At 44.1% G+C, this 57671-nt stretch carries 51 protein-coding genes and 3 pseudogenes (2 of these 54 running past the window's edge); 28 read left to right on the top strand and 26 right to left on the bottom strand.

The features are described 5' to 3' along the window. The 6 genes from ABK01_RS08815 to ABK01_RS08795 form a co-directional block, all read left to right on the top strand. Positions 1 to 286: the 3' portion of a hypothetical protein gene (locus ABK01_RS08815; RefSeq protein WP_253675367.1), read on the top strand. 122 nt of this gene lie to the left of the window's left edge; only the last 286 of its 408 coding nucleotides appear in the window; the start codon falls outside the window, past its left edge; it ends in the stop codon at positions 284 to 286. A gap of 92 nt (positions 287 to 378) precedes the next feature. After that, a complete protein-coding gene (locus tag ABK01_RS08810) occupies positions 379 to 1443 on the top strand; it encodes an ankyrin repeat domain-containing protein (protein ID WP_253675366.1) in 1065 nt (354 codons plus the stop codon). 418 nt (positions 1444 to 1861) lie between these two features. Beyond that, positions 1862 to 2566, top strand: a complete 705-nt coding sequence (locus ABK01_RS08805; RefSeq protein ID WP_253675365.1) for a transglutaminase-like domain-containing protein — start codon at positions 1862 to 1864, stop codon at positions 2564 to 2566. 32 nt (positions 2567 to 2598) lie between these two features. Further along, complete coding sequence (locus tag ABK01_RS11825) at positions 2599 to 2814, top strand: hypothetical protein (protein WP_371922007.1); 216 nt, start codon at positions 2599 to 2601, stop codon at positions 2812 to 2814. 37 nt (positions 2815 to 2851) lie between these two features. Beyond that, positions 2852 to 3676, top strand: coding sequence for a hypothetical protein (locus ABK01_RS08800; protein WP_253675364.1), 825 nt, complete (start codon positions 2852 to 2854; stop codon positions 3674 to 3676). After that, positions 3660 to 4196, top strand: coding sequence for a hypothetical protein (locus ABK01_RS08795; protein WP_253675363.1), 537 nt, complete (start codon positions 3660 to 3662; stop codon positions 4194 to 4196). The genes ABK01_RS08800 and ABK01_RS08795 overlap by 17 nt, the downstream gene beginning before the upstream one ends. Before the next feature lie 25 nt (positions 4197 to 4221). On the opposite strand, the pseudogene ABK01_RS08790 reads toward ABK01_RS08795, so the two are convergent. The 8 genes and pseudogenes from ABK01_RS08790 to ABK01_RS08760 form a co-directional block, all read right to left on the bottom strand. Next, a pseudogene (locus ABK01_RS08790) lies at positions 4222 to 5204 on the bottom strand (hypothetical protein). Then, positions 5182 to 5391 (bottom strand): YwqG family protein, encoded by a 210-nt coding sequence (locus tag ABK01_RS08785; RefSeq protein WP_253675361.1) that lies wholly within the window; start codon positions 5389 to 5391, stop codon positions 5182 to 5184. Before ABK01_RS08785 ends, ABK01_RS08790 begins: the two are co-directional and overlap by 23 nt. Before the next feature lie 17 nt (positions 5392 to 5408). Beyond that, entirely contained in the window at positions 5409 to 6212 is an 804-nt protein-coding gene (locus ABK01_RS08780; protein ID WP_253675360.1) for a HEAT repeat domain-containing protein, read from the bottom strand. A 293-nt stretch (positions 6213 to 6505) separates the two neighbouring features. Beyond that, entirely contained in the window at positions 6506 to 6808 is a 303-nt protein-coding gene (locus tag ABK01_RS08775; protein WP_016523692.1) for a hypothetical protein, read from the bottom strand. Between the two features lie 218 nt (positions 6809 to 7026). Next, positions 7027 to 7525: pseudogene (locus tag ABK01_RS11820) on the bottom strand (hypothetical protein). A 321-nt stretch (positions 7526 to 7846) separates the two neighbouring features. Beyond that, positions 7847 to 9340, bottom strand: coding sequence for a gliding motility protein (locus ABK01_RS08770; protein WP_253675359.1), 1494 nt, complete (start codon positions 9338 to 9340; stop codon positions 7847 to 7849). A gap of 24 nt (positions 9341 to 9364) precedes the next feature. After that, entirely contained in the window at positions 9365 to 10273 is a 909-nt protein-coding gene (locus ABK01_RS08765; RefSeq protein WP_253675358.1) for a hypothetical protein, read from the bottom strand. 190 nt (positions 10274 to 10463) lie between these two features. After that, positions 10464 to 10919 carry a DUF2004 domain-containing protein gene (locus tag ABK01_RS08760; RefSeq protein WP_253675357.1) on the bottom strand — a complete coding sequence of 152 codons (456 nt, stop codon included), beginning with the start codon at positions 10917 to 10919 and terminating at the stop codon, positions 10464 to 10466. Between the two features lie 252 nt (positions 10920 to 11171). On the opposite strand from ABK01_RS08760, the gene ABK01_RS08755 reads away from it, so the two are divergent. After that, on the top strand, positions 11172 to 12035 hold the full coding sequence (locus ABK01_RS08755) for a hypothetical protein (protein WP_253675356.1): 864 nt from the start codon (positions 11172 to 11174) through the stop codon (positions 12033 to 12035). 109 nt (positions 12036 to 12144) lie between these two features. Here the strand turns inward: ABK01_RS08755 and ABK01_RS08750 are convergent, their stop codons facing one another. After that, entirely contained in the window at positions 12145 to 12810 is a 666-nt protein-coding gene (locus tag ABK01_RS08750; RefSeq protein ID WP_253675355.1) for a DUF4272 domain-containing protein, read from the bottom strand. A gap of 132 nt (positions 12811 to 12942) precedes the next feature. Here ABK01_RS08750 and ABK01_RS08745 point away from each other — a divergent pair, with 132 nt between their 5' ends. Together ABK01_RS08745 and ABK01_RS08740 are read left to right on the top strand one after the other, a co-directional pair. Then, positions 12943 to 13362: a hypothetical protein gene (locus tag ABK01_RS08745; RefSeq protein WP_212565107.1), complete on the top strand. Its 420-nt coding sequence runs from the start codon at positions 12943 to 12945 to the stop codon at positions 13360 to 13362. A 246-nt stretch (positions 13363 to 13608) separates the two neighbouring features. Then, on the top strand, positions 13609 to 13941 hold the full coding sequence (locus ABK01_RS08740; protein ID WP_212565106.1) for a hypothetical protein: 333 nt from the start codon (positions 13609 to 13611) through the stop codon (positions 13939 to 13941). Here the strand turns inward: ABK01_RS08740 and ABK01_RS08735 are convergent. From ABK01_RS08735 to ABK01_RS08710, 6 genes are all read right to left on the bottom strand, one after another. Next, complete coding sequence (locus ABK01_RS08735; RefSeq protein WP_253675354.1) at positions 13921 to 15735, bottom strand: YifB family Mg chelatase-like AAA ATPase; 1815 nt, start codon at positions 15733 to 15735, stop codon at positions 13921 to 13923. The genes ABK01_RS08740 and ABK01_RS08735 overlap by 21 nt on opposite strands. Positions 15736 to 15944: 209 nt before the next feature. Continuing rightward, positions 15945 to 16502 (bottom strand): LPS export ABC transporter periplasmic protein LptC, encoded by a 558-nt coding sequence (gene lptC / locus ABK01_RS08730; RefSeq protein ID WP_253675353.1) that lies wholly within the window; start codon positions 16500 to 16502, stop codon positions 15945 to 15947. Beyond that, on the bottom strand, positions 16503 to 17102 hold the full coding sequence (locus ABK01_RS08725; RefSeq protein WP_212565103.1) for a DbpA RNA binding domain-containing protein: 600 nt from the start codon (positions 17100 to 17102) through the stop codon (positions 16503 to 16505). 196 nt (positions 17103 to 17298) lie between these two features. Continuing rightward, entirely contained in the window at positions 17299 to 18900 is a 1602-nt protein-coding gene (locus tag ABK01_RS08720) for an outer membrane protein assembly factor BamD (protein WP_253675352.1), read from the bottom strand. After that, positions 18897 to 19241, bottom strand: a complete 345-nt coding sequence (locus ABK01_RS08715; RefSeq protein WP_253675351.1) for a hypothetical protein — start codon at positions 19239 to 19241, stop codon at positions 18897 to 18899. Before ABK01_RS08715 ends, ABK01_RS08720 begins: the two co-directional genes overlap by 4 nt. Next, complete coding sequence (locus ABK01_RS08710; protein WP_253675350.1) at positions 19210 to 22158, bottom strand: chromosome segregation SMC family protein; 2949 nt, start codon at positions 22156 to 22158, stop codon at positions 19210 to 19212. The genes ABK01_RS08715 and ABK01_RS08710 overlap by 32 nt, the downstream gene beginning before the upstream one ends. Positions 22159 to 22489: 331 nt before the next feature. Between ABK01_RS08710 and ABK01_RS08705 the strand changes: the two genes are divergently transcribed. The 6 genes from ABK01_RS08705 to mnmA are packed head-to-tail and all read left to right on the top strand — an operon-like array spanning position 22490 to position 28391. Beyond that, positions 22490 to 24088 carry a CTP synthase gene (locus ABK01_RS08705; protein ID WP_253676609.1) on the top strand — a complete coding sequence of 533 codons (1599 nt, stop codon included), beginning with the start codon at positions 22490 to 22492 and terminating at the stop codon, positions 24086 to 24088. Between the two features lie 12 nt (positions 24089 to 24100). Beyond that, on the top strand, positions 24101 to 24571 hold the full coding sequence (locus ABK01_RS08700) for an NfeD family protein (RefSeq protein WP_253675349.1): 471 nt from the start codon (positions 24101 to 24103) through the stop codon (positions 24569 to 24571). Positions 24572 to 24622: 51 nt separating this feature from the next. Further along, the gene (locus ABK01_RS08695; RefSeq protein WP_253675348.1) at positions 24623 to 25501 is read left to right on the top strand and encodes an SPFH domain-containing protein; all 879 of its coding nucleotides are present in this window, start codon (positions 24623 to 24625) and stop codon (positions 25499 to 25501) included. Positions 25502 to 25525: 24 nt separating this feature from the next. Further along, positions 25526 to 26758, top strand: a complete 1233-nt coding sequence (locus tag ABK01_RS08690) for an LIC_12708 family protein (RefSeq protein WP_253675347.1) — start codon at positions 25526 to 25528, stop codon at positions 26756 to 26758. Beyond that, positions 26751 to 27290, top strand: coding sequence for a hypothetical protein (locus ABK01_RS08685; RefSeq protein WP_253675346.1), 540 nt, complete (start codon positions 26751 to 26753; stop codon positions 27288 to 27290). Before ABK01_RS08690 ends, ABK01_RS08685 begins: the two co-directional genes overlap by 8 nt. A gap of 33 nt (positions 27291 to 27323) precedes the next feature. Next, positions 27324 to 28391, top strand: a complete 1068-nt coding sequence (gene mnmA / locus ABK01_RS08680; protein ID WP_253675345.1) for a tRNA 2-thiouridine(34) synthase MnmA — start codon at positions 27324 to 27326, stop codon at positions 28389 to 28391. Positions 28392 to 28491: 100 nt separating this feature from the next. Here the strand turns inward: mnmA and ABK01_RS08675 are convergent, their stop codons facing one another. Next, positions 28492 to 30042 (bottom strand): AbgT family transporter, encoded by a 1551-nt coding sequence (locus tag ABK01_RS08675; RefSeq protein ID WP_212565096.1) that lies wholly within the window; start codon positions 30040 to 30042, stop codon positions 28492 to 28494. 266 nt (positions 30043 to 30308) lie between these two features. Between ABK01_RS08675 and ABK01_RS08670 the strand changes: the two genes are divergently transcribed. Then, the gene (locus tag ABK01_RS08670; protein ID WP_253675344.1) at positions 30309 to 31646 is read left to right on the top strand and encodes an MATE family efflux transporter; all 1338 of its coding nucleotides are present in this window, start codon (positions 30309 to 30311) and stop codon (positions 31644 to 31646) included. A gap of 24 nt (positions 31647 to 31670) precedes the next feature. On the opposite strand, the gene ABK01_RS08665 is transcribed toward ABK01_RS08670, so the two are convergent. The 4 genes from ABK01_RS08665 to ABK01_RS08650 form a co-directional block, all read right to left on the bottom strand. After that, positions 31671 to 32795 (bottom strand): glycosyltransferase family 2 protein, encoded by a 1125-nt coding sequence (locus ABK01_RS08665; protein ID WP_253676608.1) that lies wholly within the window; start codon positions 32793 to 32795, stop codon positions 31671 to 31673. Continuing rightward, positions 32795 to 35317 carry a hypothetical protein gene (locus tag ABK01_RS08660; RefSeq protein ID WP_253675343.1) on the bottom strand — a complete coding sequence of 841 codons (2523 nt, stop codon included), beginning with the start codon at positions 35315 to 35317 and terminating at the stop codon, positions 32795 to 32797. Before ABK01_RS08660 ends, ABK01_RS08665 begins: the two co-directional genes overlap by 1 nt. A gap of 597 nt (positions 35318 to 35914) precedes the next feature. Continuing rightward, a complete protein-coding gene (locus tag ABK01_RS08655) occupies positions 35915 to 36406 on the bottom strand; it encodes a deoxycytidylate deaminase (protein WP_212565092.1) in 492 nt (163 codons plus the stop codon). A gap of 24 nt (positions 36407 to 36430) precedes the next feature. Then, complete coding sequence (locus tag ABK01_RS08650; RefSeq protein WP_253676607.1) at positions 36431 to 39289, bottom strand: penicillin-binding protein 1A; 2859 nt, start codon at positions 39287 to 39289, stop codon at positions 36431 to 36433. Between the two features lie 184 nt (positions 39290 to 39473). Here ABK01_RS08650 and ABK01_RS08645 point away from each other — a divergent pair, with 184 nt between their 5' ends. From ABK01_RS08645 to ABK01_RS08610, 8 genes are all read left to right on the top strand, one after another. After that, positions 39474 to 41240 (top strand): phospho-sugar mutase, encoded by a 1767-nt coding sequence (locus ABK01_RS08645; RefSeq protein ID WP_253675342.1) that lies wholly within the window; start codon positions 39474 to 39476, stop codon positions 41238 to 41240. Continuing rightward, positions 41237 to 41887: a 3'-5' exonuclease gene (locus ABK01_RS08640; protein WP_253675341.1), complete on the top strand. Its 651-nt coding sequence runs from the start codon at positions 41237 to 41239 to the stop codon at positions 41885 to 41887. The genes ABK01_RS08645 and ABK01_RS08640 overlap by 4 nt, the downstream gene beginning before the upstream one ends. Continuing rightward, positions 41884 to 42633, top strand: coding sequence for a biotin--[acetyl-CoA-carboxylase] ligase (locus ABK01_RS08635; RefSeq protein ID WP_212565090.1), 750 nt, complete (start codon positions 41884 to 41886; stop codon positions 42631 to 42633). Before ABK01_RS08640 ends, ABK01_RS08635 begins: the two co-directional genes overlap by 4 nt. A 282-nt stretch (positions 42634 to 42915) precedes the next feature. Beyond that, positions 42916 to 43500: a TetR/AcrR family transcriptional regulator gene (locus tag ABK01_RS08630; RefSeq protein WP_230974374.1), complete on the top strand. Its 585-nt coding sequence runs from the start codon at positions 42916 to 42918 to the stop codon at positions 43498 to 43500. A 97-nt stretch (positions 43501 to 43597) separates the two neighbouring features. After that, a complete protein-coding gene (locus ABK01_RS08625; RefSeq protein WP_253675340.1) occupies positions 43598 to 45355 on the top strand; it encodes an ABC transporter ATP-binding protein in 1758 nt (585 codons plus the stop codon). 44 nt (positions 45356 to 45399) lie between these two features. Beyond that, complete coding sequence (locus ABK01_RS08620; RefSeq protein WP_212565088.1) at positions 45400 to 45831, top strand: GNAT family N-acetyltransferase; 432 nt, start codon at positions 45400 to 45402, stop codon at positions 45829 to 45831. Positions 45832 to 45835: 4 nt separating this feature from the next. Continuing rightward, positions 45836 to 47593, top strand: coding sequence for an ABC transporter ATP-binding protein (locus ABK01_RS08615; protein ID WP_253675339.1), 1758 nt, complete (start codon positions 45836 to 45838; stop codon positions 47591 to 47593). 126 nt (positions 47594 to 47719) lie between these two features. Beyond that, on the top strand, positions 47720 to 48406 hold the full coding sequence (locus ABK01_RS08610; RefSeq protein WP_212565086.1) for a GTP pyrophosphokinase: 687 nt from the start codon (positions 47720 to 47722) through the stop codon (positions 48404 to 48406). Positions 48407 to 48444: 38 nt separating this feature from the next. Here the strand turns inward: ABK01_RS08610 and ABK01_RS11725 are convergent, their stop codons facing one another. The 5 genes and pseudogenes from ABK01_RS11725 to ABK01_RS08580 form a co-directional block, all read right to left on the bottom strand. Continuing rightward, positions 48445 to 48879 carry a CC/Se motif family (seleno)protein gene (locus ABK01_RS11725; RefSeq protein WP_305880063.1) on the bottom strand — a complete coding sequence of 145 codons (435 nt, stop codon included), beginning with the start codon at positions 48877 to 48879 and terminating at the stop codon, positions 48445 to 48447. Between the two features lie 116 nt (positions 48880 to 48995). After that, positions 48996 to 49433: pseudogene (locus tag ABK01_RS08595) on the bottom strand (hypothetical protein); the annotation flags it as partial. Between the two features lie 58 nt (positions 49434 to 49491). Beyond that, the gene (gene mnmE, locus ABK01_RS08590) at positions 49492 to 50862 is read right to left on the bottom strand and encodes a tRNA uridine-5-carboxymethylaminomethyl(34) synthesis GTPase MnmE (protein WP_253675337.1); all 1371 of its coding nucleotides are present in this window, start codon (positions 50860 to 50862) and stop codon (positions 49492 to 49494) included. A 33-nt stretch (positions 50863 to 50895) separates the two neighbouring features. Beyond that, positions 50896 to 51531 (bottom strand): adenylate kinase, encoded by a 636-nt coding sequence (locus ABK01_RS08585; RefSeq protein ID WP_253675336.1) that lies wholly within the window; start codon positions 51529 to 51531, stop codon positions 50896 to 50898. Positions 51532 to 51553: 22 nt separating this feature from the next. Beyond that, positions 51554 to 52243: a late competence development ComFB family protein gene (locus tag ABK01_RS08580; protein WP_212565083.1), complete on the bottom strand. Its 690-nt coding sequence runs from the start codon at positions 52241 to 52243 to the stop codon at positions 51554 to 51556. Positions 52244 to 52393: 150 nt separating this feature from the next. On the opposite strand from ABK01_RS08580, the gene ABK01_RS08575 reads away from it, so the two are divergent. From ABK01_RS08575 to ABK01_RS08560, 4 genes are read left to right on the top strand one after another with little or no spacing between them, the layout of a single operon-like run. Beyond that, positions 52394 to 52648, top strand: a complete 255-nt coding sequence (locus tag ABK01_RS08575; protein WP_212565082.1) for a hypothetical protein — start codon at positions 52394 to 52396, stop codon at positions 52646 to 52648. 26 nt (positions 52649 to 52674) lie between these two features. Beyond that, on the top strand, positions 52675 to 53646 hold the full coding sequence (locus ABK01_RS08570; protein ID WP_212565081.1) for a TRAP transporter TatT component family protein: 972 nt from the start codon (positions 52675 to 52677) through the stop codon (positions 53644 to 53646). A gap of 51 nt (positions 53647 to 53697) precedes the next feature. After that, entirely contained in the window at positions 53698 to 54729 is a 1032-nt protein-coding gene (gene dctP / locus ABK01_RS08565) for a TRAP transporter substrate-binding protein DctP (protein WP_253675335.1), read from the top strand. A 15-nt stretch (positions 54730 to 54744) separates the two neighbouring features. Next, complete coding sequence (locus ABK01_RS08560; protein WP_253675334.1) at positions 54745 to 56571, top strand: TRAP transporter large permease subunit; 1827 nt, start codon at positions 54745 to 54747, stop codon at positions 56569 to 56571. A gap of 144 nt (positions 56572 to 56715) precedes the next feature. On the opposite strand, the gene pcnB is transcribed toward ABK01_RS08560, so the two are convergent. Next, positions 56716 to 57671 carry the 3' portion of a polynucleotide adenylyltransferase PcnB gene (gene pcnB, locus ABK01_RS08555; protein ID WP_253675333.1) on the bottom strand. Its footprint extends 214 nt past the window's final position, so 956 of the gene's 1170 nt are visible here — the last part of the coding sequence; the start codon falls outside the window, past its right edge; the stop codon is at positions 56716 to 56718.

Genomic DNA, 57671 nt, shown 5'->3' with positions numbered 1-57671 from the left:
TATTTTTTCTGCAAAATTGCCGCTGTTAGATATTAAACTTCCATTTTGGATATATGGGAGAAATCTTATATTTTTAGATGCGTATTATTTACTGGCGGAAACGGTAAAAAAAGGCACTTGGGATCCCATAACAAGTATGCTTATCAATATCCACATAGGAAAATATGCAAGTTTGGAACACTGGTACAACAACATATCAGTTAAGGAAAAAGAAGTTGAATTAAAAAATGATTATGACGGAATATCTATGGTTTTAAAAGATGTTAATGGCCTTAAGTGGGTTTAGAAATATAAAATATACAAGTGTCAAATACTTTTGATACCCACATAGTACAATGGAAACTTAATAAGTTGGGATTATAACTAAGGAGAAGAACAATGGCAAAAAAAAGAGTTACCTTACCTAAAAATTTTGATGAACTGATTACAGCAGGAGATGTTGAAGCTCTTAAAGCCGTCTATGATAAATGTGAGCTTACCGCTCATAACGGTAGATACAGCCTCAATACGGCGCTTCATTTTGGCGGTGTTCCTGATGAACTTGTGATCTGGCTTGTAGAACAGGGGTTAGATGTAAATACTCCTGATTATTATGGGCGTACGCCATTATATAAACATGCCACACTGGGGAGAGATACTGTAAAACTGCTGTATGAATTAGGCGGAGATATACAAAAACCTGATACATATGGAAGTACACCTCTGCATACGGCAGCAGGGTTTTTCCGTCCTAAGATAGTAAGTTTTTTGATTGAAAAAGGTGCAGATGTTAATGCAAAAAATGATATGGGGCGAACTCCTTTAGCCGAAGCTCTTGCTACTTGCAGAAATAGTAATATTGTACAGGCGGCAGAAATTGCAGAAATGCTGATAAAGGCGGATGCTGAGGTAGTGCCTGAAATGGCTGAAAGAGTCGAAATAATCGGTAAGGATTTTGAATTTCACAGAGAAAACTTTAATAAAGATTATCTTACTGAAACAGAAGCGGAGCTTGAAAAACTCTATGTACTATTTGATGTAAAGCCTGCTCCAAAACGTAAGATACATGACGGAGTTTCTCCTATTATTATAAAGACAGGTTCTTGGAAGAAACAATACGATGAACTCTGGGATATGCTTATTCCTTCAAGCGGAGCTGCAAAAACAGTACAAGGCGAAGTCATCCGTATAACAGGCAGGGTGCAGGATGAGCTATATAGAAACGGCGGAGTAAACTGGGATAAAGATTATAGAAATATGCTTAATACCCTGCCAAATCATTTTGCTTCAGGCACGCCGCTTTCTGAGGAAGAACTGAAAGAGACCAAAGAGCTTATTTCAAGCATACGTACAAACGGTGAGGATGAAGATGCTATAACAGAGCGTTTGTGTGAACTTTCGGTTCTCTGGGTATTGTTAAATCCGACTCCTATTCCTTTAGGTAAAACAAATTATAACAGATGATTGAGAATATAAACTTATAAGTTCTTTGAGGCGGCAAAAATAATGAATCTAAGTGCGGTATTATTTATCCGGCAAAAATGAATGGTATTATATCCGTTTTCTGATGACATGCCTATGATTTACTTAGGCGAGATAGCTAATAGGCCGGAACATGGAATTTTTTATAGGCAAATCGGGGCAATGCTATTTTGGATATCATATTTCAAATTTTAGAGAATTAAGCGAAGATGAGATATAAATAAGTAATGACGACATATTGACGTTGCACGAAATAATGAACATACTATTTAAGAATAGAGGGATATTCCCAATATAATCACAGCATCAGCAATAGAAGAAGGTAAGAAAATGGTTTGTGATGATACCGCAAAAGGATATTTGGCTATAGACGATTTGCTGAAAGCATTGGAGAAATAAAATGGATATGAATCAATACTTGCAAGAGACTACAATGCTGGATTTTTCAAATCCGAGCATTCAAAAATTAATAGAAGAAAAACATTGGAAAGAACAAAATAAATTTGACAGCCTTAAAGCTATTTATAACTTTGTAAGAGATGATATCGCATTCGGGTATAATACAGATGATGATATCAGCGCATCTAAAGTTCTTAAGGACGGATACGGTCAATGCAATACAAAAGGAACACTCTTCATGGCTTTGTTGCGTGCCTGTGAAATTCCTTGTCGAGTTCATGGTTTTACCATAGACAAACAATTACAGAAAGGAGTAATGAGCGGATTTGTTTATAAAAATGCGCCGCAGAATATATTTCACAGTTGGGTTGAAGTGTATTTTGAGGATAAGTGGTATGAACTTGAAGCCTTTATACTGGATCAAAAGTATTTATCAAAACTGCAAAAACAATTTGCAAACTGCACCGGTTTTTTCTGCGGTTATGGTGTTGCGGTAAAAGATTTCCGGCATCCAATAATTGATTTTGACAGGAACAACACGTACATACAAAGCGAAGGAATTACTCAAGATTTTGGAGTATGGAATTCTCCTGATGAATTGTTGAAACATCATCATCAGGAAGTGTCAGGAATAAAAGCCTTTGCTTACAAACATTTAGGAAGGTATTTGATGAACTGCAATGTAAAGAAAATAAGGAATACCTGAATTACGGGTTAGTAAAGATAGGAAAGAAACCTATGACAGATAACTATATTACGTTCAGACTCTATGTGCCGATCGGTATAATGACCCTCTTAATCGTTATGTTGTTTTTTCACAGGCACCATACGCTTAAATACTTATACATCGTCAACTTCTTCTGCCTGCTTGCGGCTGTATTCGTCTATCTTATTTTTAGAAAATATCCTGTAGGATATGAGTATCCTAATTTATACAGGGAATTTTATCACTGAAAAGCGGATAATATATAATTAAAGGAGATTATGTGAAATGGCAATAGACGGTGTAAAAATTATAGACAGTGACGATGGGTATGATATTTACAATTCTATAGTAGAACGATATAAAGACGGTGAAAATATCGACGCAATAATTGAAGATATTTTAAATGACGAGAATAATTTTTGTATAGGTTCATTTTACACAGAGATTTACTGGACTGCATTCGCTTATTCTTTGTGGAAGGTCGGACATTTGCCTGAGAAGATAAAGAATAAGGCATTAACAATAATTTCAAAAGGCGCTGATGATTTTTGGCTTGAAATTGACAGCAAAGCTTTAACGCAAAGGCAGAAGGCACTGGATAAACTGGCAGTACAGCTGCAAAGTGAAAATCAAAAACCGATTAAGGTACCGAAGGCAAAAATTAAACGATGCCCGTATTTTAACGTGGGAGAAGTACTTGCAGTTAAATTTGAGAATGAGTACGGCGTCGTTTTTGTTTCAGATATTGATCAGACTCCAAGAAAAATAGAATATCATTTAGCCTGCACGCGTTTGTTGCAAAAAGATAAGCCGACTATGGATGATTTTTTGAACAGCGAAATTGCCTGTAAGAAACAAAATACGGAATATGCTCTGGACACGGATTGCTGGTTTAATCACAAAGATTTAGGACTTCTATTAGATAAACTTGAAAAGATAGGTGAAGTCATTTTCGAAGATTATTCTTTAGGATTATTAGCGCCTGCGCATACGTTGGAGAATATATACGAAGAAATTACTGCCGACAAGAAGATTTGGCATCTTCGCTTTATAGAAACCTATCATTTGATAAAAGAAATTAGTAGATACATACATGATGAAAAAATTTGAATTTGTGGCAGGAACACCAAAAAGCGACATGATTATGGGACTATGCTTTCCGATAGGCTTTATGTTTCCTATATTACTAACCTACCTGCTGTCATTTTATTCTGGAATGATTACTTACAAAGTTCATCCGCTATTTAAATTTTTAGTGTTTTCACCTTCGTTGGTTATATCATATCTTATTATGAAAAAAATTCGTAAAAGTGTAGCAAAAAAATTTATTGTTTATATCGATAAGATTAATATAAGAGTTGTAGAAAATGAAAAAGAAATTATGGTCGGTAAAATTTTATTTTGTAAAATCAAATCGAATCATGACAAATTGGTAAAGGTTGATATAGGAATTGATAATCGGAAAATATCATTTATATCAAGACCGAAAGAATACAAAACAATTACAGGCGCTACATCCTTCAATCCTTTCGGGATAAGCGATATATCAGACATGAACCAATTATTGACTTTGGGAAAGGATGTACAAGATATTATTGAAAAAAGAGGGGGATTAGATTTTCCGACATAAATGAATAGCGCATGTTTACATCTTCCTAATTCATCCATTTTTTCATTATTTCCGTAAAATCGGAAATCATTAAATTGAAATCATAATTCAGTATTTTCTTTTTTTGTTTTTCTGCAATAGTTTTAAGCGAAATTAAAAAATACTCTGCCAGTTTTTCTTTTTGCTGACGATGTGTTAATCGGCTGAATTCTTTTTCAAAATGTATAACTACATTTATCTTGCCTGCATCTGCTCTAAATGGCCCGTATTGAAATCGGGGACGCAAGTAATATCCGTTTTCGGAAATCTCTTCTTTTGTGTATAATTTCTGTAATTCTTTTGCGGCTTCTTGATTTGATAATTTGGCCCCGATTCATCGATGACATAGTTTGTTTTACAATGATTATTATCATAATAGCTGAAAGCACATTTCAATAAAATACAATTTATGGCTTTGCCGTATTTTTCGGGACGCATCTTTTTATTTAATTCGTCCTGAAGTTTTTCTTTAATGCTTTCTATAACCGGTTTTGAATTTTCATAACAGTTTGATATTGTATGTACAATCCAAACAGGATTTTTAGGAATCCAATTACGTTGACTTTCAATTTTTATGTCTTCTATATTTTCAGTTACGGGGTAATCCCAATACATCGGTTGTTTTTTGTCTTTGCAGTCGGGAGCGGGGTAATAGGAAGTTCTACCCTGTTCCATCGTAAATCCCGTTTTTCTTTTTGACCATATTGCCTCGACAAACCGGAGCTCTCCGAATCTGTTGCAAAAAAAGGTACGGGGATTACCGTTAAAAAACACACCTCTTGACGCTTCCAAAGGTTCATGATTTCCCCAGCCGATTACGGCAAGACATTCACAAAGCCGCACCGCCTTGTTCCACTCCGATACGCTTTTATAATCCGCATATTTTAGGAACTCTACAAAAAGTTTTTCAGGTATGTTTTCAATGGAGTTTTGAGAATGTAAAAAATCTTCCAGTTCCGATAAGTCGTTAATTGCATAAATTTCGTTCATATTTGCCACCCTTGTCTTTCGGATAGTCCATACCGACAGGCAAATAAGGGGTTCCCAAAAACTTGGAACTTTTTATATCCGTTGTTTCACCGTCGTTTAGGGCTGTCGCAAAAATTTCGACAGAACGCTGCCTGTATTTTTGTAAAGCGGTTTCGTATTCTTTCAGAAAATCGGGAATTTGTTTCATGATTATACTCCTTATATTTAATCCTTACTTAAAAATCTGACAGCCGATTTGCGAGCCTTTTCTATTTTTACAACATCTGCATTTTCAACAGCGATAGACGATATCCATTTTTTACCGAATAAACTCTGTGCCGACTCTATTATTACGCCGCATGCAAAAAGGTCTTTTTCCACAGCGATTGCCTGTCTCAAAACATCTTTTACTTCCGGGAGTATTGTTTGACTATGCAGTCTGTTACATGATAATTGCCATAGCCCCGAAGCTGACCATGCACGGCAAAGACTATCCTCGTCGTGAAGCATTCTGTCATTAAAAATACCAATCTCTTGCGCTGTCCCAACCCACCCGATAGCTATCAACGCTTTCCGCCTCAGAACACAGTCCTTCGTATTTGTAAGCGAAACAAGTATCGGCACAAGACGATTGCATGCAGCCGTATGAAAATCACGATGTTTCGACCTTACAAGAATTTCGGCAATGAGATAGGCGGTGAATACCCGTATTTTTTCGGTTGAAGCTTTGTTTATAGCCGCAAAAAGAAAATCAATCCCCGTTAAATCGTGTTTATCGAAACTGTTCCCCAAATACAACGGATCATCGCACTCCCAGTCTTCGCAAATCAATTCGTAATGATAAGCAATCTCATTACTGCCGCCTAAATCGGCTATAAAACCGATACATTCGCTAAGAGGAAAATTGGCTCTTTGTAATTCGGCATATTTTTTTTGCAAATCTTCTTTTGTAAGATTTTGACGGCGTAACCGCTCCGCTTCAAGTTCTTGTAAAATTTTTTCCTTCCTTAAAATTGAACAACTGAACAAAGTGTCAACTTTGGAAGTTGTTCAATTAGTTCGCAATAGCGCACATATAATATACGATGTTTGCCGAACGACAAACTCGTCATTTAACTTCGACTGCACCATTTTAGCGGTCGAAGTTAAACCCTGAATTCGGCATTAGTCTATTCCCTTTTTAAAACCATGAAGAAAGTATTTTTGCTCTTCCATAAGTTGTAGGAAGACGATGCCAAGGTACATCTTCTATTTTTAAGTTATAAATATAAGAATTATTTTTTATACAATATCATTTCCTGCGTATTTTTAGTAAATTTGTTTTACAACTTATATTTTTCAATCAGCTCCATCAGCACAGACGCGGTATCAATTTCTTCTGAAAGTAAATCGTCAAACTCTTCTTCAAGCTCATCTTGTTTATCATAAATCCATGATAAAAATTCTTTTGATTTTTTATAGTTTTGATGAATAAAATAATATTCACCTAAAATACATTTTGCAGATGTAACACTGGCAAGATCATCATCGAGTTCGATGACTTTATTCAAAGTTTCCAAGGCTTCATCATACAATTTTTTATTTAGTTGCAGCATGCCCTTTTTTAGATATAATTCTCCGTTCATATTTTTACCCCTATAAAAACTTTTTACAAGGATTATTAAATCCTGAAAAAAGTTTTTTCAAATGTGTGCCGGAAAGCACACATATATAATAATACGATGTCTGCCTGAAAGGCAAACTCGAAGATAAACAGTGAGGCTGAATTTCTGCCGAACTGTTTATCGTGCCTCCATATATTTATTCTATCAGCTTTTAGCAATTTTGTAAGTGTACTATTCTTTTATATTGTTACCTTCATTGCAAGATTATTAAAAACACTGTCAAAAAAAAAGAGAAAAAATAACAATAATGGGAATGATGATAAGTTCAATGTAGTATAGTTTAGCCGAAATTGTATTTTGTTGAAAAATTTTTATTTTTCTTGTAAGCTGACTAATAGCTAAAAACAAATTCGTTATTATAAACGATACTAAAAATCTATAGCTCTCGATAACAATATCAAAAGAAAAGGTAAAAGTTCCGGTAAAAAACCCTGTCTTTGGGAGATGGTACCTGATGATATACACCGCAATATTTAGCATGATGTAGTTCAAAAAAGTTTTAAGATATTTATTTTCAATTTTCGAAAACAAATCGGGAAGTCCACCCCAAAGAGGAGCCGAATCATTATATTTTCTTTGTTTTATCAGTGTGAAAAATCTTGTGATTAACACTATATCGGCTGTAAAAACTAAAAAAGTAAAAATTACTATTACTGTTGTAGTTACAATTTTATTCATATTAATTTTTAAAGATATGCGAAAAATTTACTGTGAACACTTCCTGTTCTTTGGGAGAAAGATTCTCGAAGTCTTTATTCGTGCGGAGGGTTTAATACCCCGACGCTTGCGTCGTAACAAAGGGTATTAAAGCTGACTGCAACCACCTTATAGAACACACAGTGCGAAACGTTGAGCACTGTGCCTCGACGCTTGCGTCGGGGTATGTTGATTTATCCTTGCGAATATCTTTTTTACAAATTCATTTTCAGAATCATCGGCTAAGTGAGCAATCGTTAAAATAGTTGCGCCGTCCAAATAATTCGGAAACATCTTTTAATCCTAAAAATCCCGTGTCAGGTCAAAAATTTCCAAGAGTTTTTCTTTATTGATAGATAGAGAAGGCGGTATTAAATCTAAAAGTTCTGCAAGGGCACAATAGATATCCTCTCTTTCTACTGTTTCAATAAAATATTTGCGTTTGTCCATCTTATTAAAGGCTGCAGTGTATGCCCTCACCAAAGCTTCGGCAGTCCGGGCTGCTTCGATCGGCGAACTTTGTTCCAATTTGAGGATTTCGGCTCTTGTTTTTTTATATACATCTGCTGCTTTCTTGGCATTCGCTGCAGAAATATTTTCTTGTCCGTCCCATGAGCGGAACGGATTGTCAAGGTTCTGCGCCAACCATTCCGGTTTTCGCGGCTTTTGTATCCAAAGATCAAGCCCTTCTTCTTTTCTCTTTTTATAAAGCTGTTTAGCTTTTTTTGCTGCATTTTCCGGCAGGCTGCTCATCCAAAACCAATGTAAGTTAGGTAAACGATCCGGCTCCGGAATGTCTTCGGCAGAAAAACCGAATAAATCAACCGTGGTAAAGCCTTCCAATTTTGTAAATCGGGATAGCATAGAAAGGTTAGAAAGAATACCGGGTTTTCCCCATAGCCGCAATTCCTTCAGCATCGGATATGCTTTTAAAATATCGGCTACATCAAGTTCTGTAATCTCTGAGCAATGCAGTTTGCCCAAGTCTTTTAGCCCCTGTATTTTAGGCACTATTTCAGTTGATGTTAAAAGTAATAAAGCTCCGTTTTCAACAGCATGTATTTTACAGTTATTTGTTACTTCACCTAACAGAATAAGTTCTTCCAACTCGTTATTCAGATACAGTTCTTCCACGCCGTTCATATCAATGGAAAGCTTATGTAAATGCGTATTGGAAAAATCCAATCTTTTTTGCTGATGATTTTCAAGTACCAGCTCATCTAAAAACGGACAGGTTTGTAAATAGTCATATAAACCGATATGCCATTTTTTACATGCCAAATAGGATAAGCATGGAAAGGCTTTTAATTCCAGCACATTTTCAAAAGGAACATCATCATATATGCGATGTCTGGAAACCGCCATTTCTTTTCCGGCAAATATAATTTTTTCCTTACTGCTCTCCGCTTTTTTAAACGCATCTCTTTGCTCTTTAGGAATTTCCTGCCATTTAAGTTGACGATATACTTCGTATCCGTTTCCCCAAGACATTGCATAGGTATTTGTGCTTTCATCGGTTAATGGCTGCATGTTACCGATTAACATATGGTTCGCAGGCACCATGACATCAACATAACAAAGATGCAGGCCACGTTTCCAGTACATAAAGTCCTGATAAAGCGGCTTTAGTAAAGGTAATTCTTCCTCTTTGAGAGGCTGTTCACCCGACCAATCTAACCAGAGCAGTATTGCTTTCGGTTTTTTCTCACCTTCCTCTATCTTTGTTATTTGGCACGCAGTATATTTTTTTAAATGTGAATTATACACACAGTATACATCGCCGGTTTTAGCTTTCATAATTTATCCTTTTTTTTAATTATATCACAGTTTCCGTTCTTTGATAATTCTATCCAAATATAATTTATCTACACTTATCCATTCAATGCTTTCTTTCCCATTCTTATAATTGCGATATTCGAATATCATTTCATCTCTTGTTTGAAATAATGCATTCACAGCCCAATTTTTTTTAAAATCATCTGTTTTACAATCAATAATAAGCTCATCAATTAATTCAAGTGCGGATAAATCAAATACATAGCACTTCCCTTCAGTGGTACAAAATATTCCGAAACTATCATTGATTTTCTGTACATTGGATAATGAATCTTCTTTGAACAAAGAATATGTCTTTTCAGCAATCGGTGTAAAATCCGAGGAAAAAATTTTAAAAAAAATCGAACTGTAAAAATCAGCAAGCAAAGCATATTTATCGAAGCTAAACATATACGATAAATTATCCGGAAACTTATATATTATTTTCAGCTCATTATTGTTTAATTCTATGCAATAATCTTGAGAACCGTCTTGTCCTGCTGCAAAGGATACTACTATGCGATTGTCTTCATTTAAACTTGTAAAAGCTATATCTGAATCGCTCAATTCATCTTCCATTTTTATAGAAGCAATTTTGTTCGCAGCTTTATCGAATACCATTATGCGTACACAATTTTCGTCCAGCCGTTTTGCAGCCCAAATAATCTTATTTGGATGAGGAGATTGATAGATAATATCAGCTTCTCGGTTTATTCGTGCGGAGGATTTAATACCCCGACGCTCTGCGTCGTAACAAAGGGTATTAAAGCCGACTGCAACCACCTTATGAGAACAACATACCCCGACGCTCGCATCGGGGTTGTTGATCATTTTTTTAATCTCGGCACTTGAGTTTCTGTTGATGTCCTCTAAAAAACAATCTTTAGTTTTGCTATAGAATTTAACATAAATCATAGTTTGTTGCTTTCTCTCTACTCCTCATTTGTTTCGTAAGTGTCGATGAAGACAAATTTTTCGGGATTATTCTTAATGTAATCTATCAGTTTATCGTCAATGTCCTCGTTTTCATAGAAGAATTATAACACTCCCTATATTTGATTTTGCAGGGGCAAACAAAAAAATTCTGCATTAACATTTCCTACTGCTAACTTTCCCAATCAATGGCTATGATCTTTGCATTTTCACCGAATTTTACGCAGAGTATTTCATCGCTTTCATCAGGTGCAATCATAAAATCCATTGTGATGTGCGGCTTTTCACTGTCAATCCATAAGCCTACATTCGTTATCTTCATTTTACTTACAAACTCGGTAATATCGCTCGGCAAATCTTCCAGTCTGCATTCTTCAATATGAAAGTCGATATAGTAACTGTCATCTTTTAAATATGCTATAAGTGCTTTTCTTGCTTCTTTTATTTTATCGTCTATGTTCTCAAGAAACTGTGCATAAAGGTCGAGTATGCCGGTAGACAGTTCTACATTTTTGTCGAGCCAAAGCCCTGTGTCTATCCCCTGAATCTCTTTTTCCCAAATTACTTCTACATCATCTGTTGTCGCAAGATTCAACTGACCGAAATATTGATGCTCGATTTTTTTCATAGTTTCACCTCCAATAAAAACTTTTTGTAAGTATACTAAAAAATGAGACTTTTGTCTGTGGACACATGTACTGATAAATACTATATTATTTAATCTTTATGTGGAGGTTTATATGCTGCCGACAAAAGAATGGATTGAAAAATATGAAAAAGTGAAGGAGCTGCTTGTCATTGAATATATTTTCGCCGGATAAAAATAGCGATATATTGGAAAGTTTTAGTGTAACAAAGATATTTTTATGGAGAATATGTGATGATTTATGTACTCAAAAACAAAGAAATGCCATGGACATCTTATGGGGAGGTACTGTGGCAAGGAATTTATTATTTTGATAAGAAGAAAAAAGAACATTGTTTGTCGAGGACTGCACCTTTTTGTCCCGAAATATACAGAAGTCAATATGATAAAGAGCGTCCAGTTATTATAGCAAGAGAGCATGTAAAAGAACTAATGGAGAACTGTTTTTCAAACCTCAATTTTGCAGAGGTTCGTAAAGAAAGAATTGTCAATTTGGATTGGCAGACATGGGATTTATCCGCAGATGAACCTAAAATGTATCCTTCGGGCGATATGGATGCGGAAGAATATATCACGGCCAGAAAACATAATGAGCTTTTGTCACAAACATTAGGAAACTTATATGCTTTGATTCCAGAGAAGGAAGGATATGCTTACTATGATGAAAATGAGCAAAAAGAAAAGTTGGTAAAATCTACTCTCTCAACAAAAGATATTTTTATCGTTGATTCTTTAAGAAATCAGGAAATTTATGTGAGTGAAAAGATAAAATCATTTTTAGAGGTTAACTTTTTAAATGAGATTTATTTAGAGCCGGCAATATTGGGAGAACCTGAAAATCCGGAAGAAGTGAGAGAAAAAATTTTATGGAGAGAGATATTAAAAGAAAAATCGGAGAGAATGTCTGTTAAAGACTGGCAGAAATGGCACGGATTAAAGAATAAGGCACAAAAACTGATTGAAGGAATGGAAGATTTAAAGAGCGAAAATGCAAAAATGAGACGGAAAGAAAAAATATTGCTCTTGCTAAACCAAGCGAATGAAATTTATCCTTTGAATACCGAGAAATGGATGTATGGATTTTGGGGAGAAATATAAGGATTACAATAATATCAGTAAGACGATTGATAAAAAAGGAAGATATAAATTACCTGATGGCAATAGATATGGAAAGGAAAACAAAAACTAAAGGACGAGCGGTACCCGCCTACGTATCCATCGAAATATCGAACCAATCGCTTTCTTCGGAAATAAGCCACTCAAGTCCGCGCCGCCGTTCCATTAAAACATCGGGATTTAAGTCTTTGATTTCCGTTTCCGGGCGGAGCCGCTTTTCCACCGTTGCCCAATGGTAACGATAGTGAAGATCGAGCATATCCAGTATTTCTTCTATTCCGCGTAACTTACATTGTGCTTTAAACGCAGCTTTCCCATCGCTATCGCCAACCAGTTTTATCGCTCGTTCCACATCACAGATGTCATTCGGATAGGAAATATCTTCGACCAAGCCCAACGCCCACACAAGCGACCAATACGCTTCATAAGTCCAGCAGACATCGATGACATCCTGTTCGCTGTATGTTCCGTCAAAAAGTCGTTTTTCCTTTTCCAAAAGGCAGTCCGATACTTCGTAGTTTTTAAGCAAACGTAAAAACAGTTCCTTCGATTCTTCATATCCTTGCTCATTATGAATGTCTTCGGCCAATTGAATTGACAAAAGACATGCGATGGCTCTGTCGCATATTTCTTCAAGGCTTTTAAGCTTCGCCTCTTTTGATGATTCCACCAAGGGCAGCGCTTCCATACAGGCAATGCCCATTCCCTTTATTTTTGCATTCGATTTTTCACGCCGATCTTCAGGTCTTATGTACATAATAACGCTCCCATTTAACACACTATTATATCAAGAAATATGATTATTTACATCCGATAGAACAAGCACCTTAAAAACAGTATAATTGCGCAGATTGATGGAAGATATAAATAGAAATGTATGAGGATGGCGATGGATTTAATACATGATAGAGAAAGTAATATCCTTTTCAGCTTACATGATAGTAGGATAGAGAGTATCAAATTCAAAAACAAAATTTTAACATTAAAGCTTAATAAATTATTTCAATATACTGAAGGTGAAGAAAAAATATATTCCGGATCTGTTCTATTTTATGACTGCGATTTAGATGAATGTAATATTCTGATATTTGATAAGACAGTTTATGAAGGTGATTTTTCCGGAAAAGCCATTGGATTGAAAAAATATATTGAAGAATTTTCCAATGTAGAGTTTGAAATTTTGACAGAAGGCTACTATGGATTTAACACAACATATACGGGGTTGATTTGGGCAGATGGAAAAGAACCTGTATCCGCAATTATGTATATTTGGAATTCCGGAGATATGGTTTACCGGATTGAAAAATAATAAACATTTTATTAGTCGGGGAATGTGTTATACCTGGCATGGATAATGAGTCTAAAATTTATAATAGCTAGTGTTCCATAATATTATTTATTGCAATCGCCGTAGCGGTTTTTAAGATATTCTTATCTATGCTAAGTTCTTGTTCAGAATACTTTTGCCGCTTTTATTCTGCTTGCATACAAAATTAGAAATTTCTTTCATCAATATAACTTTTGTATATTATGGAACCCTAGACATGCTGTTTATTTGATATTCGGTTTAATTCCTATTGCTATGTCGCTGCCGGCATGGATTGCTGCAAAATGTTGGAGCCGCAAGGAGAAAGAAGCACAGCTTGAACTATATGCAGATCATGCCGTTTTGTATTGGAAAAATATAGAACATATAGTGCGAAACATTGAGCAATACTCACAAGCCGCATCGAGGTTGTTGATTATGGAAGGGCAGGGGAGGCAAGACCTTCAAAGTGTCCGCACGGCAGTGCCGGTGTTGTTTGAGATATTTGCTGCCTTGCTTTTTACTACATGGAAGGAATGCCGAGCCTGCTTATTCTCCCTTTCAGTGCATAAAAAACGGTAAGAAAGAACTCCATTCGCGGAGGCGGATCGCTTCTTCGATGTGAGCCGCGGCGATTACATCTTCCTGCGCAAGATCGGCAATGGTACGCGCAATCTTCAAAATTGCGTGACTCCCTCTTCCCGAAAGCTCTTTTTTTTCGGCATTATGGGTAAAAATACGCTCCGCCTCGCCGGTAAGCGGGCACAATGCCGACAGGGCTGACGGAGTCAGGTGTACGTTTTTGTAAGACAGCTGCGCTGCCGATTGCGCAGTACCGGCGAGGTTGAAGTCTACCGTCTTGTTGTGTACAGGTGTTTCCGCCGCTCCGCCGTTTAATCCTTTACGCAGATATGCGGCATACCGTTCTCTTTGTATGTTATCCGAAGCCGCGATTTTTTTACGCATATCGGCGGTATTGTAACACGGCTTTTCCGGCAGCCCGTATGCTTGAGGCGGAAACACCGGAATCCGCAAGTCGATGCGGTCAATCAGCGGAGCCGTCAGTTTTTTCCAGTATTGTTCAACCACGGCGGGCATACACGTGCATACCTTACCGTCGGCGCCGAGATTTCCGCATGGGCATGAGTTAAGCGCCATAAGAAGCTGGAAGCGGGCAGGGAAGGTACTCGTCCTTCCTGCACGGCTCAAAGTGACGGTACCCGTCTCCAGCGGCGCACGGAGCGTTTGCAGCACGGTTTGTTTAAACTGCACGGCTTCATCCAAAAAAAGCGTTCCGCCATGCGCAAGGGAAATTTCGCCGGGCATACACTTTCCCGCGCCGCCGATCATTCCCTCAAGGCTGGCATTCGGATGCGGCATTCTAAACGGCGGGCGTTTAATCCGCACATCATGACCGCGCATACTCGGTAAAAGCCCTGCGATGCTATAGATGTGGGTAACTTCTTCCGCCGTTTTCGGGTCTAGGTCGGGAAGGAGACTGGCAAACCGCTGCATCGAAAGCGTTTTACCGCAGCCCGGCGGTCCGTAGGCAAGCACGCTGTGTCCGCCTGCTGCCGCAATGTGCAAAGCTCGCACCAGTTCGCCTTGCCCGTACACCTCCTCGAAAAAGCCGCCCGTACCTGTATTTGCCGCGGCATCCGCTTGACTTGGTTCCGACCATGAAGCGGCAACTGAAATTACCGGTTTCGCTGCTATGCCGCTGCAGTATGTCATTTTCCCTTGAACAAGAGCGCTGACGGCGGGAGTTGCGGCGTCTTGTAACACTGAGCTTCCTGTGTGTCCGGTAGCTTCCCGTGCCGGTGCGCCGCTGTTTTTGTCGCCGCCGTTTGATTCGCTATTGTTTTCCACACGCAGTTCCGCTTCAATCGCATAGAGGCATTCCAAAGCTTCCCGCAGCGTTTCAACACCGTATATGCGCACCCCCTGCTGGATACGGGCTTCCGCTTCATTTTCTTTTGGTACGATAAAGAACTCGATCCCAGCGGCAGATCCCGAAATCAAAGCTCCCAAGACACCCCGAACCGGACGCACCCGCCCTGATAGTTCCAGTTCTCCGATTACCATCACCGGTGTATCGAGCGCACAGTCTGCCTGTAATACCGCGAGTGCAATCGGCAGGTCAAACCCGCTGCCTTCTTTTTTCTGGTCGGCAGGGCTTAAATTGATCAGTATCCGTTCTTGCGGAAAAGGCAAGTCGGAGTTACTGATGGCAGCGCGCATCCGTTCCCGTGCCTCCTTCACTGCCGAACCCGGTAGCCCGACAATATCGACAATCGGTAGCCCGCGCCGCAAATCCGCTTCAACCTTGATAATCTCTCCCTCATAGCCGAAGGATGCAAAACTCATAATAGTCATGCTCAGCTCCTCATCCTGCGACCGTCTCATAAAAAACAAAACACGATGGTTGCAGTTTCTTAAAGGATATAGAGCACGAGCGGCAATTCGGCTAAAGATTTGAGGAAAAACTACCGTTTTTATGAAAATTTTTTGAGAAAATTTGCCGTTTCAGTATTGAGGAGGATTAAAAACGATGGGCTCCCATCTTCAAGACAGAATAATTCGTGTCAATCGGATACCTGTGTATGTTCTTTTTCTTTTATCAAGATAGTTCCGGTTGTGCCTTCGTTAAAGGCAAATGCTTTTGCGGCGGTATTTGCAGCAAAGCTTTTGCCTTCGATGGTAATTTCATCTTTTTGAGTAATCGTTACCGTTTCATTGGCAGGCGCCGATAAGAAGTTTTCTTTTTTTTTCCATATAAGGGCGGGGCTTCGGATCGAAAAATCATCTTCAATCAGTTGAAAGGATACCGTGCCGCCAAGCGAGTATTCTTCTGATTTCTCATCAATGTACAAGATACCCGTTTCGCCCTTCATAGACTCTTTTTGCGTTTTGTTATCGTACTGTACAAAGTTGATATGCTTGCCTGCCCAAATTTTTTCTTCATCATACATTTCGAGCTCTTGTGCATACACACTTAAATCGACGAGTGTATTTTCATATCGCTTTAACGTGACGTTTGTAAATATCATATCAGGTTGAGGCACCGTTTGCTCCGGCAGTTCCTGATAATTAAACGAGCACGCCGTGTAGATAAAGACAATAAGGACAGGCCACAGCTTCATTTATTCTGCATCGCTTCCGGTTGTTTCGATGACGGTTTCAGTCACGAGATCTTCTGCTTCCGGTTTACGGGAATAGCTGACGGAAAGATTCCTGCCGCGATATGGGAAATCATTGAGCTTTTCGATTATCTTATCCGCGTCTTCGTTCATGACTTGCACGAACGAGTAGTTGTCGAGGATACGGATATCGCCGATTCGCTCGCGGCTTATGTCTGCATTTTGGATAAGCAGGGTGATAATATCACGGGGAAAGACACGGCGGCTTCTACCGATGCTCATAAAAATACTGACCGATTCGGACGGATCAAGCATCGGGCGTTCTACCGGCGGACGGTCGGAAACATATCCTCGTGAACGATCGCCGAAGCGAGGGTTCGGACGTCGGCTATACGGTTTTGAGCGGGGAAAGGATGAGCCTTCATACTCTTTGATTAGATATGCAGCGATATAAGAACGCAGCGTAAATGGTACGTTCTTTCTAAAAATCTTACGATAAGCGTTAAGGACGTCAGGATCTTCTTCCGTCTTAACGGTTTCTACTACTTCTTTAAGAAATGCGGTGATTTGTTCTTCATTTAATGCGGGTGTATGTTTTACCACAATATTCTCCTCTTCAACTCAGCTCCGCCTCATCGGAGCATACATGTACTAAAAATAATTGATTATGACCGGATTGTCCGGCTCTATGGTGCGACAATACTGCCATAGATAGATAATTTACTCAAGGGTAGGTTTAATAAAATTAACCAAAATGTATATGTCCCCCTACCAATGAAATCGGTAGTTTCAAAGCTCCTTATTGGATATTGATATAAAAGCCGGTGATATATCGTATCCGCGCGTCAGCCTCCGCCCAATACTTACTCTGAGGAAAGCTGTCTGTGAGCGTTTTATATGCGGCGAGAGCCAGTCTGATATTGCGTACGGAACTATTTAGTTCATACGCGCGCCCTTTTAAAAATAAACCTTCATCCAGTTTCTCTTCCGCGGTACCAAAGAAATTGTTCAGATATGCTAAGGCCGTGCCTGCGTCCGCAGCGGCGATTGCCGTGCGTGCCTTTTCGAGCAATTGGTCGGAGCTGAGTATTTCTTCACTTGCTGCTGTGGAGGCTTGTCCGGTTGAATCGCCGGTATTCTCCGCAGCTGCGGTTTCCACCATTTCGGCGGTCATAGCCTGCTCCGAAATTTTGCTTTGCGAACCGGCGCCCGCTGTTTGCGGAGCTTCAGGGGCTGCTTGTGCCGTGTGTGGTGTCGTACCGCTTCCGGTGTTTGAGGTCGAATTGCTTGCCGACTGGGAAGCGGCTGATTGCGTATTCTTTTTAGCTTGTGCTTCTGCCGCATCCGAATCCGCTTCGGTTTGATAGTCAGGCGCTTTTACCATTGCTTTTGCCGCGGGTGAACGGGCAGCGCTCACCGATACGGCTACCGCGTCGGTGATAAACTCATTGGTAAATACGTCAAAATAGGAGAAATGGAGTACATAATCGCCTTTTTTCTCCGCGGTAAACATAAAAATTGAATTTTCGTCCTGTAGTTTCCGCTGTTCATACTTTAACCCCGGTTGGGAGGTTTGCTCGCCGACATAGACCCAGCCATGTCCCGGATAGGTGAGTTCCAGCCGCTGCTTTTCTTCGACTGCAACCATGCGCGAAACCTTGGGCTTTTGTTCGGTTTCCGGTTCTTTTGAAAGCGCAACGGTGAATATTTGCGGAGAAAAAAGGTCGAGCATCTCTTCGTGGAAGGTCGGCGGCGGTTCGTAACCGTGGCTGCCGCCCTGTTTTTCAAAATCGCTGATAAGATCCGCAAGCGTTGTTTCATACGCCGGTACATTCTGCTTTGCAGAAGTAGCCGACGTGTCTGCGGCTACAAGCGGTACCGGTTCGCCGGTGGACGGAGCTGTCGGAATCTGCTCGGCGGCTGTATCTGCCGCTGCGGGCGCTGCTATGTTCTCGGCGGCTGCGGTGGTAGGCTCTGCCTCACCGGCGATTTTTGCAGGGACAGACATATCGGCGGCGGCAAGAGCAGGGGAGGCGGCCGTAGTATGTTGTTTTTGAGATACAGCTGCGCCGCCGGTTGCCATATCTTTGTCGGCTCCTACTGCTTCCGATGCAGGCGTTTTTTTCTGCCGTTGGGATACGGTTGCGCCGGATACGGTATCGATGGTCGCGCCCGATACCGCATCAGGTTGCGTTGCCGATTTTGACGGCTGTGTTTCTGTAGGCGCCGACTGCGGAGACATCATATCGCCGGTGTGAGAAGCCCCCTTCGCAGCAGGCTGTTCCTGCCGCGAAGGGGTATCCTGCGGTTTTTCAGCGGCAGCTTTTGTCGTACAGGCGGTAACCGGCACGAGGAGCAATACGAAAAGGATAAGGCAGGGCGGATAGATCGATTTTTTCACGGAACACTCTCCCATAATTTGTTCATTTGCCGCTCATTTATATCGTGCAGTTTTTGCATCTGCTCCGCATCGGGAATCGTATACCAATACTGTAAATCCGAATCAGTCCAGATTTTCTTTTGTTTGCGCGAATATTGTATCGGCGGAAGTTCAAGCGGCTCGTCGGGAAGCATAAAAATCACCGGATCGATTGAAATCATTACTTCATCAGGATCGACACTCGGCTTTTTTGTTCCGCTTAGTAAAATAATCACGGAAATCATCAACATGATAACCAATAAACCGAGTGCAGAAGCTAGAACGATAAGCTTATGTGTCCGAATCGTTTCTATGATGTTCATTCGGCTGTTCCTCCTGATTTATATGTCGTCGCTTCGGCGGCCGTGACGGAATATAGATACCTTCTTCGGGTTCTACATCCTCTTCTATAAAAGTATCGGCATCTTCTTCCGCTTTCTCCTGCTTTAATAATTCAATATCATTATCTAATTTGATTGCAATGAGTTTGGAGACGCCTGATTCCTCCATCGTAACACCGAGCATGGTGTTTGCTCCGAGTACCGTTTTTTTGTTGTGGGTGATGACGATATATTGACTGACATTTGCAAAGCCTGTCAGCGCGGTAACAAAGCGGCTGACGTTCTGCTCGTCAAGCGCCGCGTCTATCTCGTCTAAGAGGCAGAACGGAGAGGGCTTAACCATGTACGTTGCAAAAAGGAGCGCTACTGCTGTCATGGATTTTTCTCCACCCGACAGTAGGCCGATGTTCTCCAGCTTTTTTCCCGGAGGCTGCGCGAAGATTTCAATACCCGATTCAAGCACTTGTTTGGGATCGGTCAGCTTAATTTCCGCCCTGCCGCCGCCGAAGAGCCGCCTAAACATATTGTGAAAGTTCTTCTTGATCTTATTATAAGTGACGAGAAACAGCTCCGTAGACTCCGCCTTTATTTCGTCCGTAATCCGCTGCAAATCCGAGCGGGCCTTATCGAGGTCGTTGATCTGTCCGGTCAAAAAATCAAATCGGGTCTTTACTTCTTGGAACTCCTCCGGAGCCATCAGGTTGACGCTGCCGAGGTCTTTCAGCTGTTTGCGCAGCTCGGCAAGTTCCGTTCGTAAATCCATCGGGGAAGCGGTGATTTTATACATCCGCTCTTCAAATTCCATCAATTCACGCGAATGGGTTTCTCTAAAGTTGTCTTTGACGTTTTTGATTTCGATTTCAAGGGTTGCCGTATCGACATAATACTTTTCGATAAGTGAATTATGCTTGGCCAGTTCCGCATTGAGCGTTTTCAGCGTTCCTTCGTTGCTCGAAAGCTCGTTGTTGCGAGAGGTGATTTCTTTTTCCAGCTGCTCGAGCGCTTCGGTCAACTGCCGTCCCTTGCGGTCAATCGATGCGATTTCTCCTTCAATTTCGAGGAGCTGTTCTTTTACCTCGTCAAAGCGTTTTTGCTCCGTGTACAGCTCGTTTTCAAGTTCGCGGAGCGCATTTTGCTGTACCGTCAATTCTTTCCGCAAAAACGCCGCTTGCTGCTCGGCAGCATCGGATTCCGCCTTCATCTTGGTTTTATGGATACGGAGGTCTTCCAGCGTTTTCCGGTACTCGTTTATTTTTACTGCGAGCTGCTCGTTTTCGGTATGCAGATTGGCTATCTTTTTTCGTTTTTCTTCTATTGTATTTCGATTTGCTTCGATTGCCGCGTCGATACTACGCTTTTGAGTGATAATACCTTCCGGCGCTAAAAAATCGTCGATAAAACTTGCAGAAGATTTTTTGTACTCCTGCAAATATGTTTCCAGCGATTCGGTTAAGCCGAGCAGCTCGGTAAACGACTGTACGGCATTGTCGGCAAACTGTGCAGTCTCTTTTTCAGTATGATCGCTGAGCGCGGCAAAGTCCGAAAAAATATTCTTACGGCCGTTTAACAGCACCTTGATTTGGCTGATGCAGTCAAAAACCTGTTGTTCCAGCTTGCCGCGTCCCTGCGCCGAATAGCCTGCTGCGGAAAGGTTCTTATCCAGTTCCGTAACGATGTCTTCGGTGATGGCGCGGAGCTCGGTTTCCATACCGGCGCGTTTTTTATCGAGTTCTTCAATCTGCTCCTGCAGCGTCATACGGGTAGTGTCGTTATCGGTAATCTTTTGCGACGCAAGCCGGAGACTTTCTTCAAAGTCATCGATATTTTTTTGAATATCCTGCACCTTCTTTTTAAAGTCGTGCACCTTTGCATCCTGCTCTCCGGCGTCCTCTTCAAGGTTTTCGATACGCTCTTCAAGCCCCGTCTTGCGCAGCTCCAGCTGACCGAGTTTGGTTTTAAGCTCGGTTTGCCGCTCTGCCTGTAAACGTGCCTGATTTTCCTTTCCACGCTTTTCGATGGCAAGTCCGTAAATCTCTTTTTGATGTTCGTCGAGCTTTTTTTCCAAGCTGTTGACTTCGTCCATGTTCTCGGAAAGCATCGTATGGATGGAATCGATTTTGGTCTGTACATCATCGCGCTTAGTTTTGGCTTCTTTTATGCTTTCCTCGCGCTGTGCGTAATCGTCGGTGAATTTTTTAAGGCGCAACAGCTGGATATCGAGGTCGTGTTCAAAGATGGCATCCCGCAGCGACCGGTGCTTGACGGTTTTTTCCGCCTGTACTTTCAGAACATCGTAGGAGCGGCGTACCTCTCCCAATACGCCTTCTACTTGACGCATATTTTCTTCGGTCTTTTGCAGTTTGCGCTCCGCTTCGGCGCGGCGTACTTTAAACCGTGTAATACCGGCGGCTTCTTCAAACAAATAGCGGCGGTCTTCCGGCTTGCTGGAAAGAATTTGGTCGATCTTTCCCTGCTCCATGACCGAATACGCCGCCTTTCCGACACCCGTATCCCAAAAAAGCTCCCGCAGCTCTTTGAGCCGCACCGGCGTATTATTGATAAAATATTCGCTTTCTCCCGACCGGTAGAGCCTGCGCTTTATGGCAATTTCACTTACTTCAAGATTTAATAATCCGTTTTCATTGCTGATAGTCAGCGTAACTTCCGCCACATTGAGCGCCTTCCGCGACTCGGTGCCGTTAAAGATAACGTCTTCCATCTTCTCCGCACGGAGCGTTTTTGACGCTTGCTCACCCAGTACCCACTTCATCGCATCGACGACATTGCTTTTACCGCAGCCGTTCGGGCCGAGCAAGGCGGTAATACCTTCCGCAAACTCTATCCGCGTCCTATCCGCAAACGATTTAAATCCGAATATTTCAAGACTTTTAAGAAACACCCTGTCTATTAACTCCTCAAGAACGTGCCGTTTCCCATTAAACCTGCTCGGAAACTTCCGTTTCTGAACAGGTTACCTTGAAATGCGATGTTCTAAATCGTGCTATTTGTGCGATTTAGAACTCGTCGACCTGTTCGACAACGAAGTTATTGAACAGGCTTATTCATTCAAGGTAATCGACAACCTTTTGCATTTTATACTTTTTTAGGGAGATTGTGAACATCCGTTCGAAGGAAATTTTAGGCGCTAAGGATGGTTTTATCTTATGATGCTCTGCGGCGAGGTATATTGATTGCGGAAGCCCTCATAATATGTTATAGTGGCGCACATGATGAAAGCTCGTTTTATTTTTATTACCGGCGGGGTTGTTTCTTCCCTTGGGAAAGGCATTACCGCTGCATCTATCGGACTTTTGCTGAAAAGCAGAGGTTTTTCGGTTATCAATCAAAAGTTTGACCCTTATCTGAATATCGATCCGGGAACGATGAATCCCTATCAGCATGGAGAAGTTTTTGTAACCGAGGACGGCGGAGAAACCGACCTCGATCTCGGTCATTACGAACGGTTCACCGATGTTGCTTTGCATAAATTTAACAGCCACACGGCTGGAAAAGTGTATCTTTCCATATTAGATCATGAACGGGCTGGGGACTATTGCGGAGCGACCGTACAGGTTATCCCGCATGTTACCGACGAAATTAAGCACCGCATTATGCAAACGGCGGAGCAAACCGGCAGCGATATCGTTATTACGGAAATAGGCGGTACGGTCGGTGACATCGAATCGCTCCCTTTTATAGAAGCAATTCGGCAAATTCGGAACACGGTCGGCAGGGAACATTGTCTTTTTATTCACCTCGGGCTTTTACCGTACTTAAAGGAATGCGGCGAGATTAAAACCAAACCCATGCAGCACAGCGTTAAAGAGCTGCTTGGCTTCGGAATTCAGCCCGATATCATCATGTGCCGCAGCGAAAAAAGGCTCAGTAAATCCATTCGTGAAAAGCTCAGTCTTTTTTGCAATGTCAGCCAAGACGCCATTATCGAAAATCTTACCGCAAAGTCCATCTACGAAGTTCCGTTGATGCTGGAAGAAGGGAACCTCGGTAAAAAAATCTGCGAGCTTTTCAATATCCCCAATTCCGAGCCCGATTTACAGTCGTGGAAGGAAATGGTTGAATCCTATTATCATCCCGAAAAAGAAGTAACGGTTGCCCTCGTCGGCAAATATACCGAGCTGCCCGATGCGTATTTAAGCGTAAGCGAAGCGTTGACCGCGGCAGGGGTCTATCACCGCGCACGTGTAAAGCAGCTGTGGATTGACGCGGCGAAGATTACGGATGCGGCAAAGGCCGAAGAGCTCTTAAAAGATGCACAGGCGATTATCGTTCCGGGCGGCTTCGGTGAGCGCGGCATTGAAGGGATGGTACTCACTGCGGAATACGCGCGTACCAAGGGCGTTCCCTATTTCGGTATTTGCCTTGGGATGCAGATTGCCGTTATCGAATTTGCCCGCCATGTACTCGGATTGGAACGCGCGCATTCCTCAGAGTTTATCAAGAATTGTGAACCCGTTATCGACTTGATGCCCGATCAAAAAGACGTGCAGCTCGGCGGCACGCTCAGGCTCGGTTCTTTCCGCTGTATGGTTGCGGAAAACAGCAAGGCGGAGCAGGCTTATAAAATGCACGAAATTCGCGAGCGCCACCGGCACCGCTATGAATTTAACAATTTGTACCGCAGCCGGTTTGAAAACTCCGACATGCTGCTTTCGGGAATCAATCCTGAGCGCAATTTAGTGGAAATCGTCGAGCTGAAAAAGCATCCGTGGTTTGTAGCGGTGCAGTTCCATCCCGAGTTTGCCTCCCGTCCGAATAAGCCGCATCCGCTATTCCGTGACTTTATCGGAGCGGCGCTGGCACGAGCCTAAGGAGATGGCCGTATGCTCTTCCAACTGTCGATGTTTTTAGCGTTTTATACGCCGTGGTTTTGGTTCGGTATCGCTGTTATTTGTGCAGTTATCGAGGGGATGACACTCGGTTTAACGACCGTGTGGTTTGCGCTCAGCGCCGTGCTGATGATTTTCGTTTCCATGTTGCATCCGCCGTTTTATGTGCAGTGCGTTCTGTTTGCGCTTGTTGCATTGCTGCTGCTCTTTTTTACCCGCCCCATTGCGCTGAAATTTTTGCATACCAAACGGGAAAAAACCAATGCGGACAGCCTTATCGGTAAAAAAGCCGTCGTGCTACAAACCATTACCGAATGGGAAAAAGGGCAAGTTAAAATCAATGGCGTTGTGTGGACGGCTGCTTCGGTTGACGGCGCGGTTATACCTGCCGGAGATGAATGTATCATCGAAAAGATAGAGGGTGTTACCCTGATCGTAAAAGAAATGGATGCCTCTGAAAACTGAAACGTTTAGAGACGCCTAACAAGAGCCTAAATATAATAGAGAGGTTTTACTATGTGGATTGCTTTTGCATTAATCGTATTCGTACTCATTCTGCTTATTTTGAATATCAGAATTGTACCGCAGTCTCAGTCGTTCATTATCGAACGGCTTGGCGGCTATTTCCAGTCATGGGAGGTCGGCCTGCACGTTAAGATGCCGTTTGTCGATCGAATTGCCAATAAGGTGTCGCTCAAGGAACGGGTGCTCGATTTTAAGCCGCAGCCGGTTATTACGAAAGACAACGTTACCATGATGATTGACACGGTTATTTATTTTCAGATTACCGACCCGAAGCTCTATACCTACGGCGTTGAAAACCCGATGAATGCGATTGAAAATCTGTCGGCAACCACGCTGCGGAATATTATCGGTGAATTGGAACTTGACGGCACGCTGACAAGCCGCGATGTTATCAATACTCGTATGCGCAGCATTCTGGATGAAGCGACCGATCCGTGGGGTATTAAGGTAAACCGTGTAGAAGTAAAGAATATCATTCCCCCTGAATCCATTCAGGAAGCGATGGAAAAACAGATGCGTGCAGAACGCGAACGGCGCGAGGCCATCCTTATTGCAGAGGGGCAAAAGCAATCTTCTATTCTGGTGGCAGAAGGAAAAAAGGCATCGATGATTTTACAGGCCGAAGCGGAAAAAGAATCCGCAATATGCAGGGCGCAGGGTGAGGCTGAGGCGATTTTAGCTATCCAGAAAGCAACTGCCGAAGGTTTGAACCTTATTAAGAATGTGGGCGCCGATTCCGCGCTGATTAAATTGCGCAGCTTGGAAGCCTTTGAAAAAGTAGCCGACGGAAAATCGACGAAAATTATTATTCCTGCTGATATTCAGAATATGGCGGGGCTTGTATCGGGCATCGCCGAAGTTATCAAATAAGCAGCGTAATAACGGATTATGGTAATGTACCGCTGCAGTCGTTTTGTTAAAGGGCTTTGTATTTTCTTGTGTGCCGTTGTTTCTCTTTGTGTCGCTTCGTGCGGGAAAGAAAAAACGGGGAACTTGGAGCGCAAACAGCTTTTTTCAATTAAATACGGGAATTTTGAAGACCAGCTCGATTTATTTCAGCTGGCAAGTCCGTACGTCCGTCCCGACAGTCAGCTTGTCATGGATGAGGGTATCTTTTACGTGAGTAATTCCGGTGCGGGGAAAATCCTCAAGCTGACATCGTTCGGCGATTTGCTTGCGCTGTATTATAATCCCGAAAAAAATCCCCGCCCGACCTTTATCGATGCCGATCAAACTGATAAAATCATGACTCGCCGCGCCGTGCCGTATCCGCTCAATCATCCGACGTACCTAGCCGTAACGCCGAATAAACATCTTTTTGCCGTCGATACGGTCAACGAAGAACGCATCGAATACGATCAGACGGAGAATCTTGTATTACGCGATACGGTCATTCATTTTAATGAGACAGGTGAATTTGTGGATACCGTCGGGCAGGAAGGCGTCGGCGGCACCCCCTTTCCGCCTATCGAAGGGCTGTATGCGGATTCAAGCAACGGTATTATCGTAGTGTGCCGGACGGAAACCGGTATCAGGGTGTACTGGTATGACAATACCGGCAGCTTGCTGTATAAAATTCCTATTGCGTTTAACGGATTGCCGTCGCCCTATACCAGTGAAGTGAAGATGTTTTCCAGTCTTGATAAGACTGTCCCCGATTTTACGGCGAAGAAGCTGTATATTAAGGTTGATTATTACCGTGAAGATATCGATGCGGATATCAATGTGAGCGCCGGAATCAGCTATGATAAAAGCTGTCTGTATACATTTAATATTGAAGATCAGCGGTATGAACGGACTATTGATATTGCTCCGTATGAGGATACCGAAGATACGAATACCGGTACCCGTCATATTAAAAAAGTCTACGGATTACTTGGCGTAACGGCAAATAATTGGTGCTTACTGACAACGCCGCGCTCCGACGGCTATATCCTCGAATTGATCGACTTACATTCAAATAAAATATATACGCGGACATTGACCGTTTCCCCTGATGAATTGGTGTATAATGCTTTCCATCTTTCTTCCGGCGGCATCTTGTCGGCGCTTCTTGCCGGAGACAAACAGGCGGACATTGTCTGGTGGAAGACAAACACCATTACCGGAGCGTCAAAAAATGAATAACCAACCGGATTCGTGGAGTGAAGGCAGTTCATATCTCCGCTATGATCGGAGTGAGCGTTTAAAGCGAGCGCCGGAAGCGGTGCAGCAGATGTATGAACCCGATTACATAAAAAAGGTCAGCCTGCTTAAAAGCCTTACCGCAACGCGCTCGTCCCGCTCCGTGCTGTTTGCCATTGTTGCCGTTTTTGCCCTTAGTTTTGCATCTTTTCTATTTAAAACCGACCGGCAGTCGGGGAAAATTCAGGGAGTTCCGGTCAAACTGGAATACTTGACTCAACAGGAATATCTCTACGTGAATATTTCGTTCGGAGCCACGGAACAAAGCGATGACTATGCGCTGCCGCTTACCGTCCGTATCACCGCTGCGAACCGCGATACGGAAGAGAAGGAAACGAAAACCGTCAAAGTGATTTACATCGGCAGCGCTTTAAGCGTGCCGGTTCAATTCCCTGCCCATACCTATAAACGATTGGAAGCGGTTGTACTGACGGACAGCAAAGCGCTGTCATTGCAGAGCGTGATAAAAAAGTAACGGGAAGTACGGAAGGCTAGGCAAAGCGTGAGCATGAAGATCGCAGTAGGTTTAAGCGGAGGTGTGGATTCGAGTGTTGCCGCAAAGCTTCTGATGGAACAAGGTCATGACGTGTGCGGTGTTACTCTCCGCTTGCTGAACGAACAGACCGCCGCTGCAAAGGAACAAACCGAGCGGATGATTGAGGAAGCGGCGCAGGTAGCGCGGATTCTCGGTATTCCGCACCGTGTTTACGATTTCCGTGCCGAATTTCAAAAGCAGATTATCGATTATTTTATTCAAAGCTATCGCAGCGGAGAAACGCCGAATCCGTGTTACATCTGCAATAAGCAGATTAAATTCGGCCTCCTGTTGGAACAGGCGTTACGGGAAGGTTGTGATGCAGTTGCAACCGGCCATTATGCCAAGGTGTTTCGGGAGCCGTCCGGACGGTATGCGCTGGAGCGGGGCGCTGATGCGCAGAAAGATCAAAGCTACTTTTTAGCCTTGTTGAGCCAAGAGCAGCTGGGTAGAACGTTTTTTCCGCTTGCAGAATTGACGAAGCCGGAGGTTCGCCTCATTGCGGAAAAAGCCGGATTGGTCAATGCGCATAAAAGCGACAGTCAAGATATTTGCTTTGTACCGGACGGCGACTACACGGCAGTAATCGAAACATTGGCGCCCGATGCTTTTCCCGAAGGAGATTTTATCGACATCGATGGCGCCAAGGTCGGTACGCACCGCGGCTTGCACCGTTATACCATCGGGCAGCGGCGGGGGCTTGCTTTGCCGTTCGGCTATCCGATTTACGTGGTTGAAAAATCGGCAGAGCATAATACGGTTACCGTCGGTGCGGGGGATGCCCTTCTTGCCGCCGCCTGTTCGGTGCGGGAAGTAAATTGGATTGCCGAAATGCCGCAGGAGCCTTTTTACGCAGAGGTTAAAACACGATACCGGCAGCAGCTGAAAAAAGCCTGTATTGAACCGATCGGCACAAGCCGAGGCCGCATCGTTTTTACCGAACCCGAACGGGCGGTTGCGCGCGGGCAAGCCGCTGTATTTTATTGCGGGAGTAGGGTAGTCGGCGGCGGTATTATTGACGGCGTGGAAGCCTGCGACTGATAGTTACTCCCGAAGAATCAAAGGATAAACGAGTGGAAACCTCTAAAAACTGCGCCGATAGGCTTGATATTTTTAGAGGTTCCCCTAAGTTTTTTTAATCTTATAATGTTAAGAATGCTCCCGGGCCGAGCGGTAAGCCGGTTACATACCAAATAATCATCAAGCCGAGCCATGAAAGCAGGAACGCGATTGAATACGGCAACATTATCGAGATCAATGTTCCAAGACCGGAATCCTCATCATATTTTTTCATAAAGACGACGATCATCGCAAAGTAGCTCATCAGCGGAGTGATGATATTGGTGCTGGAATCTCCGATACGATATGCAACCTGCGTTAAAGCCGGTGAAAGGCCGAGGTTTACCATCATCGGTACGAAGATCGGCGCCATAATTCCCCATTTTGCAGAGGCGGAACCGATAAAGAGGTTCAAGAACGCGGAAATAATTACGAATGCGATGATAAGCGGTAAGCCGGTAAACCCGATGCTCTTTAAAAAGTTAGCGCCGTTTACGGAAAGAATGGTTCCAAGGTTTGTTTTACCGAAGTAGCTGACGAACTGCGCTGCAAAGAATGCCAGTACAAGGTAGCCGGCCATTGAGCTCATACCGTGTGTCATCCCTTTTACGAGGTCTCCGGAGTTTTTAATTTTTCCCAAGGTTTTACCGTATACTAAGCCGGGTACCAAGAAAAGAATTAAAATAACGGGGAGCAAGCCGCCGTGCATAAAGTTGCTGAGAGAACTAACGCCTGTTTTGGGATTCACTTCGCTTAAGATAGCGAGGGACGGAAGACCGGGTAAGCCGAACATCCCGATAACGAGTATGACCACCATAATCAGAATGGCAATACCGGCACGCTTTAATCCCTTGGTTTCTTCTGCGGAAACGGGCATATTGTCCGGCTGATAGGTGCCGTGATACTCGCCTAAGTTCTTTTCTACGATCTTTTCGGTTACTAAGGTTCCGATAATTGTCAATAGGAATGTCGATACGATCATAAAATACCAGTTACAGGTAGGATCAAGCGGGATGTCCATACCGGCATTATGGAGCGCTTCGATCGTGATACCGGTTAAAAGCGGGTCGGTAGTTCCCAGCAAGAGGTTTGCGGAGAAACCTCCCGAAACACCGGCAAAAGCTGCAGCAAGACCTGCGAGCGGATGCCGTCCGGCATTTGCAAATACGATAGCGCCAAGCGGAATAACTACAACGTAACCGGCATCGGAAGCAATGTTACTCATAATACCGGCAAAAACGACAACAGCAGTTAACAGCCGGGGATTAATATTGGTAAGGAGCTTTTTCAGTGAGGTGTTGATAAGCCCTGTCCACTCGGCAACGCCGATACCGAGCATTGCGACCAATACCGTACCGAGCGGCGCAAAACCGGTAAAGTTTTTTGTTGCGCTGTTTAAAATATAGCGAAATCCGTCGACATTCAAAAGCGAAAGAGCCTTTATCGTTACTTCCTGCCCTTTTTTTGCGTCAAAGTAAGTAACCGGCGCACCGACAGCCGCTACAATAGCGGAAATAAAGACAACGATAATGCTGAGGATAAAGAATAACATCGCCGGATGGGGCAGCTTATTTCCAATCCTTTCAACGCCTTTGAGAAATCCTGAGACTTCCTTGTTCTTTTTTGTACTCATAAGAACTCCTAGAAAATGGTTTTCGCATATCATAATGCGATAATATCTTCAATTATATATGATGATTTCCATATTGGCAAATATAAATTTTAAAAATATCAATATCTTTTTATCATATATTTCGGCACAACCTACGAAGTGTGTTTGATGCACTTGCGTTAAGAGCGCTGCTGACAATACTGTTATGCGAGGTTGACAATCCGTTTCTATTCGTATATATTTCCGTTATAAATAACTGACGTTATCGTCGGTTTCTAGGAGTTCTTATGACGGATAAACGAGAAGAGCTTGTATCGGGAAATATATTCAAGCTCATGCTAAAATTAGGTGTGCCGGGCATTATCGGTATGCTGGTAATCAGTTTATACAGTTTTGTCGACGCAATGTTTGTCGGGCGGTATGTGGGTGAAAAAGCGCTCGGAGCAATCAGCGTCGCCTATGCTTTTACGTTGGTAAATAATGGTATTGCGGTATTGGTCGGGATTGGTTCCGCATCGATTTTATCGCGGGCAGTCGGCAGAAAAGACCAAAAGACCGTCGATGCGGTGATGGGAAACGTATTGGTGTTGTCGGTACTGATGTCCTCAGTAGTGATGATAGTCGGATACATTTTTGCGCCGCAGCTTCTCACCCTTATCGGGGCGGAAGGAGAAATGCACGCAATGGGGGTGCAATATTTACGGATTGTGTACCTTGGCTCCATATTTGTAAACTTCGGACAGGCTTCAAATATGGTACTGCGCGGAGAAGGAAGAATTGCGCTTGCGATGATTATCATGGGATCCGGCGCCGTGCTGAATATTGTGCTTGACGCACTGTTTATTATTGTATTCAACCAAGGAATCGTCGGCGCTGCCGTTGCCACGGTTATTTCGCAGGCGGTTTTCGCATTGGTCAGCTTTTTTTACTTTTTATGCTTCAGCAAAAATGTTCGCTTTAAAACCATTAAACCGGATAGATCGATTGTCGGAGAAACAATTGCAATCGGTATGTCTGCGATGATTATGCAGGTACTTTCGTTGGTGCAGCAAACGGTAATGTATTCGACATTGAAAAAATACGGCGGAGAAGATCAAGTTGTTCTAATGGGCGCATTCTTCCGCTATTTGATGTTGAGCTTTATTCCGCTGTGGGGATTAAGCCAAGGATACCAGCCCTTTGTCGGTACGAATTTCGGTGCAGGACTTTTTGATCGGGTAAAAAAAGGCACCGGCTTGTTCTATGGCTTCGGCCTTTTGCTCGCAGTAATTGCATGGGCTATCTTTTTACTCAGTCCCGAAAAGGTATTGGGCTTGTTCATCGATAACCCCGCGCTCGTCGCACAGGGAAAAACCAATGCCGTTATTGCCATGATAATCTTCCCTGCGCTTGCGATTATGATATTGAATATGACGCTCTTTCAGGCTATCGGCAAGCCGAAACCCGCCGGTATTTTAGCGATTTCTCGCCAGCTCGTGCTTTTTGTACCCGCAGTACTGATACTGCCCCATTTTTTCGGAGCACGGGGCGTATGGCTTGCTATGCCGCTCGTTGACGGAATTGTCGTAGTGCTTTCCGTTATTATTATGATAAAGATATTCGCAACCGACTTGGTAAAAAAATAATACTAAAATATACAGGGCAGGCGGCTATTCTGATTGCTGCCGAATGTGCGCTTTTTCCGCAGCGTTTACATACTCCTCGCCCCAGTAATCGCAGAGGATGGCGTAAGCTTCATCGCGGAGGGAGGGTATAACGCGCTTTAAGTGGCGGAGGTTTTGAAGCAAGGCTGTTTTACAGCGGTTTTGCAGGGCTGCGGTCAGCTTTTCGGCATTGGGGGAACCAAAGGGGTGTTCTTCAAGATACGAAAAGATTACGGCAAAGGCTGAGGCCGCCGTGCAAGCCCGTTCCCAGCGGGCGAGGTCTTCTATTTCTTGATTGGAGCTTATGCCCGTGCCTATATGATAGGTATACACGGTGTCTTCTATTCCGAAATAGGAACGTGCATGGAGCAGGATAAAGAAGTAAATAAGAAAGTCTTCGCCCATCGTGCAAAATGTGTGAGGAATATCTGCAAAAGCAGCCTTAGCCGCCTCCGTACGGAAGAGTTTTGCCCATAAAAAACTTGATAGCTCTCTTTTTAGTAAAAAAGAATTTAAAAGTTCATCCCCTTCCAAAAGACCGGTATGAACCTTTTTTATATTTTCTTCCATTTCGGCAAGGGAGGCTTCTTTGTAAAGCGGGGCTTCCTCATCGGGAAAGTCGGTTTTGTACTCGGCCTTACCGTGGATGATATCGGCGGCATCCGCAAGGGAACCGGTACCTGAGGCAAGCAGTCCATTGTACAAATGCGAAAGAGCATCCGGCGGAAGGGTATCGTCGGAATCCGCAAAGCAGAGGTAGGTGCCGGAGGCGGCTTGTACGGCAGTGCGGCGGGCTTCAACCAGTCCGAGATTTTTAGAGTGTTCCAAAAGAATAAGAGGAATACCGGCGGCTTTGAATTTCTTTTTATAAGGTTTAAGGATTGTAGGCAAGGAGCCGCCGGCGGGGCTTCCGTCGTTTACGATGATAACTTCAACCGGCAAGCCCCCCGCCTTTGTATCCACTACACGGGAATGTCCGAAAAGACTGTTTTTCAACGATATTCGCAGCGAGAGGTTCTGCCCGCAGTTGCTGATGGGCAAAGGCTCCTGCGCTAACACGCTATCCAGCAGCGCAGGAAGAGATCTTTCCGTTCCGTAGACCGGAACGGAAAGACTGATAAGAGCCGTCATTATTTCCACTCATAACCGCAATAGGGCCTTCTCGTAAGTGTTTTTGAAAACCCAATAGCAGAATCGGTTTCTGTCGATTGAGGCGTGCCTTCAAGTGAACCGTCATCTTTTATACCAAAATCCCATATAAAATTGAATTGTTTAACATCATCAGTATTCGGATCACTTCGATCGGTAATGTGCCCCCAAAAACCGTCAGAGGCAATGATGAGTTTTTTCGGCATGACGGCAATAAACCGGTAAGGTGCAAATTTTCCGCCTTCTTTTCTTTTCGCATCGGCCACAGAGCCAGAGGCGTGAATTTCACTCCTCGGCAATTCCGTAGTGTAAAGCACCTCCGCATTTCCGGAAAAATCGGCTGTAGAACTGCCTATTTTCATGAGTTTTCCTGAAATAGAGTCTTTTGGGTAATATACATAAGTATCGTCATGTTCATAGCGGTACTGCACTGCCGTTAGACCGTATAAAATACCTTCTTGGATATGCAGAGCGGTTAAATCTCCCGGTCTTGACCAAGTTGAAGCGTTGGTTACCTCACCGAGAACATTAATTGCATTACCGACTGCACTGCCATCGTTATGCATATATTTTTGCACTCTAACAGTATACCCAAAAGTACCGGTCTCTTTTAGAGCAACAAAGAAGCCGTTTTTATCGGCTGCAAGCGCGGTAAAGCGTGTTTTGTTATTGCCAACATCTTGAGGTCCTCCAAAAGTGCCGCTGCCGGCGAAACTATTATCCTCAGCAGCATTAGAAAATAAATCGTTCTTCGCCCATGTAAGCCGTTTGATGTATGATTTATCACTGCCATTATAGCTGTAATACAAGGCGTTTACCGATTGACCATCCTTTTTTACACTGCCCGATATGTCAATGGCAATGGCGGTCGGTTGATCGGATAATGATGATGTACTTACAGTTACGCTGCTATCATAGCTGCCGTCATCTTTCAGCTCAAAGCGGCATATACGGTAGCCTCCGGTTTTATATCGTACTATGTAGAAGTTTCCGGCTTCGTCAAAGCAAAACACATCGGTAAAACGACTGCTGGATGATGTTGAATTAGCAAGTTCAGTTTCTGCCGTGAGTGCATCAGCGGCTGAATTGAGCTGATAATAGTCGAAACCGGCAGCATTCTTTTTCCAGACGATGGTCTTTGTACTTACACCTGTCCATACAGGATTTTCGCCCAGCCAAGTAATCCCGCTTGGGGCATCATTAAAGGTAAGCGTATTGGTTCCTTTATTAAGCGTTGCAATGCGGTTTTTGTTTGCGGTAATACGGGGCTTTCCTTTTTGATACTCGAACGTTACGCCGTCATCGGCTATGTAGAGGTTTTCTTCATCAAAACCGACTACCTTTACGGGGCCGTAGAAGTTGCTTTCTTCGGTCTGGTAAATACCGTTTCCATCAGAAGTATGCTCATTTGCAATACCGATGCGGACAGGAGTGCTTATTGAAGCGGTTGTATCGTCAGCCGAATATGAGTATTTGACAATACCGCCTAAGGAAAAGGAGTCCGAAATGGTTTGATATTTAGAAAAAAGAACATAGAGGGTATCGGTAGTTATGTAAAGGTCGTTTATCGTCCCATGTACCCATCCCGCCGCCACTCCCAATGTAATCTTTGTATCTTCGCGTAAATTGGACTGAGCGGAAAGTGTGATTTCGGAAACGGTATCTTCGGTTATGCGGTACATTTTTAATTCCGGACCTACCATTCCATAGCCTGAGGCGATGAGTACATTATTATATACGGCATAGCCGGTTAGATACCCGAGAGACGCTCCCGTCAATTCTATAGGCGAGCCGCCGGCTTCGTTTATTCTATACAGCTTCATATTCAAGCCGTCTTTTGCAACAAGGTAAACTGCACCTGTTGCATGGTCGCTTGTGAGGAGCAGTGGAGAAACGCCCATGATACTGTGAAAGTTTTTCTCTTCTTTATCACCCTCGCTTGTGTAACGTTCAATATTCCACTGCTTGCCGGTGTTGTATGCAAGATAGGTTCTTCCCTTATTGTCGCGGCAAAAGTTATGATATTTAATGTGCTCTTTCTTTACTTCCGTTGAACCTATTTTCAACGTGAATGTGTAATCATTTACACCGCCTGAATGGGATCCATGGGGCTTATTAGTACCGAACAGCAGATCGTTTAAAGCAACGGCAGCTTTTTTAAGCTTAACGCTGACGGTATTAGTGCCGGAAGTAACCTCGTGCGATTCTTCTCCCGACCATCGAGCTGAAACGTTTTTAACAATAACCTTTACGACGATTTTTTCGCCGACCGGCAACGTTAAGGACATGGTTTTAGGAGCACTTTCGGCAAAGTGTTTTTCCGTAATAGACGTTCCATCATCCTTCGTAACCTTTATGGTCATTTGGGAATTATTGAGAAGCGGTAAGCCGTTTGAGCCAACTGCACGGCTTACGCCATTCCCGGCAATTCCGATAATCACCGTCCCGTAGCCCTGCGGAGCCTCCGGTTTACCAAAGGCTGCCTGCCCACAGGAAATAAACAAAAAACTTACTGCGATAAAAAAATATTGTAATCTTTTTCATTTTCTTCCTCCGTTTCTAAAATAAAGGCAGTATTACCTACATAATGCGGTGTTATTTCGCATACTCTAAAATCACTATAAGTATAATCTATAAGGGGAAAAAGTCAATGCAAGTGATTGACATATAAGCAATTACCGTCCTTATCCTTGCCGGAGGACGAGGTATAAAAACTGTCGGGCTGACTTTTTATCAATACGGTGTACGATAACGATATAGAAAAAACAAGTGTAGAAAAAGCTGTAACGATTTTTTAATCAATGATGATTTCTTGTGTGCTATTAACTACTGCTTAATGGGTAAATCTTCCCAAAAAGCTTCTCTTTTTAGTATCAAGTTTCGCGCTCACTCGAAGCTCGCTGCCAAAAGTGTACAAGGATGTACACTTTTGGCAAGGCAACGAAGTAGATGTGTCGTATATCCTCGAAAAAAGCCTTTTGAAAATAGACGCCACAGATGCTAGGAGCCTAGCCGAAATAAAGCGGAGACGTATCGGGTATACGTTGAGCATTTATTTCGGCGTAGCGACAACGCAGATGTGCCGTATATTTTCAAAAGTATTATTGGCCTTGATATTCTTCGATAGTATCACTCAAATGCTCAAGGGTAACGCCCGCCTGTTTGAACATCTCGATTGAGTCGGCGCTGTCGTGATATCGTTTTTCAGCAATAACTCGTTTGATACCGCAGTTGATAATGAGCATTGCGCATGTCCGGCACGGGGTCATTTTGCAGTAGAGTGTTGCACCGTCGATGCTGATTCCCCGTTTTGCTGCTTGGCAAATTGCATTCTGCTCCGCATGGACGGTGCGGACGCAGTGTTGGCTTATGGTGCCGTCTTCGTGCTGTACTTTTTTAAATTGATGTCCGACATCATCGCAATGGGGTAATCCGCGGGGTGCGCCCACATAGCCGGTAACTAAGAGTTGGTTATCCCGAGCAATAACGCATCCCGATCTGCCTCTATCGCAGGTTGCACGTTTTGCAATTGCGCGGCAGACTTCCATAAAATATTCATCCCATGTCGGGCGGACGTACGGCTGTTCACTCATGTTTTATCCTTTTAGAAAATTCCCTTATAGCCACGGGTTAATACCTTCCTCCTGTATCGCTCCGTTGTTTTGTTCCTGTGTTTCGGAGCCGGTCGGGTTGGATTCTGCAGGCGGGAAAGACGGCAGCGGAGTTCCCTCGTCGATAGTTTCCAAATGAGTTTGAGGAATCGGCGGTTGCTGCGTGTTATTCGCCCCTTGCGTTTCCGAGGTCTGTCCTGCCTGAGGCGCTGCATCCTGCGTGTTTTGTTCTTGTTGCGGAGTGAGCGCCGACGACTGATCTATGGATGACTCATCTTCACCTGAGCGTAAGTATGGATTAGATTCAAAAGTGTTGTCTGTGCCGGAGGGCGTTATAAGCTCATCGGTTATAAACGAATCTGTCGTATAGGAAGTATTTCCTCTCCGTCTTTGTTTACTCGGTTCAGGATCTTCAAAAATACGCGGGTCAATGAGTACATCCGTTTTAATAATGTCAACCGGCGTTTGTCCGGTACTGTAATTACTTTTGCGTAGGCGGTCTTTGGCAATTTCCAGCAGTACATTGTTTGCTTCATGATAGGTACACGCCTCCGTCGGTTCCGTACCCGATAAAAAGTAGAGCGATACCGTGCCTTCGTTGCAGTAGGGCGTTTGCAGCATTCCGGATTTTGAACAAACCGATACGGCGGTTAATCCTGTTTCGGGTCGAATAAAATCCCGATACGGCATATCTTCATGGATTGCCTTCATAAAGTTTGCCCACGGAGGGCCTGCGAGCGTCGCCCCCGTGTTATCAAGACCGAGCGACTGTCCACCCTTATCATAGCCGAACCAAACCGCGGCGGTATAATACGGAGAAAAGCCGATTGTCCATGCGTCAGACCAGTTCTGGGTTGTACCGGTTTTACCCGCAACAGGCATAGAAAAGTATTTTCCCGTTGTTTTATCTTTATACCGGAACTTTGAACCGCTGCTTGAAGCATACGCGAGCGTCCCTTCGGTAACCGTTCTCTTCAGTACCGAAGTCATAAGATAGGCATTTTGGGGGCTGATAACTTGCATCGCATTTCCTCGCCGCCGCTGTTCCAACCGTAAATCCCGTTCGGGATCCATCACAATTGTACCATTGCGGTTTTCGACGGTGCGGATGGCAATGGGGTCAACCCGCCGCCCCTGATTTGCAAAAACGGCAAACGCCTTTGCCATCTGAACGGGCGCAACGCTGATAACGCCGAGTGCAAGCGGGTATAGCCGCGGGAACGTGCGGTCTATTTCATCTTGATCGGTGATGCCGAGCAGCGCAGCAGAGCGGGTAATTGCTGCGTCGAAGCCGATAGTATCAAGCACCTTAATCGCGGGGATATTCAGCGACTTTGCCAGCGCCCGCCATGCCAGAACGGTGCCCTGCCAATGCCCTGCATAGTTATTAGGAATATACGGAACGCCGCTCTGGTTCTGAAATACCTGCGGCGTGTCTTCCAACACGGTTGCCGGTGTAATCAGTTTGGTGTCGAAGGCGGCGGAATAGAGGAGCGGCTTAAATGAGCTTCCCGGCTGGACGCGCCCTTGTGTCGCTCGAATCATTTGATTCGATTCATCGAATTTACTACCGCCGACGAGCGCTGTAATGTAGCCGGTATTATTTTCCAAGCAGATGAGCGTTCCCTCAACCGTCTTTCTTGCAAGCTCGTCTTGTACTTTTGCCGTACTTTTTGCGCCGGTGATTTTGAGGTTGTTTAAACCGAAGAGCATCGCTGCCATATCGACAATAGGATTTAAATCACTGCGGTAGTAGGAAAGGGTTTTTGTCTGCACCCGTTCGGAATCGATATGGAGCGCCGGAATATTAAAGGCGAGCGAAACGAGCGCAGTGATGTTGCTGTACAGTTCGCTCTGCGCAAAGCGGTGCGACCGCGTATTTTTTACACGTGTATTCGCGATGCGGATATAATCGCTCATCTCTTTTTCGGCAGCGGCCTGATGGCGCAGGTCGCAGGTGGTATGCACGATATAGCCGTCGGAATAAAAATCCATCGTGCCGTACATCATCGTTTCAAGCTGGCGGCGTACATATTCCGAAAACCAACGGGCTTTATCTTCGCGGTTAAACCATGCGGACGAAGCGGTACGGGTATAATCAAAGTGCGCCCAATACTCATCGTAGGATTCGTCGCGTTCTTCTTTGGTGAGATAGCCGAGGCGCACCATCTCATCGAGGATGTAGCCCTGCCGTTCCTGTACGCGGTTCGGGTATTCAAAAGGATTGTAATAGGCGGGATTCGATAGTTGAATAACCAGTACAGCCGCTTCTGCAGGGGTAATTTCCGCTACGGGATGTCCGAAGTAAAAACGGCAGGCAGCGCTGACGCCGTAGGTACCTCCGCCGAAATAGACTTTGTTCAAATAGAGTTCAAGGATTTCATCTTTTGAGTACCGGCGTTCCATCTGGACTGCCCACCACAGTTCTTTTATCTTCCGCGAAATGCTCATATCGGTACGGTCGCAATATAAAAGTCCCGCGATTTGCTGCGTAATGGTACTTCCGCCGCCGAGTGTTCTGTGGGTAAGTTTTCCGATAATGGCACGGAAAATCGCCTTCATGGTAAAACCGCGATGCCGATAAAAACTACGGTCTTCACGAACGAGGAGCGCATTGATCAAGGCGGGCGGTATTTGCTCAAACTTGATAATTTCCCGTTTTTCGTTGGAAGAAAATTCGGTAATCAAGTCTCCGCGTATATCTAGTATCCGTGTCGGTAAGTCGGGATTAAAAGCGGTAAATTGTTCGCTTTGCTTTACGGCAGCCGTTTCGGCCAGTAAGTAGCCCAGCATCGCCGAGCCTGCAGCAAGCACGGTAAAAACAATAATAAGGTAAATATATAAAAAGACAGTACGTCCGCGCATGCGCCTATAAAAGCACAAAAGCGCTTTTTTTTCAAGCATTATGCTCTAACACCCCTAAGATTTTCCCTTGCGTAATCTATAAAAAAAGGTTACACTAAATCAGTAGCGGTATCCGCAATCAATTCAAGTTTTTAAAGATGCCTTAGAGATATTCTGATATTGATTATTGAGAGGAGACTCGATTATGGATAGTAACACCATTCTGACCTATGCAAAGCAGTATATGGCGGAAGAAACCGATCCGGCATTCGTAAAAGAAGTGGAAGAACTTATTGCAAAAAACGATGAGAAAGAGCTGTTTGACCGTTTTTACCGTCAATTGGAATTCGGTACCGGCGGTTTGCGTGGAATTATCGGCGGCGGAACAAACCGGATGAATCCTACGGTGATTAAAAAGGCAACACAGGGACTTGCTGACTATATCATAGAAACATTCCCGGAAAAAGCAAAAAGCGGAAAATTAAAGGCCGTCATTGCGTATGATTCGCGCCGCTATTCCGATGTATTTGCAGAGTCAACCGCCCTCATCTTTGCGGCGAACGGTTTTACCGTGTACCTGTTTTCGGCATTGCGCCCGACACCGGAGCTTTCCTATGCAATCCGGCAGCTCGGCTGCGACACCGGCGTTGTTGTTACCGCTTCTCACAATCCGCCGCAGTATAACGGATACAAAGCCTATTGGAACGATGGTGCACAGGTCATTCCGCCCCACGATAAAGGGATTATCGACAAAGTAAACGCGGTTAAAAAAATTAACATGATGAACCGCGACGAAGCGATTAAAAGCGGTAAGCTCATCATTATCGATAAAGAGATAGACGAAAAATATTGGGCAAGCGTTAAAGCCAAGCTGCACCGCGGCGATTTAATCAAAGAGATGTCTAAGTCCGTAAAGATTGTCTACACCCCGCTACATGGCACCGGTGCGATGCATGTTGAAAAAGTGCTCGGCGATATGGGCTTTAACATTATCACCGTGCCGGAACAGCGTGAACCGGACGGAAATTTCCCGACAGTAAGCTATCCTAACCCCGAGGATCCTGCAGCATTAAAAATGGCGATTGAATTGGCGGAAAAAGAAGGAGCTGACATTCTGATGGCTACCGACCCCGATGCAGACCGTTTCGCTTCGGCGGTAAAAGACGAAAACGGAAAAATGCGCCTTATTACCGGTAACCAGATGGGAGCGCTCTTTACCGACTATCTTTGTCTTACTGCAAAAGAGTTTGGTGTAATGCCTGAAAAGCCTGCTATTGTGCGTTCTATTGTAACATCAAGCCTCTGTGACCGCATTGCAGAAAAATATGGGGTTGAAACCTTTGAATGCTTGACGGGATTTAAATGGATTTGCAATAAGGCTGACGAGATTTCCAAAAAAGGCTACCACTATATTTTCGGTTTTGAGGAAAGCTACGGCTATAATTTCGGGATGGAAATCCGCGATAAAGACGGTATTGCGGCATCCGCCATCTGTGCCGAAATGGCGCTTTACTGGCGTAAACAAGGAAAGAGTTTGTTAGATCGTTTAGACGAACTTTTTAAACAGTACGGCTTCTACTGCGAAAAGACCATCAATAAGGTGTTCCCGGGTGCGGAAGGCGTTGAAATTATGAATAAGATGATGGCAAAACTCCGCAAGTCTCCGTTAAGAGAGATTGGCGGTGTAGAAGTATGGACTATTTGGGATGTAAAGAACTCAGTTCACTACAATCCTCGTACTCCCGAAAAGACAACGCATATATATATCCCTGTAAGTGATGTACTGCGGCATTTTATGGAAGACGGAACAATCGTCAGTATTCGTCCAAGCGGTACCGAACCCAAGATCAAAATTTATATTATTCATCCTGAGTTTATGAGGGAGAACAACAACGATCTCGAAGCTGCTCGGAAGCAGGCAGAGAAAAAAGTTGAAATATTTGAACGAAGTCTGGACTACGATCTTAGATGACAAGTTATGATTGGCTGGCTGCCGTATACGACACGGCAGCCTTTATCGCTTTTGATACCGAAACAACCGGACTTGATCCCTCATCAGGGAGAATCGTCGAAATCGGCGCGGTAAAGTTTGACCGGCGCGGTATCATCGCCCGATACAATGTGCTGATCAATCCCGAAATACCGATGCCGGAAGAAGCGGGCAAGGTAAACGGAATCACCGATGCGATGCTGAAGGATAAACCGCTCATTGCTGCCGTTTTTCCCGACTTTTCCGATTTTATCGGTACCGGTGTTCTAGTTGCGCACAATGCTCCGTTTGACATAAACTATGTTAATGCGGAGTTAAAGCGCGCCGGAAAACCGACTTTAACCAATAAAGCCGTCGATACGCGGATATTTGCAAAGGAAGTATTTCCCGGACTTTCCAGCTATGCATTGCAGGATCTTGCCGTGCAGTTCGGCATTACGGCGCTGGAAGCTCACCGTGCCGAAGATGATGCTCGCGTTTGTATGGAGCTTTTTGAAAAAATTTTAAGCAGATTTTTAAAAAACAATCCCGAACTGGTAGAAAAAATCCGTGCGGAAACGGATGCTGCCAGCCTATTAGCCCCTGAAACGGAGCAAAAAGAGAAAGATTATTCACGGAGTTTATTTTGATACCTCAACAAAAGCGAGAAACGACCTCGATTCCAAACCCTTTTAAGGCGCCTGTGTATTATTACGCACGCACCGATTCTACCTTACAAGCCGCCCGCGAGTGCCTTGCAGACGGTTGTCCTGACGGCACATTCATCTACGCCGGCTACCAAACGGAGGGGCGCGGCCGCATGGCCGATCGGCAGTGGCTTTCTCCTGCAGGGGAAAACCTACTCGGCACCCTTATTTTAAGGCAGCCTGCATCCACCGATTTTACGCTGCGGATAGGGCTGGCAGCCAGTTTAACGATCGATTCGTTTTTGCCGTCATCTGTACGGACTGCTGTTAAATGGCCGAATGATATCTTTATCAACGGTAAAAAAGCTGCCGGTATCCTATGCGAAAGCGCGGGCGGCTGTGTGCTTGCCGGTATCGGCATCAACCTGCTTCAAACGGCCTTTTTGCGGAGTATTGAACACACGGCAACTTCGCTCGCGATGATTATCGGAGCCGATAGGTGCCCTACGTTTGAAGTGTTTATCCCTGCACTACTTACTCAAATACAGGAATGCCTCAACCGCAACGATTGGAATGAAGAAATCAGCCGTCGGCTGTGGAAGCGAGGCTCTGTAGTGCGTTTTATGCGCGGGCAACAGGAGAGCGACATCGTCGAAGGTATACTAACCGGTATCGCTCCGGACGGGGCGCTGTGCATTACGGAAGAGGATAAAGAGCGCCGATATTATTCAGGCGAGTTGATCTATTAATCAGTTTGCAGAAACCGTTAAAAATAAAACCTGTTCGGAAACTTCCGTTTCTGAACAGGTTACCTTGAAATGCGATGTTCTCGCATCATGCTATTTGTACGATGCGCGAACTCGTCGACCTATTCGAAAACGAAAGTTTCAGAATAGGTCGAGCATTTATATCTTGCATCTTTTTTTTAATTGCGTTATAGTCTCCATTACAGTGTAATATTACGTTGTAATATTATTTGTGAGGAGGATGATTTTATAGCAAGGAATTTTCAGCAAACGCACGAAAACCTTTTGCAATGTGCAAAAGCGCAGTTTTTAGCATTCGGCTTTGAACGGGCAAGCATCAGGGATATTTGCAAGGAAGCGCATGTAACCAACGGCGCATTTTATAATCACTTTAAGGATAAAGAAGCGCTCTTCGGCGCCGTGGTAGAACCGGTGTTTCAAACTATTTCACAGATGTATCACGATGCCGCAGCTGAGCAGTTTGCCTTGGTAAAAACCGACGATCTTTTACAGCTGTGGAAGCATGAAGAAGAAACGCTGTGCAGTATGATCGAGTATATCTACGCACATTTTGAAATATTTCAGCTTTTGCTGATGTGCTCTGCCGGTACAAAATACGCAGATTTTCAGGATATGGTGGTGCGTGCCGAAATGCGGGAAACCAAAAAGTTCCTTGCCGAACTAAAGCGGCGGGGTGTTCCCGTTCGGGATTTAGAAGATGATGAATGGCATATCCTTGTGCATGCGCATTATGCTTCCCTTGCCGAACTGGTGCTGCACAATTATCCAAAAGAGACCGCATTAAAATATGCCCATACGCTGGGGACTTTTTTCGGTGCAGGCTGGAAAGCCGTGTTGGGGATTCCGTAATGGGGAGCAAGCAAACTACGGCAGCAATCTTGATCTATCAGGAGATAGTAGGCATCTTTTAAAAACTCGGTTAGATTTTTTATGGAGAGGAGTATCTATGGATATTATAAAAAAACATATAGGACAGATTATCTTTCCGGTGGTTGTTGCAATTTTCGGTGTTGCGTGCGGCATTGTTCCATACTTTGCAGTCGCTTCTATTGTTACGCAGCTGATAAACGGTGTAACCGATTACCGCGTTTTCTTACCGTACGCAGGGCTTATCCTTGCAGGATTCGCTGGCTCGATTATCGGGCATTCGATATCGACCATCGGTTCGCATAATTTAGCATTCAGTATTATTGAAGATACACGGAAGCGGGTGATAGAAAAGCTTAGCCGCCTTTCGATGGGGACGATAGAAGAAAAAAGCAGCGGCAAGTGGTCTCAGTTTGTGGTAGAAACAGTGGATAAAATGGAACAACCGATTGCGCACGTCATTCCCGAAGTACTTGCCAACGTCATCATTCCGATTGTGATTGTCGTGATTGTTTTTATACTGAACTGGAAGATCGCTCTTGCAAACCTCGTAACCTTGCCGCTTGGTATGCTCTTTTCGATGCTGATGATGAAAGACTATGAAGCAAAATCAAAACGCTACATCGAAGCCTCAAAAAAAATGAATGCCGCCGCTGTCGAATATATTCAAGGGATAAAAGTGATCAAGGCGTTTAACAAGTCGGCATCATCCTATGATAAATTCCAAAAAGCGGTGGAGAATAACCGGGACTCTATGCTCGACTGGTATTTGAGCGTGTGCTTTGCAATGGTTGCCGCGATGGAAGTGCTGCCGTCTACTCTCCTTGTCGTACTGCCGGTGGGCTTGTACCTCTTTATGACCGGCGGCATTGCGATTCCTACGTTGATTATGTGCATACTGCTTTCGTATGCTTCATATAAGCCGCTTCTCAAAGCGATGGCGTATACGGATGCGATGGCGAATGTGCGGGTCGTGTTCGGCGAAATACAATCAGTACTCGATTTACCGGAGCTGGTACGGCAAGACACCGCCCCCGCCCCGCACGGCTATGATGTGCGCTTTGAAAATGTGGTATTCGGCTACGGCGGCGTACTGAGCGAAACAACCGGTACTGCTGATAAAAACGGCGCCGCTGCCAAGGACAGCGCAAAGGTGTTCGACGGATTGAACTTTACCGCAAAGGAAGGAGAGCTGACTGCGATTGTGGGTTCTTCCGGCAGCGGCAAGTCTACCATCGCAAAACTGCTGGCAGGCTTTTGGAATATCGAAAGCGGACACATCACCATCGGCGGCGCTGACATCGGCAGCATGAGTTTGGAGCGGAATATGCAGGTAGTTACCTACGTTTCGCAGGAAAACTTTTTGTTCAACAAGACCATTCGCGAAAACCTCAAAATGGCAAAAGAAGATGCAACCGATGCAGAAATCGAAGCCGCCTGTACAAAGGCGAGCATCCATGACTTTATCAAAAGCCTGCCTGCAGGGTATGACACCAATGCGGGAAACGCAGGCAGTAAGTTTTCAGGCGGCGAGCGGCAGCGGCTCACCATAGCTCGTGCACTGCTGAAAGACAGCCCCATTGTCGTACTTGACGAAGCGACCGCCTACTCAGACCCGGAAAACGAAGCCATTATCCAAAAGTCCATCGACAATCTTGTAAAGAACAAAACCGTTATTATGATTGCACACCGCCTTTCCACGATTGTCAATGCCGATAAAATCATCGTGCTGGAAAAAGGAAAAATTGCCGCCGAGGGAACCCATCAGGAGCTTTTGCAAACTTCACCACTCTATCAAAAAATGTGGCAGTCCCATATCCGCAGCAGGGATGATTAGGAATTGATAATTGATAATGGGTAATTATAGGAGACTGAACTTTGATGATACGGAATATACGGCTTGAGGACGCAAAAGCTATCAGGGATATTAGCGAAGTTTCGCTTGGGTATAAAACAACGGAAGCGGTAACCGAACGGCAAATTGCAAAACTCATCTCCGATAACCGGCATTTTATCAGGGTGTACGAAGATGATGAAACGCACACTGTGGCTGGCTTTATTCATGCCGAATCCTATGAGCTTTTGTACAAAGAACCCGGTTTTAACATTTTGGGATTGGCTCTTTTATCTGAATATCAGCATAAAGGCATCGGCAAACAATTAGTGCACGCCGTAGAAGCAGAAGCCGCTGCACGGAATTACCGTTTTATCCGACTTAACTCCGGCGAGCACCGCACGGAAGCCCATGCATTTTACGAACACTGCGGATACTCATGTACAAAACTACAAAAGCGATTCATAAAGGAATGGTAAAACGATGTTTGATTTATTGAAGAAGATTTACGCGATTGCGGGGAAGCAATCAAAGCGTATAACAACGATGTTTATTTGCGATATGCTCAAAAGCATATTCGAAGGCTTTACCCTCGGCGGGCTTGGGTATTTTTTGCTAACACTGAGCCGTGCGGTGTTTCAATCACAGCCGGTTACACAGCGCAATATTATCACGGTGTTCTGCATTATGCTTGTCAGCCTTACGGGAAAAATTGTTTTCGGCTATATTTCCGACCGCAATAAAAATATCGCCTCGTATACGATGGGGGCGGAGAACCGGCTCGTTATTGGGGATAGGCTGAAAAACGTACACATGGGGTATTTTTCCGAAAGCAGGCTCGGCGATATTTCGGGAGCGTTGACAACGGTGATTACCGATGTTGAAACAATCGATATGATGATTCTCGAAATGATGTTTGCAGGCAGCATCCAAACGGTTATCATGGCTCTGTTTGTTTTCCCGTATGATATGACAACCGGCTGTATCATCTTTATCACGCTGGTTATTGCAACGCTATTCAATAATGTATTCCAGAAAAAGACTGATGCGGTAACGACAAAACTGACGGAGCTGAAACTGCAACTGCGCACCGATATTTTGGAGTATGTACAAGGGATCGGTGTAGTAAAGGCATTCGGCAGAACAAGCGAAGCGGTAAAAAATGTAACGGAAAGTATTAAAAAAAGCAAAACCGGATTCTTTGCCGTAGAGAAGACGCTTACGCCTTCATTGCTGGTTTTTTCGCTGTTGCTTAAACTGGGAACAACTGCCATTATCGTGAGCGCCTTATACCGCTATTCCATAGGTGCAATCGATGTTGAAAAAACACTGATGCTAACCGTAGCAAGTTTTGTAGTCTTCGGCGGTTTTGAAATAGCAGGGACCATGCAGCGGATGCGCGGTGTTGCGGTACAGAATTTGGATACGCTCTTTAAGGTTAAAAATATTCAAGCATTGCCGGAAGGTGCGCTCCTTCCGCAGGGGTATGACGATATTACCGTCAAAAATATTACCTTCGGCTACGGCGGCAAAGAGCAGCCGGAAGAAAAGCTCTTCCACAATGTGGATATGTCTATTCCCAAAAACAGCGTAACCGCCTTGGTCGGTTATTCCGGTTCGGGGAAGACAAGCCTGTGCCAGCTGATTGCCCGCTTCTGGGATGTCGATTCAGGTGAAATCACACTGGGCAATACGAATATTAAAGACTTTGCGTACGATGCATTTTTATCAAACTTTACGTTTGTGTTTCAGGATGTGTATTTGTTTGAAGACACCATAAAGAACAACATCAAATTCGGAAAACCGGATGCAACGGATGCGGAAGTGATTGCAGCGGCAAAAGCTGCTCAGTGTCATGACTTTATTATGGAGCTGCCGAACGGTTACGATACCGTACTGCAGGAAGGCGGCAGCAATCTTTCAGGCGGGGAGCGCCAGCGTATTTCCATTGCACGAGCAATGCTCAAGCCCAGTTCCATTGTCATTCTCGACGAAGCGACTTCCAGTGTTGATCCTGAAAACGAAGAAAAGCTGATGAGCGCCCTCGACGAACTGTTGAAAAATAAAACCGCAATCATCATCGCGCATCGGCTTTCAACTATCAAAAATGCCGATCAGATATTCGTCATGGACAAGGGGCGTATCGTCCAGCACGGCACCCATGCCGAGCTGATGCAGCAAGACGGTATTTATGCACGCTTTGTCGGTATGCGGGAAACCGCAGCTGCGTGGAAGGTGTAAAATAATTGATAATGTTCTAATGTATAATTGGTAATTAGTGCAATCCTTAAGTATACAACATTACCAATTATACATTGACTGAATTATCCGGCTGCACGAAATTTTAGCGGAAGTGTGAGGTATGTATTGACAAGTGTTACAGTTAAAGAATTGTTGAATAGCGACAAACCCGAAGAGCTATTGGAAGCGGCGTATCCGTTCGCGCATCTGATGATGCAGTATCGTTGCGCATTGCGGGAAGTTCAAACAAAACTGGAAGTTCTTAATACTGAGCTATCGATGGATCAAGACCGTAATCCGTTTGAATCAATCACCTGTAGAATCAAAAAACCGATCAGTATTCTCGGCAAATTAAAAAAGATGGGACTTGATATATCGCTTGAAAATATCGAACACCATTTACACGATGTCGCTGGTATCCGTGTCATTTGTACGTTTCAAAAAGATATTTATGTTCTTGCCGATAAACTATGTGCACAAGATGATATAAAAATTCTCGCCCGAAAAGATTATATTAAAAATCCCAAGCCGAACGGTTACCGCAGTCTGCATCTGATTGTCGAAATTCCTGTTTTCTTTGCCGAAGGGAAAAAATATATGCAGGTGGAAGTACAATTCCGTACTATTGCTATGGATTTTTGGGCAAGCGTCGAGCATAAGATATATTATAAAAAAGAGATTGATCACAACACCGCTCAAATTACGGAAAAATTACGGCTCTGTGCGGAAAATATCAATATGATTGCAACGGAATTGGAAAATATCAGCAGAGAAATAGAAATACAAGAAGAACAGCATTGTCCGCTAGCCTAACAGCTTTACTTTTCGACACATAATTCTTTCGTATCTTTCTATTGGGCAATTCCTTTTGCAATAAACATTTCTTGCCAAAATGCATTTTCTGCGGTTATGGTTATGGTGCCATTGAGTGTATTGGTTCCTTTTTTTATATACACATCGATTCTGTTTGCTTCAAATTTATCATAGTTGTTAATATCTTTCGGCATTCCGACAATCACGGTCGGATCTACAATAGTACCTCCTCACGATGCTCCCATCGCTACACAATACACAGCCGTCGCTTTTTGCTTACTCAGCGCTGCCAGTGCTTTATCGTCAATCACTACACAGGCAACCGGCTTTTCAGCCCCCGCAGCGGTTTTCGCCTGTTCGTTTGTCGCACAGGTCTGAGCGGCATTTTGCCGTGCTTCACCTTTACAAGTAATAGAACCTAGTATCAGCAAACCCAAACATACATACAAGAATCTTTTTTTATATGTTATCATCATTACTCCTCTCGTCAAATATAATAATGATTCTCAATATGTAGTGTCAAGTCTGAAAGAGAGATACCGTGGGGATGTCTCAAAAGGTGGGTACTTTTTCGGCATTCCCGTTTTCTTTATACCTCAACCTTTCGTTTTAAGAGCCATGCCGAAGTAAAAAAGCATGCAATACCGACTCCAAGGGAAATAAGCGTCGAAACAATAGGAATATTTACAACCATACTTGGGTATGACGCAATCTGCGCTGAATACTCTATACCATATACGGTAACGGGACAATAGACGCTAAACGCCCTTCCGGCCATTGCCTCAATTCTTCCGGTAAAAAAGACCGCACCGGTAAAGATAAGGATAAAGCCTGCGATCCACAGCCCTCGCATCCGTTTAATATTAAAGGAACGCATTATTGTTTGAACGGCAAGCGCAACGTTTCCGACAAATATGAATGACACTAAAGAGCCGAACAGCTTTGCCGCCCGCGAGAAAGTGATCGTTAAATTCATCTTTTCGATCATTCCTTTGGACATCGTTTTAATCGTCTGTTTTTGTTCAAGCTCTATTGCCAAAGAAATACCATTTAAGACGGATTTTGTAAAATTGTAAACTTCCTTCTCACTTGCCGACACAAAAGCCTGAAAATATTTTATCCAGAATATCGTCGGAGCGCACTTCACCGGTAACGCTTCCGAGCGCATGTACCGCTTCTTCCACATCCTGAATGACAGCATCAAGCGGGTACCCGCTGCGTCCTGCTTCAAGCGCGTACTCTACGGCTTCAAGCGCGGCGGTTACCGCTTCCTTTTGCCGCTCCGTCCCGAGCGAAACACCCGCGTCCTGCATCGGCAGTGCGGTATCCGCCGTAACCAGAGCGACAACCGTATCAATCAGTATATCGAGACCGGCGCCCGTTTTTGAGCTCAAGCTCACGGCGGGATACCGCTGCAAAACCGCCGGTAGAGCTTCCGTTCGCCCCTTATCCGCCTTGGTTTGCACGATAATCAGCGGTACGGTACTCCGTTCAATAAACGCACTATCCTCTTCTACCGGCGGCTTTGTCCCATCAATCAAATACAGCACAATGTCGGCTGCCGATGCCAGTTCAACGCTGCGCTGCACCCCTATCGCTTCGATTGTGTCTTCCGTAGCGCGGAGACCGGCAGTATCGAAAATATGTGCGGGAATACCTTTAAAATCGAGTTCCGCTTCAAGCCAATCCCGCGTTGTGCCGTGAATATCAGACACAATCGCGCGGTCTTCTTTTAACAGCGCATTAAAAAGTGAAGACTTGCCTGCATTTGTTTTGCCTGCAAGCACGAGGCGCACCCCTGCCTGATATATTTTTTCCGTCTGCCACGAAGCGGCGAGCTGCTGCAATGCCGAAAGCGGCTTTTTCAGAAGCGCTTCGTCAAAACTATCCGCAATGGTTTCCTCATCTTCGGGATATTCGATACCCACTTCAAGCGCGGCAAGCGCCGTCATTAAATCCGTTGTGATTGTTTCTATTTCTCGAAATACGCTACCGGAAAGCCGTCCGGCAGCCTTTTGCTGCGCCGTACTTGTTTTTGAATCGATAATTTCCCGCACCGCTTCCGCGCGGGTTAAATCCGTTTTGCCGTGTATAAACGAGCGAAAAGTAAACTCCCCGCGCTCCGCAGGACGAAATCCGTTTTTGATACAAAGCCGATAAATTGCTTTTACGATACCCGGCCCGCCGTGGCAGAGAATTTCAACGGCATTTTCACCGGTATTGCTTTTCGGAGCACGGTACACACAGAGAACAACCTCATCGACTTTTATACCTGCATCGTGTATCCAGCCGTACACAAGCGTATGCCCCTGCGCCTGCAGCAAGGCATGAGGACGGGAAAAAAAACGGGAGATAAGCTCAAGACTTCGTGCCCCCGAAGTCCGCACAATACCGAGCGCTGCAGGAGCCAATGCCGTTGCAATAGCGGCAATTTCATCATCGAGTGTGTAATTCAAGCAGTCGTATCCTTATGGGCAGGGTAACAGTCTTTAGTGTTTGCCGGAAAAGAGATTAATAAAGTTCTCCAAAATAACCGCCGGAGCAGGCTGCGCATCCAAGGTTATGAGCAGTTTTTTATTTTGATAAAACTCTATTAAAGGAACGGTTTGCTCACGGTAAGTTTCAAGTCGCTTGACAATTGCCTCTATTTTATCATCCTCGCGGATAACCAATACACCACGGCAGTTATCGCAAATTCCTTCAACCTGCGGTTTCATAAACTCAATGTGGAAATTCTTACCGCACGAGGGACACAAGCGCCTGCCCGACAGCCGCTTTATCACTGCTTTATCTGAAATATCAAAATTGATAACGGCATCAAGGCTGCAAAAAACTTCCAATATTTCCGCTTGTGCGATTGTCCGCGGAAATCCGTCTAAGATAAAACCGTTTTGCGCATCAGGTTGAGCCAATCGCTCTTTTACCAGAGCAGCAGTTGTTTCATCATCAACAAGCGAACCGGAATCGATAATCTTTTGAATTTTTTGTCCGAGTGAAGTATGTTCTTTTATGGCAGTACGAAACATCGAACCCGTCGAAATATGAGGTATTCCGTAATATTTTGCAGCCTCCGACGCCAACGTACCCTTTCCCGCTCCCGGAGGGCCTAAAAACACCAATTTCATATATAACCTCTAGCTGAAGTTTTTATCCCCTACTGAAAAGATATAAGTCGGGTAAATTATGGCAGCTTTCCGCATCAAGTTCCCGTTTTACACTTAAATCGCTCACCAAACCGAGTTTAAAATGGTAGTGAATAGGGTCGTATCCTTCCCTATCAGCGTGAATATAGAAATTAAAAATCCGTTTTTCGCCTAACGACGATGCAAGTACGGGAAACGGCCAAAACGTATAGGTGCCGGGCGTTTTATGAGAAATGGTATATGGATTATCCCAGAGATGATTCATCTGAGCGACCAAGGAGTCTTCCAAATATAAAGCAACGGGTAGATCGGAAACGGGAGAAAAGGTTTGACCGTCCAAAACACGCCCCGTGATGGTAGGGAAATTAAATACATAACCGGAAGGTAATACTTGTTCAGAAGACGTATGGGAACGTTTTGTGCTAAGAACGGTTTTCATACCTTTAAACGCCAATGTTGAAATATCGGCAAGAAGCTGATCTTTTTCCGACTGATCAATTTGCAAAAAATGAGCCATACCTCTACCGGAAGCCGTATACCGCGGTTTAATTCGGTTTAAAACAAAACAAACCGTATCCAAACGGCACTGCATACAATTACACGTGAACCATGGTTCATTCTTATCTTTTGCAGCATCAAAAACTTTATTCACTTCGTTGTATACGAAATCTTCCATAAGGTTATGTATTGTCATTACAAAAACTCCTACCGGACCAGTATAACGCATCGGCTCGGATTTTGCAATATCACGCCGCCCCCTTTATCAATTATATAAATTGCAAGAGGTTTTGCTCTTGTTATCATATTGCATTCAACGATAAAAAATTCTATAATCAATTTTATTATGTCCGAGAGTGTTGACTGGGAAGATAAAAAATATCAAGAGGTTTTCGATGATGAGACCCGTCTTCTTGTCAGGCGGAGAGCTGCCGATGCAAGTTGCACCGTCGATGATATACAAGGTATCCTCGATTCGCTCTATGTTTTGGATGGGAACAACGCCGAAGGGCGGAGTTCCGTGCAGCAAATCGTACTGTCCGCAACAATCGCCGCTTATGAAGCCTTTATTCATCAATGGCAAAAAGAATTCACCGTTTAGTACCAATAACAAAGAGGACTCCATTTATGACTGTAACTCTAAAAAAAATATATATTTATGTAGCGGCAATGTTTCTGCTCGTGAGTGGTTGCTCCATTAAACATATAGCATTTAATGGCATCGCGAATACGCTCGCCCCTTTCCCCGCACCGAAAACTGAGGCTTCGGGCGGGATTGATGCGGCCGCCGCGCTTACCGGCGAAGATGATATAAAGTTGGTCTCAGAAGTGTTTCCGACGGTATTAAAAACGTATGAAATATTGCACCTCAGCAATCCTAAACACCGCGGCTTGGCTATTATGTCCGGTTCCCTCTATGTTATGTATGCGAACGCTTTCGTCCAAACGCCTGCCGATTACATCCCCGAGACGCAGTTTCAAAAGAAAAATCTTGAATATTTACGAGCAAAAAAATTTTATCTCCGTGGGGCTGATTACGTGATGCAATCGCTCGACAGCGCTTATAAAGGCTTTGCCGAAGCAATGGCTCATTATACGGAAGATACAGGCGCCGCTTTTCTTGCTCGCTGTAGAGTCGCTGATGCTGAATCGCTTTATTGGGCAGGTTGTGGTATCCTCGGAGCATTTTCGCTTGATCCGATGGATACTGATGTACTTGCTGCCGTTCCGGGAGCCGTAGCAATGCTTGAGCGGGCGGCAGACCTGTATTCTGCATTTAACGACGGCGCTGTTTGGGAAGCGCTTGCAGCCTTCTATGCTGCGGCTCCGGAGTCTTTGGGTGGCGGTGCGGATAGGGCGGAAGACGCATATCGAAAAGTGTTGGAGTTGAGCGGCGGGCAGCGACCGTCGGTGTATGTTCTCTATGCGCAGTCTTTTTGTATTCCGGCACAAGACAGTGTCGGCTTCGACGAAGCCTTACGCAAAGCATTGGAAATTGATCCGGCAACCCAGCCGAATAATAAACTCACCATTGCCATCAGCCAAGAAAAAGCTCGATGGCTGCAAAAGATAAAAGGTGATTATTTCCTAGGCGATTAATTTACCTGTGTATCAGTTATTGTGTATCAGTTATATTAAGGAGAAGATACTGTGAGAAAATTTTTGACACTATGTGCTGCCCTATTTATTGCTTCAACGGCTCTTGCTGGCGCTGAATCAATCGTGTTAAAGATAGCAACCGTTGCTCCGTCGCGTTCTCCGTGGGACATTGAGCTTAAAAAAGTTGCAGAGGAATGGAATCGTATTACCGACGGGCAGGTAACGGTAAAAATCTATAATATGACAACCCTCGGTGGGGAAAAAGCGGGTATTCAAAAACTCAAAGCTGCGCGTCCGGGACAGCAAGCTCCGCTCGATGGGGCAATATTTACGATGATCGGTTTACATGAATTGGTACCCGACGCTTATATCTATACGCTTGCATTGCCTTTTTTGCTTCAAAATCAGCAAGAACTCGACAAAGCGCTCAGCGTATATGGCAATAAAATCGAATCAAAAATTAATGCGGCCGGTTATGAGTTGATTGCATGGTCGAATGTCGGGTGGCTCTCTTTTTATACGAAGGAACCCTATAAAACGCTCGGAGAATTAAAGAAAATAAAATTAGCAGTTGCCGGTTTGGATAGCCCTATTTTGAGTGACAGTTTTAAACTGAGCGGTTTTAATGTAACTGATGTTCCTGCTCAAAAATTCTCTCAAATGCTAAAAAGTAAAAATGGCATCAGCGGCTTTTTTGCCGTACATCTTTTGACGTATGCAACAGGGTATTACAAGGATATCAGCTATGCGCTTGATACAAAACTGTGCCCCATTATGGCCGGTTTCGTTATTTCAAAAGCTTCATGGGAAAAAATTCCTAAAAAGTATCATGCCGCTATGAAGGAAGCAATGGACAAAGCCCGTAAGCGACTCAATGAGGCACTTGATGATTCGGATGCCGATTGCGTACGTAAAATGGAAACTGCCGGTGTTACGATGATTCGCCTTTCTAAAGAAGAGCTTAAAAAATGGGAAGAAGAATTTGGTATGAATATTAATGATATTCATCGGGCTTTTCCGAATGCTTTTGATATGGATATGTATCAAAATATTCAAAAACTCGTTGCTCCGATGCGTAAATAACCGTACGATAACGATATGAGAAAGCTTGTCAACGTATTTGTACTTTTTTTGATCGGTATATTAGTTATACTGCCGATGGTGTTTTTTTTCATCAGCGACATCGGCGGTGTTCCGATATTGGACGGGGAACGGCTGATCATTCATGCTGTTTTTATTTTTGCGTGTTTTGCAGGAATGATTACCAGCGCAGATCACAAACAGTTGAATATCGAGGTTTTTAACCTTAAATTATCCGATCGGCTGAAAACCGTCGTCAGTCAAGTCAATAACGGTATAACGACAGCTGTCCTTACAGCAATTTTTTTTGCCTGTTTCCCGAATATCTTAGTCGTAATAGACCCTTCCGATCTTTTATGGGGAGTGCCGGTACGGTTTATCTTTGGCGCACTGCCGTTGATGTTTTTTGCCCAGCTCTTTTTATGTTTTAAAAAGCGTGATTCACTTGTATCCTCTTTGGTAGGACTTTTCGGCGGTTTGTTTATCAGCTGCGGTTCGATTGCCGTTATTCTTTATACGTTCTTAGGGAAGGATATTCCCTTTTTTACAGCGTGCGCCTCATTTTGGCAGTCTTTGAGCGCTCCGTTGATGTTGCCGCTCATCTTGATACTGATTGCCGCGGCTCTTTTCGGATTACCGCTTTTTATCGTATTGCTTGGAATTACGCATACGGCATTCAGCCAAGGCGGCGGATATGTCGATGTGATTCCGCTGGAAATGTATCACATTTTAACGGATACGAGCATTGCGGCAATTCCGCTTTTTACCATTGCAGGCTGTTTGCTTGCGGAAGGAAGCGCCGGTAAGCGGTTAATGGAACTTGTCCGCAGCAGTGTCGGTTGGATTAGAGGCGGAGTAGTTATTGCCTCCGTACTCGTGCTTACCTTTTTTACAACCTTTACCGGCGCCTCGGGTGTAACCATTTTAGCGCTCGGACCGCTTATCAGTGTTATTTTAACGGGAAGCAGCTATTCGAAAGATGATTCCGAATCGCTGATTACCGCATCCGGCTCGCTTGGTATCCTTTTCCCGCCCAGTATGGCGATCATTATCTTCGGCGTAACCAATATTATGACCATTGATATCTTTGACGTATTTAAAGGGGCGATCTTTCCGGGGTTCTTGCTTACGCTGTCGATGATTGTTATCGGCGTAATACGGGATCGTTCAAAAACTCGTGTGCCGTTTTCATGGGCTGTATTGAAAAGGGCATTCTTCGGCAGTTTTTTTGAGCTGTTGCTGCCGATTTTTATTATTGTCCTCTATTTTTCGGGGCTTTTCTCACTCCTTCAAACTGCCGCTTTTACCGTGCTTTATACCTGCGTATTGGAAGTTGTTATCCGCCGTGATTTTTCATGGAAAACGGCTGCTGCGTTTATATTGAAGAGTATTCCGGTTGCAGGCGGAGTTCTTATTATCATCGGTGCGGCAAAGGGATTGGCTTATTATTTAATTGATGCGAATGTACCGGCAATTCTCACGGACATCGTGCAAACGTATATACAGTCAAAATATGTATTTTTGCTGCTGTTGAATGTACTGCTCATTTTTGTCGGCTGTATTATGGATCTCTACTCCGCAATTTTGGTAGTATCGCCGCTTATTATGCCAATTGCCGAATCATTCGGTATTCATCCCATACATACCAGCGTTATTTTCCTTATGAATCTGGCGCTTGGCTTTCTAACGCCACCGATTGGGATGGATTTGTTTATTGCGAGTTATACATTCAATAAACCGGTTATCAAGATAGTAAAGAATATTCTCCCCTTTCTCGGCATTCAAAGTATTATTTTGTTGCTGGTTACCTATATCCCGTGGCTGACTACCGCTTTGCTTCAGTAAACCTGTTCGGAAACTTCTGTTTCTGAACAGGTACCTTGAAATGCGATGTTCTAAATCGTGCTATTTGTGCGATTTAGAACTCGTCGACCTATTCGAAAACGCAGTTATCGAATAGGTCTAGTAGGAGAAGATATGGGGTTGGAACTATGCTGAGGATGGCGAAAAAGTAACCGGCTTTTGAGGTATGACCTTTTGCTTTGCGGCGGTATTTTGCCGTGCAGCTCCGCGCGGGCGGCGTTTTGAGGCTTCTTTTGCTTTTGTTGTACCGGTAAGCCGTATGTCCAAGCCCCCTTTTCTGAGGCAGTATTTTACTGCATATTCAAGCTCTGTCCGTTGCGGGTTCATCGGTAGTACAAAATGGCGGCATTCGGCATATACCGTCTTATAAACTGCTCGCGGTTCTTCTTTCCAATCGGTAATCAGCTGTAAAAAATCACGGATGAGGTATACCAATGCCTGTCCTTGCCGCTGAATCTTATGTTCTGCAATTAATCCGTCAAGCTCTTTCATGCTCGCGAAATAGTGCTCGGAAAAATGAGGCGAATCCTCGATAAACGAAAACGCTGAAGGCTGTAAATAGAGAAAAAGTTGGTAATGCAGCAGCATCTTAAAAATTTCCGCCGCATGACCGCTTATCAAGATTTTACTTATCTCCTCGGTTAAACGGGATGGTGACGTATATTCAATGAGCGGTGCATCGCGATGAATACGGCAGCGGAGCAGCAGCGGGATTTCAGCGCCGGTGATGGTCGCGTATTTGACGGCGCGGATCATTCGCACCGGATCTTCTGCAAAAATGCGCGAAAGATTGATAATCGGACGCAATCGCTTTTTGCGGATATCCTCCACGCCGCCGACATAATCAACAATAATGTTTTTTATCGGATCATAATAGAGTGCATTTAAAGTGAAGTCGCGGCGCCGCACATCTTCGTCGATGGTGCCGAAAGTGTTGCCGACGGAACCTTCTTCCAACGAACGAAAGGTAGAAACTTCATATATTTTAGGACCGTAAAAGACATGCACCAATCGGAATCGTTTCCCGATGAGTCGAGAATTTTTAAAAATCTTACGGATACGGGCCGGTTTCGCCGATGTCG

The sequence above is a fragment of the Treponema sp. OMZ 305 genome (genome assembly GCF_024181325.1).
Taxonomy (GTDB): Bacteria; Spirochaetota; Spirochaetia; order Treponematales; family Treponemataceae; genus Treponema.
This window is presented reverse-complemented; position numbering and strand designations above follow the sequence as displayed.

Coding starts and splice junctions, on each gene's coding strand:
- ABK01_RS08585 (WP_253675336.1), bottom strand. CDS start 51,531: ATGAAATTGGTGTTTTTAGGCCCTCCGGGAGCGGGAAAGGGTACGTTG.
- ABK01_RS08560 (WP_253675334.1), top strand. CDS start 54,745: ATGAGAAAGCTTGTCAACGTATTTGTACTTTTTTTGATCGGTATATTA.
- ABK01_RS08765 (WP_253675358.1), bottom strand. CDS start 10,273: ATGATTTATGTTAAATTCTATAGCAAAACTAAAGATTGTTTTTTAGAG.
- ABK01_RS08575 (WP_212565082.1), top strand. CDS start 52,394: ATGTCCGAGAGTGTTGACTGGGAAGATAAAAAATATCAAGAGGTTTTC.
- ABK01_RS11825 (WP_371922007.1), top strand. CDS start 2,599: ATGACAGATAACTATATTACGTTCAGACTCTATGTGCCGATCGGTATA.
- ABK01_RS08690 (WP_253675347.1), top strand. CDS start 25,526: ATGTACCGCTGCAGTCGTTTTGTTAAAGGGCTTTGTATTTTCTTGTGT.
- ABK01_RS08705 (WP_253676609.1), top strand. CDS start 22,490: ATGAAAGCTCGTTTTATTTTTATTACCGGCGGGGTTGTTTCTTCCCTT.
- lptC (WP_253675353.1), bottom strand. CDS start 16,502: ATGAAGCTGTGGCCTGTCCTTATTGTCTTTATCTACACGGCGTGCTCG.
- ABK01_RS08810 (WP_253675366.1), top strand. CDS start 379: ATGGCAAAAAAAAGAGTTACCTTACCTAAAAATTTTGATGAACTGATT.
- ABK01_RS08615 (WP_253675339.1), top strand. CDS start 45,836: ATGTTTGATTTATTGAAGAAGATTTACGCGATTGCGGGGAAGCAATCA.
- ABK01_RS08745 (WP_212565107.1), top strand. CDS start 12,943: ATGGATTTAATACATGATAGAGAAAGTAATATCCTTTTCAGCTTACAT.
- ABK01_RS08775 (WP_016523692.1), bottom strand. CDS start 6,808: ATGAACGGAGAATTATATCTAAAAAAGGGCATGCTGCAACTAAATAAA.
- ABK01_RS08685 (WP_253675346.1), top strand. CDS start 26,751: ATGAATAACCAACCGGATTCGTGGAGTGAAGGCAGTTCATATCTCCGC.
- ABK01_RS08735 (WP_253675354.1), bottom strand. CDS start 15,735: ATGACTATTATGAGTTTTGCATCCTTCGGCTATGAGGGAGAGATTATC.
- ABK01_RS08580 (WP_212565083.1), bottom strand. CDS start 52,243: ATGACAATACATAACCTTATGGAAGATTTCGTATACAACGAAGTGAAT.
- ABK01_RS08620 (WP_212565088.1), top strand. CDS start 45,400: ATGATACGGAATATACGGCTTGAGGACGCAAAAGCTATCAGGGATATT.
- ABK01_RS08755 (WP_253675356.1), top strand. CDS start 11,172: ATGATTTATGTACTCAAAAACAAAGAAATGCCATGGACATCTTATGGG.
- ABK01_RS08655 (WP_212565092.1), bottom strand. CDS start 36,406: ATGAGTGAACAGCCGTACGTCCGCCCGACATGGGATGAATATTTTATG.
- ABK01_RS08640 (WP_253675341.1), top strand. CDS start 41,237: ATGACAAGTTATGATTGGCTGGCTGCCGTATACGACACGGCAGCCTTT.
- ABK01_RS08760 (WP_253675357.1), bottom strand. CDS start 10,919: ATGAAAAAAATCGAGCATCAATATTTCGGTCAGTTGAATCTTGCGACA.
- ABK01_RS08785 (WP_253675361.1), bottom strand. CDS start 5,391: ATGAAACAAATTCCCGATTTTCTGAAAGAATACGAAACCGCTTTACAA.
- ABK01_RS08675 (WP_212565096.1), bottom strand. CDS start 30,042: ATGAGTACAAAAAAGAACAAGGAAGTCTCAGGATTTCTCAAAGGCGTT.
- ABK01_RS08645 (WP_253675342.1), top strand. CDS start 39,474: ATGGATAGTAACACCATTCTGACCTATGCAAAGCAGTATATGGCGGAA.
- ABK01_RS08570 (WP_212565081.1), top strand. CDS start 52,675: ATGACTGTAACTCTAAAAAAAATATATATTTATGTAGCGGCAATGTTT.
- ABK01_RS08800 (WP_253675364.1), top strand. CDS start 2,852: ATGGCAATAGACGGTGTAAAAATTATAGACAGTGACGATGGGTATGAT.
- mnmA (WP_253675345.1), top strand. CDS start 27,324: ATGAAGATCGCAGTAGGTTTAAGCGGAGGTGTGGATTCGAGTGTTGCC.
- ABK01_RS08795 (WP_253675363.1), top strand. CDS start 3,660: ATGATGAAAAAATTTGAATTTGTGGCAGGAACACCAAAAAGCGACATG.
- ABK01_RS08750 (WP_253675355.1), bottom strand. CDS start 12,810: ATGTACATAAGACCTGAAGATCGGCGTGAAAAATCGAATGCAAAAATA.
- ABK01_RS08715 (WP_253675351.1), bottom strand. CDS start 19,241: ATGAACATCATAGAAACGATTCGGACACATAAGCTTATCGTTCTAGCT.
- ABK01_RS08670 (WP_253675344.1), top strand. CDS start 30,309: ATGACGGATAAACGAGAAGAGCTTGTATCGGGAAATATATTCAAGCTC.
- ABK01_RS08650 (WP_253676607.1), bottom strand. CDS start 39,289: ATGCGCGGACGTACTGTCTTTTTATATATTTACCTTATTATTGTTTTT.
- ABK01_RS08695 (WP_253675348.1), top strand. CDS start 24,623: ATGTGGATTGCTTTTGCATTAATCGTATTCGTACTCATTCTGCTTATT.
- ABK01_RS08665 (WP_253676608.1), bottom strand. CDS start 32,795: ATGACGGCTCTTATCAGTCTTTCCGTTCCGGTCTACGGAACGGAAAGA.
- ABK01_RS08625 (WP_253675340.1), top strand. CDS start 43,598: ATGGATATTATAAAAAAACATATAGGACAGATTATCTTTCCGGTGGTT.
- ABK01_RS08770 (WP_253675359.1), bottom strand. CDS start 9,340: ATGAAAGCTAAAACCGGCGATGTATACTGTGTGTATAATTCACATTTA.
- ABK01_RS08805 (WP_253675365.1), top strand. CDS start 1,862: ATGGATATGAATCAATACTTGCAAGAGACTACAATGCTGGATTTTTCA.
- ABK01_RS08700 (WP_253675349.1), top strand. CDS start 24,101: ATGCTCTTCCAACTGTCGATGTTTTTAGCGTTTTATACGCCGTGGTTT.